This window comes from Denitraticella aggregata (assembly GCF_048158365.1).
Classification (GTDB): Bacteria; Pseudomonadota; Gammaproteobacteria; order Burkholderiales; family Rhodocyclaceae; genus Azoarcus_F.
In genome coordinates, this window is sequence record NZ_JBLLNL010000012.1 from 1 (window position 1) to 57,549 (window position 57,549).

The 57,549-nt window shown below is 66.4% G+C and carries 51 protein-coding genes, 1 pseudogene and 1 riboswitch (1 of these 53 only partly in view); of the genes and pseudogenes, 22 read left to right on the forward strand and 30 right to left on the reverse strand.

Annotation, left to right across the window (positions count from 1 at the left end; all coding sequences use genetic code 11):
- Positions 1-116: 116 nt before the first annotated feature.
- Positions 117-398 carry a tyrosine-type recombinase/integrase gene (locus ACKVEX_RS13740; protein ID WP_473216303.1) on the forward strand — a complete coding sequence of 94 codons (282 nt, stop codon included), beginning with the start codon at positions 117-119 and terminating at the stop codon, positions 396-398.
- A 6-nt stretch (positions 399-404) separates the two neighbouring features.
- Here the strand turns inward: ACKVEX_RS13740 and ACKVEX_RS13745 are convergent, their stop codons facing one another.
- The 5 genes from ACKVEX_RS13745 to ACKVEX_RS13765 all read right to left on the reverse strand — a co-directional run bounded on the left by ACKVEX_RS13745 (position 405) and on the right by ACKVEX_RS13765 (position 6,576).
- Positions 405-704: a PIN domain-containing protein gene (locus ACKVEX_RS13745; RefSeq protein ID WP_473216304.1), complete on the reverse strand. Its 300-nt coding sequence runs from the start codon at positions 702-704 to the stop codon at positions 405-407.
- Between the two features lie 35 nt (positions 705-739).
- On the reverse strand, positions 740-4,492 hold the full coding sequence (gene metH / locus ACKVEX_RS13750; protein WP_473216305.1) for a methionine synthase: 3,753 nt from the start codon (positions 4,490-4,492) through the stop codon (positions 740-742).
- 70 nt (positions 4,493-4,562) lie between these two features.
- Positions 4,563-4,635: riboswitch (S-adenosyl-L-homocysteine riboswitch) on the reverse strand.
- 103 nt (positions 4,636-4,738) lie between these two features.
- On the reverse strand, positions 4,739-5,254 hold the full coding sequence (locus tag ACKVEX_RS13755) for a hypothetical protein (protein ID WP_473216306.1): 516 nt from the start codon (positions 5,252-5,254) through the stop codon (positions 4,739-4,741).
- A gap of 163 nt (positions 5,255-5,417) precedes the next feature.
- The gene (pdxH, locus tag ACKVEX_RS13760; protein WP_473216307.1) at positions 5,418-6,062 is read right to left on the reverse strand and encodes a pyridoxamine 5'-phosphate oxidase; all 645 of its coding nucleotides are present in this window, start codon (positions 6,060-6,062) and stop codon (positions 5,418-5,420) included.
- A 25-nt stretch (positions 6,063-6,087) separates the two neighbouring features.
- On the reverse strand, positions 6,088-6,576 hold the full coding sequence (locus ACKVEX_RS13765; protein WP_473216308.1) for a hypothetical protein: 489 nt from the start codon (positions 6,574-6,576) through the stop codon (positions 6,088-6,090).
- Positions 6,577-6,724: 148 nt separating this feature from the next.
- On the opposite strand from ACKVEX_RS13765, the gene ACKVEX_RS13770 reads away from it, so the two are divergent.
- The 3 genes from ACKVEX_RS13770 (at position 6,725) to ACKVEX_RS13780 (ending at position 8,743) form a co-directional block, all read left to right on the forward strand.
- Complete coding sequence (locus ACKVEX_RS13770; protein WP_473216309.1) at positions 6,725-7,516, forward strand: ABC transporter ATP-binding protein; 792 nt, start codon at positions 6,725-6,727, stop codon at positions 7,514-7,516.
- Positions 7,509-8,243, forward strand: coding sequence for an ABC transporter ATP-binding protein (locus tag ACKVEX_RS13775; protein WP_473216310.1), 735 nt, complete (start codon positions 7,509-7,511; stop codon positions 8,241-8,243). Before ACKVEX_RS13770 ends, ACKVEX_RS13775 begins: the two co-directional genes overlap by 8 nt.
- Positions 8,244-8,350: 107 nt before the next feature.
- The gene (locus tag ACKVEX_RS13780) at positions 8,351-8,743 is read left to right on the forward strand and encodes a rhodanese-like domain-containing protein (RefSeq protein WP_473216311.1); all 393 of its coding nucleotides are present in this window, start codon (positions 8,351-8,353) and stop codon (positions 8,741-8,743) included.
- 84 nt (positions 8,744-8,827) lie between these two features.
- On the opposite strand, the gene ACKVEX_RS13785 is transcribed toward ACKVEX_RS13780, so the two are convergent.
- On the reverse strand, positions 8,828-10,330 hold the full coding sequence (locus ACKVEX_RS13785) for a YifB family Mg chelatase-like AAA ATPase (protein WP_473216312.1): 1,503 nt from the start codon (positions 10,328-10,330) through the stop codon (positions 8,828-8,830).
- Between the two features lie 88 nt (positions 10,331-10,418).
- Positions 10,419-10,682, reverse strand: a complete 264-nt coding sequence (locus ACKVEX_RS13790; protein WP_473216313.1) for an accessory factor UbiK family protein — start codon at positions 10,680-10,682, stop codon at positions 10,419-10,421.
- A 306-nt stretch (positions 10,683-10,988) separates the two neighbouring features.
- Between ACKVEX_RS13790 and glnK the strand changes: the two genes are divergently transcribed.
- The 4 genes and pseudogenes from glnK to ACKVEX_RS13810 form a co-directional block, all read left to right on the forward strand.
- Positions 10,989-11,327, forward strand: a complete 339-nt coding sequence (gene glnK, locus ACKVEX_RS13795) for a P-II family nitrogen regulator (protein ID WP_473216314.1) — start codon at positions 10,989-10,991, stop codon at positions 11,325-11,327.
- 12 nt (positions 11,328-11,339) lie between these two features.
- Entirely contained in the window at positions 11,340-12,743 is a 1,404-nt protein-coding gene (locus ACKVEX_RS13800; protein WP_473216315.1) for an ammonium transporter, read from the forward strand.
- A gap of 28 nt (positions 12,744-12,771) precedes the next feature.
- Entirely contained in the window at positions 12,772-13,002 is a 231-nt protein-coding gene (locus ACKVEX_RS13805) for a TorF family putative porin (RefSeq protein WP_473216316.1), read from the forward strand.
- A gap of 12 nt (positions 13,003-13,014) precedes the next feature.
- Positions 13,015-13,173 (forward strand): annotated as a pseudogene (locus ACKVEX_RS13810) (TorF family putative porin); the annotation flags it as partial.
- A 130-nt stretch (positions 13,174-13,303) separates the two neighbouring features.
- Here the strand turns inward: ACKVEX_RS13810 and purU are convergent.
- From purU to ACKVEX_RS13830, 4 genes are all read right to left on the reverse strand, one after another.
- A complete protein-coding gene (gene purU / locus ACKVEX_RS13815) occupies positions 13,304-14,179 on the reverse strand; it encodes a formyltetrahydrofolate deformylase (RefSeq protein ID WP_473216317.1) in 876 nt (291 codons plus the stop codon).
- A gap of 95 nt (positions 14,180-14,274) precedes the next feature.
- On the reverse strand, positions 14,275-14,895 hold the full coding sequence (gene thrH / locus ACKVEX_RS13820; protein WP_473216318.1) for a bifunctional phosphoserine phosphatase/homoserine phosphotransferase ThrH: 621 nt from the start codon (positions 14,893-14,895) through the stop codon (positions 14,275-14,277).
- Positions 14,896-14,998: 103 nt separating this feature from the next.
- Positions 14,999-16,270 (reverse strand): threonine ammonia-lyase, encoded by a 1,272-nt coding sequence (gene ilvA / locus ACKVEX_RS13825; protein ID WP_473216319.1) that lies wholly within the window; start codon positions 16,268-16,270, stop codon positions 14,999-15,001.
- A gap of 142 nt (positions 16,271-16,412) precedes the next feature.
- On the reverse strand, positions 16,413-18,347 hold the full coding sequence (locus ACKVEX_RS13830; RefSeq protein ID WP_473216320.1) for an ATP-binding cassette domain-containing protein: 1,935 nt from the start codon (positions 18,345-18,347) through the stop codon (positions 16,413-16,415).
- A gap of 47 nt (positions 18,348-18,394) precedes the next feature.
- Here ACKVEX_RS13830 and ACKVEX_RS13835 point away from each other — a divergent pair, with 47 nt between their 5' ends.
- Positions 18,395-19,048 carry a hypothetical protein gene (locus ACKVEX_RS13835; RefSeq protein ID WP_473216321.1) on the forward strand — a complete coding sequence of 218 codons (654 nt, stop codon included), beginning with the start codon at positions 18,395-18,397 and terminating at the stop codon, positions 19,046-19,048.
- Positions 19,049-19,078: 30 nt separating this feature from the next.
- Here the strand turns inward: ACKVEX_RS13835 and ACKVEX_RS13840 are convergent, their stop codons facing one another.
- The 8 genes from ACKVEX_RS13840 to ACKVEX_RS13875 all read right to left on the reverse strand — a co-directional run bounded on the left by ACKVEX_RS13840 (position 19,079) and on the right by ACKVEX_RS13875 (position 27,260).
- Positions 19,079-19,981 carry a DMT family transporter gene (locus ACKVEX_RS13840; protein ID WP_473216377.1) on the reverse strand — a complete coding sequence of 301 codons (903 nt, stop codon included), beginning with the start codon at positions 19,979-19,981 and terminating at the stop codon, positions 19,079-19,081.
- Positions 19,981-20,880 carry a class I SAM-dependent methyltransferase gene (locus tag ACKVEX_RS13845; RefSeq protein ID WP_473216322.1) on the reverse strand — a complete coding sequence of 300 codons (900 nt, stop codon included), beginning with the start codon at positions 20,878-20,880 and terminating at the stop codon, positions 19,981-19,983. Before ACKVEX_RS13845 ends, ACKVEX_RS13840 begins: the two co-directional genes overlap by 1 nt.
- Before the next feature lie 69 nt (positions 20,881-20,949).
- Complete coding sequence (locus tag ACKVEX_RS13850) at positions 20,950-22,005, reverse strand: FAD:protein FMN transferase (RefSeq protein WP_473216323.1); 1,056 nt, start codon at positions 22,003-22,005, stop codon at positions 20,950-20,952.
- Positions 22,002-22,955 carry a glutathione synthase gene (gene gshB, locus ACKVEX_RS13855; protein WP_473216378.1) on the reverse strand — a complete coding sequence of 318 codons (954 nt, stop codon included), beginning with the start codon at positions 22,953-22,955 and terminating at the stop codon, positions 22,002-22,004. Before gshB ends, ACKVEX_RS13850 begins: the two co-directional genes overlap by 4 nt.
- A gap of 2 nt (positions 22,956-22,957) precedes the next feature.
- Positions 22,958-24,256 carry an Eco57I restriction-modification methylase domain-containing protein gene (locus ACKVEX_RS13860; RefSeq protein WP_473216379.1) on the reverse strand — a complete coding sequence of 433 codons (1,299 nt, stop codon included), beginning with the start codon at positions 24,254-24,256 and terminating at the stop codon, positions 22,958-22,960.
- A 167-nt stretch (positions 24,257-24,423) separates the two neighbouring features.
- Complete coding sequence (locus ACKVEX_RS13865) at positions 24,424-25,647, reverse strand: CaiB/BaiF CoA transferase family protein (protein ID WP_473216324.1); 1,224 nt, start codon at positions 25,645-25,647, stop codon at positions 24,424-24,426.
- A 34-nt stretch (positions 25,648-25,681) separates the two neighbouring features.
- On the reverse strand, positions 25,682-26,401 hold the full coding sequence (locus ACKVEX_RS13870) for an OmpA/MotB family protein (RefSeq protein WP_473216325.1): 720 nt from the start codon (positions 26,399-26,401) through the stop codon (positions 25,682-25,684).
- Between the two features lie 19 nt (positions 26,402-26,420).
- Positions 26,421-27,260, reverse strand: coding sequence for a motility protein A (locus ACKVEX_RS13875; protein WP_473216326.1), 840 nt, complete (start codon positions 27,258-27,260; stop codon positions 26,421-26,423).
- Positions 27,261-27,341: 81 nt separating this feature from the next.
- Between ACKVEX_RS13875 and egtB the strand changes: the two genes are divergently transcribed.
- Both egtB and egtD read left to right on the forward strand, forming a co-directional pair.
- A complete protein-coding gene (gene egtB, locus ACKVEX_RS13880; protein WP_473216327.1) occupies positions 27,342-28,703 on the forward strand; it encodes an ergothioneine biosynthesis protein EgtB in 1,362 nt (453 codons plus the stop codon).
- Positions 28,700-29,743 carry an L-histidine N(alpha)-methyltransferase gene (gene egtD / locus ACKVEX_RS13885; protein ID WP_473216328.1) on the forward strand — a complete coding sequence of 348 codons (1,044 nt, stop codon included), beginning with the start codon at positions 28,700-28,702 and terminating at the stop codon, positions 29,741-29,743. The genes egtB and egtD overlap by 4 nt, the downstream gene beginning before the upstream one ends.
- On the opposite strand, the gene ACKVEX_RS13890 is transcribed toward egtD, so the two are convergent.
- Positions 29,649-31,238, reverse strand: coding sequence for a bifunctional aminoglycoside phosphotransferase/ATP-binding protein (locus tag ACKVEX_RS13890; protein WP_473216329.1), 1,590 nt, complete (start codon positions 31,236-31,238; stop codon positions 29,649-29,651). The genes egtD and ACKVEX_RS13890 overlap by 95 nt on opposite strands.
- Positions 31,239-31,404: 166 nt before the next feature.
- Here ACKVEX_RS13890 and ACKVEX_RS13895 point away from each other — a divergent pair, with 166 nt between their 5' ends.
- On the forward strand, positions 31,405-31,923 hold the full coding sequence (locus ACKVEX_RS13895; RefSeq protein WP_473216330.1) for a FixH family protein: 519 nt from the start codon (positions 31,405-31,407) through the stop codon (positions 31,921-31,923).
- 79 nt (positions 31,924-32,002) lie between these two features.
- Here the strand turns inward: ACKVEX_RS13895 and ACKVEX_RS13900 are convergent, their stop codons facing one another.
- The gene (locus ACKVEX_RS13900; protein WP_473216331.1) at positions 32,003-32,332 is read right to left on the reverse strand and encodes a hypothetical protein; all 330 of its coding nucleotides are present in this window, start codon (positions 32,330-32,332) and stop codon (positions 32,003-32,005) included.
- Positions 32,333-32,717: 385 nt separating this feature from the next.
- On the opposite strand from ACKVEX_RS13900, the gene ACKVEX_RS13905 reads away from it, so the two are divergent.
- The 3 genes from ACKVEX_RS13905 to ahpF all read left to right on the forward strand — a co-directional run bounded on the left by ACKVEX_RS13905 (position 32,718) and on the right by ahpF (position 36,068).
- Positions 32,718-33,515, forward strand: coding sequence for a DUF3750 domain-containing protein (locus tag ACKVEX_RS13905; RefSeq protein ID WP_473216332.1), 798 nt, complete (start codon positions 32,718-32,720; stop codon positions 33,513-33,515).
- Between the two features lie 202 nt (positions 33,516-33,717).
- Entirely contained in the window at positions 33,718-34,284 is a 567-nt protein-coding gene (gene ahpC / locus ACKVEX_RS13910) for an alkyl hydroperoxide reductase subunit C (protein WP_473216333.1), read from the forward strand.
- A gap of 188 nt (positions 34,285-34,472) precedes the next feature.
- Positions 34,473-36,068, forward strand: a complete 1,596-nt coding sequence (gene ahpF / locus ACKVEX_RS13915; RefSeq protein ID WP_473216334.1) for an alkyl hydroperoxide reductase subunit F — start codon at positions 34,473-34,475, stop codon at positions 36,066-36,068.
- 88 nt (positions 36,069-36,156) lie between these two features.
- Here ahpF and ACKVEX_RS13920 read toward each other — a convergent pair whose 3' ends face one another.
- Entirely contained in the window at positions 36,157-36,432 is a 276-nt protein-coding gene (locus ACKVEX_RS13920) for a hypothetical protein (protein WP_473216335.1), read from the reverse strand.
- Positions 36,433-36,546: 114 nt separating this feature from the next.
- On the opposite strand from ACKVEX_RS13920, the gene ACKVEX_RS13925 reads away from it, so the two are divergent.
- From ACKVEX_RS13925 to ACKVEX_RS13940, 4 genes are all read left to right on the forward strand, one after another.
- Positions 36,547-37,551: a helix-turn-helix transcriptional regulator gene (locus ACKVEX_RS13925; RefSeq protein WP_473216336.1), complete on the forward strand. Its 1,005-nt coding sequence runs from the start codon at positions 36,547-36,549 to the stop codon at positions 37,549-37,551.
- A gap of 212 nt (positions 37,552-37,763) precedes the next feature.
- A complete protein-coding gene (locus ACKVEX_RS13930) occupies positions 37,764-39,134 on the forward strand; it encodes a TrpB-like pyridoxal phosphate-dependent enzyme (protein WP_473216337.1) in 1,371 nt (456 codons plus the stop codon).
- A gap of 18 nt (positions 39,135-39,152) precedes the next feature.
- Positions 39,153-40,235 carry an MBL fold metallo-hydrolase gene (locus ACKVEX_RS13935; RefSeq protein WP_473216338.1) on the forward strand — a complete coding sequence of 361 codons (1,083 nt, stop codon included), beginning with the start codon at positions 39,153-39,155 and terminating at the stop codon, positions 40,233-40,235.
- Between the two features lie 210 nt (positions 40,236-40,445).
- On the forward strand, positions 40,446-42,491 hold the full coding sequence (locus ACKVEX_RS13940; RefSeq protein WP_473216339.1) for a thioredoxin domain-containing protein: 2,046 nt from the start codon (positions 40,446-40,448) through the stop codon (positions 42,489-42,491).
- A gap of 29 nt (positions 42,492-42,520) precedes the next feature.
- Here ACKVEX_RS13940 and ACKVEX_RS13945 read toward each other — a convergent pair whose 3' ends face one another.
- A complete protein-coding gene (locus ACKVEX_RS13945) occupies positions 42,521-43,183 on the reverse strand; it encodes an SDR family oxidoreductase (RefSeq protein ID WP_473216340.1) in 663 nt (220 codons plus the stop codon).
- A 227-nt stretch (positions 43,184-43,410) separates the two neighbouring features.
- On the opposite strand from ACKVEX_RS13945, the gene ACKVEX_RS13950 reads away from it, so the two are divergent.
- Both ACKVEX_RS13950 and ACKVEX_RS13955 read left to right on the forward strand, forming a co-directional pair.
- Entirely contained in the window at positions 43,411-44,118 is a 708-nt protein-coding gene (locus ACKVEX_RS13950; RefSeq protein WP_473216341.1) for an alpha/beta hydrolase, read from the forward strand.
- Between the two features lie 95 nt (positions 44,119-44,213).
- Positions 44,214-44,843: a pentapeptide repeat-containing protein gene (locus ACKVEX_RS13955; RefSeq protein ID WP_473216342.1), complete on the forward strand. Its 630-nt coding sequence runs from the start codon at positions 44,214-44,216 to the stop codon at positions 44,841-44,843.
- Between the two features lie 24 nt (positions 44,844-44,867).
- Here the strand turns inward: ACKVEX_RS13955 and ACKVEX_RS13960 are convergent, their stop codons facing one another.
- Positions 44,868-48,293, reverse strand: a complete 3,426-nt coding sequence (locus ACKVEX_RS13960) for a UvrD-helicase domain-containing protein (protein WP_473216343.1) — start codon at positions 48,291-48,293, stop codon at positions 44,868-44,870.
- Positions 48,290-51,109, reverse strand: coding sequence for a PD-(D/E)XK nuclease family protein (locus ACKVEX_RS13965; protein WP_473216344.1), 2,820 nt, complete (start codon positions 51,107-51,109; stop codon positions 48,290-48,292). The genes ACKVEX_RS13960 and ACKVEX_RS13965 overlap by 4 nt, the downstream gene beginning before the upstream one ends.
- A gap of 171 nt (positions 51,110-51,280) precedes the next feature.
- On the opposite strand from ACKVEX_RS13965, the gene ACKVEX_RS13970 reads away from it, so the two are divergent.
- Positions 51,281-51,871, forward strand: a complete 591-nt coding sequence (locus tag ACKVEX_RS13970) for a DUF2946 family protein (RefSeq protein ID WP_473216345.1) — start codon at positions 51,281-51,283, stop codon at positions 51,869-51,871.
- Positions 51,872-51,927: 56 nt separating this feature from the next.
- Here ACKVEX_RS13970 and ACKVEX_RS13975 read toward each other — a convergent pair whose 3' ends face one another.
- The 5 genes from ACKVEX_RS13975 to ACKVEX_RS13995 all read right to left on the reverse strand — a co-directional run.
- Positions 51,928-52,950, reverse strand: coding sequence for a U32 family peptidase (locus tag ACKVEX_RS13975; protein ID WP_473216346.1), 1,023 nt, complete (start codon positions 52,948-52,950; stop codon positions 51,928-51,930).
- Positions 52,947-53,816, reverse strand: a complete 870-nt coding sequence (locus ACKVEX_RS13980; protein ID WP_473216347.1) for a hypothetical protein — start codon at positions 53,814-53,816, stop codon at positions 52,947-52,949. Before ACKVEX_RS13980 ends, ACKVEX_RS13975 begins: the two co-directional genes overlap by 4 nt.
- A gap of 84 nt (positions 53,817-53,900) precedes the next feature.
- The gene (locus tag ACKVEX_RS13985) at positions 53,901-55,319 is read right to left on the reverse strand and encodes an aldehyde dehydrogenase family protein (protein WP_473216348.1); all 1,419 of its coding nucleotides are present in this window, start codon (positions 55,317-55,319) and stop codon (positions 53,901-53,903) included.
- 114 nt (positions 55,320-55,433) lie between these two features.
- Positions 55,434-56,792, reverse strand: a complete 1,359-nt coding sequence (locus ACKVEX_RS13990) for an alginate export family protein (protein WP_473216349.1) — start codon at positions 56,790-56,792, stop codon at positions 55,434-55,436.
- Between the two features lie 196 nt (positions 56,793-56,988).
- A protein-coding gene (locus tag ACKVEX_RS13995) for an AAA family ATPase (RefSeq protein WP_473216350.1) crosses the window boundary here: on the reverse strand, positions 56,989-57,549 show its final stretch. The gene runs 5,811 nt beyond the window's last position; the window shows 561 of its 6,372 coding nt (coding positions 5,812-6,372); its start codon lies beyond the right edge, outside the window — the gene reads right to left on this strand; its stop codon occupies positions 56,989-56,991.

Sequence of the window (57,549 nt, forward strand, 5' to 3'; positions counted from 1 at the left end):
ACACCGTCGACACACAATCAGGCCTTTTCGGCGCTTTTTGTTCCTGTATCGGGAGGTGCTCGACATCGATTTGCCGTGGATGAACGAGATCGGGCCACCCGAAGAAACGCGAGCGTGTGCCGGTCGTGCTGTCGCGCACGGAAGTGTCGCGCCTGCTCGGCATGATCGACGGGATCGAGGGTAAGCTTGCACGCCTGCTCTACGGCACCGGCATGCGCCTGATGAAAGGCCTGCGATTGCGCGTCAAGGATCTTGACTTCGACCGCAATGAGATCGTCGTGCGCGAGGGCAAGGGCGGCAAGGACCGCCGTGTGATGCTACCTGGCTCGCTTGTGCCGGCTTTGCGCCGTCCCCTGGACGCGGGACGTCTGTTGTGGGAGCGGGACCGGGAAATGTGATCCGGCTCAGAGTCGGTAGGGTACGTGCGCGTCGCAATGGTGCTCTGGAAAATCCTTGGTATTTCGCGTGACAAGGACTGCGCCCTCGGACTTTGCGCTCGCCCAGATGATCGCATCGGGCAGTCGTAGGCGCTTTTCGCGCCGACGCTCGACAGCCAGCTCGGCAATACGTGGGGTGATGGTAACTTGGGTGAACCCGGCGAGAAAGGCTCTCACGGCCGCCTCGCTCTGTGCGTCGGCGCCCACCATGACATCCATCCAGGTGATAGAGCTGATAAGCCTCAGGGCAGCGTTTTGAAAAGCCACCCGTCAAGCCTCGTCATACACCTCAAACGCCTTTGCTAGAGCAAGGGCGCCAGCCACCGCCGCGCCGCATCCACGCTCATGCCGGCGCGCTGCGCCCAGTCCTTCAACTGATCCTCACCGATCTTGCTGATCGCGAAGTAGTGGCTTTGTGGATGGGCGAAATAGAAGCCGGCCACACTCGCGGCGGGGGTCATGGCCATGGACTCGGTGAGGCCCATGCCGGCGTTGGTGGGCACGTCGAGCAACTGGAACAGCGCGGCCTTGACGGTGTGGTCCGGGCAGGACGGGTAGCCGGGGGCGGGGCGAATGCCCTTGTACTGCTCCTTGATCAGCGCGGCGTTGTCGAGGTCCTCGTCCGCGGCGTAGCCCCAATACTCCTTGCGCACGCGTTCGTGCAGCCACTCCGCGGTCGCCTCGGCGAGGCGGTCGGCGAGGCTCTTCAGCATGATCGCGTGGTAGTCGTCGTGCCCGGCCTCGAACTCGGCGAGCTTCAACTCGATGCCGATACCGGCAGTCACCGCGAACGCGCCGCACCAGTCGCGTACGCCACTGGCCTTGGGCGCGATGAAATCGGCCAGGCACCAGTGCGGCTTGCCGGCCGGACGCTGGTGCTGCTGGCGCAGGCCGTGCCAGACCATCATCGGCGGGTCGCGCTGCTCGTTTTCGTAGAGTTCGATGTCGTCGCCGACGCTATTGGCCGGAAACAGGCCGAACACCGCCCTGGCCTGCAGCCATTCCTGCGCGATCAGGTCCTCGAGCATGTTGCGCGCATCGTTGTAGACGCTGCGCGCGGTCTCTCCGACGATCGGGTCGTCGAGGATGTCGGGGAAACGCCCCGCGAGGTCCCAGGTCTGAAAGAACGGCGCCCAGTCGATGTAGTCGCGCAGATCGGCCAGATCCACGTCCATCGACATCACGCCGAGCGCATTGGGCTCGGTCGGCACATAGGGCAGATCGGGGACAGATCCCGATTGACCTTCGCCAGATTCAGGGGCCCCGATCTGTGCGAGCGGGTCGAACGCGTTGGCACGCGCAGCCTCCAGGCTCACGAGCGGCACGCCCTTCTTGTTCGCATGCTGGGTGCGGATCTTGTCGTAGTCGGCGGCGAGCTGCAGCTTGAAGTCCTCGGCGCCGCCCTCGGACAGCAGCGCGGTGACCACGCCGACCGCGCGCGATGCATCCGGCACATAGACCACCGGCTGGTCGTAATGCGGCGCGATCTTGATCGCGGTGTGCGCGCGACTGGTGGTCGCCCCGCCGATCAGCAGCGGCAGCTCAAAGCCCTGGCGCTTCATCTCCGCCGCAACATGGCTCATCTCTTCCAGCGACGGCGTGATCAGGCCGGACAGGCCGATCGCCTGGGCGCCGTGCTCGCGCGCGGCGTTGAGAATTTTCTCGCACGGCACCATCACGCCCAGATCGATGATCTCGTAGCCGTTGCAGCCGAGCACCACGCCGACGATATTCTTGCCGATGTCGTGCACGTCGCCCTTGACCGTCGCGATGACGATGCGCCCCTTGCTGGTCGAGCCGGTGCGCAGCTTCTCGGCCTCGATGTACGGAATCAGGTGGGCGACCGCCTGCTTCATCACGCGTGCGGATTTCACCACCTGCGGCAGAAACATCTTGCCAGCGCCGAACAGATCCCCGACCACGCTCATGCCGTCCATCAGCGGGCCCTCGATGACCGCCAGCGGCGGCTTGCCGTCGGCCGCGAGCCGGGCCCGGATCTCCTCGGTGTCGCCCACGACGTAATCGGTGATGCCCTTGACCAGCGCATGCGACAGGCGCTTTTCCACCGACCATTCGCGCCAGGCGAGGTCCGGCCCGGTGTCCTTGGTCCGGCCTTTGACCGACGTCGCGATCTCGACCAGCGCATCGCCCGAACCCGGTTTGCGATTGAGCACGACGTCCTCGACCTTGTCGCGCAGATCCGCATCCAGATCGTCATACACACCGAGCTGACCGGCATTGACGATGCCCATGGTCAGGCCGTTCTTCACCGCGTGATACAGGAACACGGTGTGGATCGCCTCGCGCACCGGGTCGTTGCCGCGGAAGCTGAAGCTCACGTTCGACACGCCACCGGAGGTCTTGGCCCAGGGCAGATGCGCCTTGATCCAGCCGACTGCCTGGATGAAATCGACCGCGTAGTTGTCATGCTCCTCGATGCCGGTCGCGATTGCGAAGATGTTCGGGTCGAAGATGATGTCCTCGGGCGGAAAACCCACCCCGCCCTGCTCGGGACTCGCGGTCAGCAGCGTGTAGGCGCGTTCGCAGATCTCGATCTTACGCTGGTAGGTATCGGCCTGCCCCTTCTCGTCGAAGGCCATCACGATCACCGCCGCGCCGTACCGGCGGCACAGGCGCGCCTGGCGCAGGAACTCGGCCTCACCCTCCTTCATCGAGATCGAGTTGACCACGCCCTTGCCCTGGATGCACTTCAGGCCGGCCTCGATGACGTCCCACTTGGAGGAGTCCAGCATGATCGGCACACGCGAGATATCCGGCTCGGACGCGATCAGCTTCAGGAAGCGTTCCATCGCGGCCATGGAGTCGAGCATCGCCTCGTCCATGTTGATGTCGATGATCTGCGCGCCGTTCTCGACCTGCTGGCGCGCAACCGCCAGTGCGTCGTCGAAGCGGCCTTCCAGAATCATCTTCGCAAACGCGCGCGAACCGGTCACGTTGGTGCGCTCGCCGATATTCACGAACAGGCTGTCGGCGCCGACGTTGAAAGGCTCCAGGCCGGACAGCCGCATCTTGTGCTCGAGCACCGGCACCCTGCGCGGGGCCACGCCTTCGACCGCCTGCGCGATGGCCGCGATATGCGCGGGCGTGGTGCCGCAGCAGCCGCCGACGATATTCACCAGCCCGGACCGGGCCCATTCGGCGATGTCGCCGGCGAGCTGCTCGGGCGTCTCGTCGTAGCCGGTGGGCGACAGCGGATTCGGCAGACCCGCGTTCGGGTGGGCCGACACATGCGTGTCGCACAGGTGCGAAAGCTCCTCGACGTACTGGCGCAGTTCCTTCGCGCCGAGCGCGCAGTTCAGGCCGAACGAGATCGGCCGCGCGTGCGCGAGCGAGTTCCAGAAGGCCTCCGCCGTCTGGCCGGAAAGTGTGCGGCCGGACGCGTCGGTGATCGTCCCCGAGATCATCACCGGCAGGCGACGGCCGAGGTCCGAGAACAACTGCTCGATTGCGAACACCGCGACCTTGGCGTTGAGCGTGTCGAACACCGTCTCGATCAGCAGCAGGTCGGCGCCACCCTCGATCAGCCCGCGCGCCGCATCCAGATAGTCGTCGAGCAGGGCCTCGAAGCTGATGTTGCGGTAGCCGGGGTCGTTCACGTCCGGCGAGATCGACAGCGTGCGCGAGGTCGGCCCCAGCACACCGGCGACGAAGCGCGGCTTGTCCGGATTCACCGTCGTGTATTCATCGCACAGCGCGCGCGAGAGGCGGGCGCCGGTCACGTTGATCTCGTAGGCGACCGACTCCAGCCCGTATTCGGCCTGCGACACGCGCGTGCCGTTGAAGGTGTTGGTCTCGATGATGTCGGCGCCGGCGTCGAGGTAGGCGCGATGGATGTCGGAGATCAGTTCGGGCCGGGTCAGCACCAGCAGGTCGTTGTTGCCCTTGAGGTCGCGCGGATGATCCAGGAAGCGCTCGCCGCGGTAATCGCGCTCGGCGAGCTTGTGCTGCTGGATCATCGTGCCCATAGCACCGTCGAGCACGAGGATGCGCTCGGACATCAGGGCATGGAGTTCTTGGGAACGGTCGGCTTGCATGGCATCCATCTCGGCTTGGGTCCGGGATACCAGTGGCGGCGAGGAAAGACACCACAAACCCGGACCTGGGGATTTGTGAGCGCCGTTCTTCGATTGCCGAGCCTGGCCCGTTTGGATTACAGGTCGCAGCGCTCCTCGGCAGAGGCAAGTAGTCTACCGGGACTGGGCGCGGCTTGCAAAGGCACCGTCGGCGCGCAAAGACCGGCTTGCGTCATCGTGACCATAGCGGTCCAGGAGCAGAATCCATTACCAGTAATGAGGCCACCCCGCCCGCGGGTAGGGCCAGCCCCGAAAACCGCCCCAGAAAGAATGCGAACCGTACCCGAGACCCAGACCGATACCCCAGCCGAACATGCCGTCGCGCGGAAAAACAAGGGTCTGGCTGGTCCGCTCGACGACGCCGCCGACGAAATGCACGTTGAACCGGGTCGCGCGCAGGTCGGGCCACTCATTGCGGATGTTCCAGTCGTAGACCTCCTCGCCGGACAGGGAGAAGAACTGTACCGAGCGATGCTGGCCCAGCAGTCGCTGGACCTGCTCGACCGTCATGCCCTTCTGCACCCGCGCCAGATTCTTGCGCGACAGCGCATCGAACTGCTCGACGATGCGCCCGTCCGCGTCGATGGAGTACATCCAGGCATCATCGCCGAAGGGTTGCGTCGCGTACTCGAAGGTGCGCGTGCCGTCGTCGTTGATCCAGATGCGGCTCGGCTGGCCGCGCGCGCCGAGCAGGCTGACCTCGTCCACGAACTCACGCTGCATGCTGAAGCTGGCGCAACCGCTGAGCAGCGCTAACAACGCGACGAACAGCAGGATCCTAAGCCAACTCCCGCCCCGATGCCGGGGCGGAGCGACCCATCGAGACCGGCGCGCGGCCGACGCGTCGCAGTGAATATGCCGATTGACCATCCTTGGCCTCCTGCCGTCAGGGAGACAATCGCTCCCGCACCCAGCTGCCGTCGGGCAGCTCACGATAGGCGATCCGGTCATGCAGGCGCGACGCGCGCCCCTGCCAGAACTCCCAGTAATGCGGCCGCAGGCGATAGCCGCCCCAGTGCGGCGGGCGCGGTGGCTTGAGTCCGAATCTGAGGCCGTACTCGGCTGCGCGCGCGACGATGACACCACGATTCGGGATCACCTCGCTCTGATGGGAGGCCCATGCGCCGATGCGGTGGGCCAGCGGGCGGCTCTCGAAATAGGCGTCCGAATCCTCCGGCGCGACCTTCTCGACGTCGCCCTCGATGCGCACCACGCGCTCCAGTTCGACCCAGTGGAACTGCAGCGCGGCATAGGGGTGGCATGCGAGCTCGCGGCCCTTGCGGCTCGCGTAATTGGTGTACCACACGATGCCGCTTTCGTCGAAATCCTTGATCAGCACCACCCGCGTGGACGGACGGCCGTCCTCCCCGACGGTCGCGACCGTCATCGCATTCGGCTCGGGCACCTTGCGCGCGAGCGCCTCGCTGAACCACTGTCTGAACTGCTGCAGCGGCTCTCCGGACACTTCGTGATCCTCGAGGCTGCCCAGTTCATAGCTCTTGCGCAGGTCCGCCAGACTCTTGTCGCTCATGCATTCGCCCCGTTCCAACCTGAATTCACTGCCGATATTGTACGTTGCGGCTGGTGTGCACGACCTTGCCCGCGGTATCGAAATGCACCGTGAAGAACAGCGGATCGGAGGTGCCCCGATCCGGTTCGACGTTCCAGTTCCACACCCGCTCCTGGCTCAGTGCGAAGAACTGCGTCGATGCGGGTTTGCCGAGCACCCGCCGCACCGCATCTCCGTCCATGCCCGGTTGGATACGTGCGAAGCTGCGTTCGTTCAGTACCTGATCGACCGCACGCACGATACGATCGGACCCGATCGTGATCATGTGGCAGTGGATCCCCTGTGGCTGCCCGGAGTACTCCCAGGTCACCGAACCATCGTCGTTGCGCCACTCCATGCCCGGTTCCCCGAGACGCTCGCGCACCTCGCTCGCGGTAGTGATGCCGGGCTTGATCGTTTCGATCGCGAACGGGTTGCAGCCGCCCAGCCCCAACAGCCCGAGCAGGCCGAACAGATAAGCGAAAATACGTTTCATCCTTGCCGGTTCCTCGTCAGTGCCCACCTCACGCGGATCGCGCGAGAAAGGCGGTTCGTGCGACGGTACAATCCGCTCATTGCATCGCCAGCTTGAAGCGAAGCGACTGCCATGATGCCAGATGAGGTTCCCAACCCATACCGCCCCGATGCAGCTGAATGAAACAGAAACACCCCTTCTGGTCGCAACCCGTCTATCACGCCGCTTCGGCGGCGTGGTCGCCCTCGACGATGTGGACCTGACGATCCGTCGCGGCGAGATCTTTGGACTGATCGGACCCAACGGTGCGGGCAAGACCACGTTCTTCAACGTGCTGACCGGCTTGGAGCGGCCCGACCGGGGCGAGTGCCGGGTCGACGGACGGCGCCTCGCGCCGGGCCGGCCCCATCTGGCGGTTCGACACGGCATCGCACGAACCTTCCAGAACATCCGGCTGTTCGGCGATGCGAGCGCGCTGGAGAACGTGATGACCGGCCTGCATGCAAAGCTGCATGCAGGCCTGGTCGCCAGCCTTCTCGGTCATCGTACGCAACGCGACGAGGAGCGCCGCACGCAGGCGGATGCACTTGGCTGGCTCGCGTATGTCGGCCTCGCGGAGCATGCGGCGACGCGCGCGCGTAATCTTTCCTATGGCGACCAGCGTCGCCTCGAGATCGCGCGCGCGCTCGCGGCGGGCCCGAAGTTGCTCGCGCTGGACGAACCCGCGGCCGGTATGAATGCGACCGAAACCTTGGCCCTGCGAGGACTGGTGGAGCGCATTCGCGACGAGGGCACCACGGTGCTGGTCATCGAGCACGACATGAAACTGGTGATGCAGTTATGCGACCGGATCGCGGTGCTCGACTCCGGACGCAAGATCGCCGAAGGCACGCCGGACGAGATCCGTCGCGACCAGCGCGTCATCGAAGCCTATCTCGGTCGAAGGTACGCCCATGCCTGACCAGCCGGCGCCAGTGCTGGAACTGCGCGATGTCCATGCCCGTTACGACCGGATCCCGGCGGTTTGCGGCATCGACCTGCAGCTCGCACCGGGCACGACCGGCTGCCTGATCGGCGCAAACGGTGCCGGCAAGAGCACCACGCTCGCCGCCATCGCGGGCCTGCAGGCGTTGGCCGCCGGTCGGATCCTGTTTCGCGGACAACGAATCGACACGCAACCGCCGGACCGACGGGTGCGCGCCGGCATTGCGCTGGTCCCGGAAGGCCGGGGCATCTTTGCGCGGCTCACCGTCGCCGAAAACCTGCATCTGGGGACCTATGTCCGCAGCGATCGACAGGCGATCCGCGACGACCTCGAGCGGATCCTGTGTCTGCTGCCGCGATTGCGGGAGCGCCTGACGCAAGTCGCCGGCACGCTGTCCGGCGGAGAGCAGCAGATGCTCGCGATCGGCCGCGCACTGCTGTCGAAACCAAGCTTGCTGCTGCTCGACGAACCGTCGATGGGACTCGCGCCAATCGTGGTCGAGACCATCTACGCACTGATCCGAACGGTGGCCCAGTCCGGGATGACGATTCTGCTGGTCGAACAGAACGCCCAGCTCGCGCTGGACCTGGCCGATCAGGCGTGGGTCATGGAAGCCGGCCGGATCACGTTGTCCGGAACCGCCGCGGCATTGCGCGAGGATACCCGGGTCCGCTCGGCCTATCTGGGCGCCGAGCCGGCGTGAGTCCGCCCATTGGGCCGCTCGGAACGGGCGCCGCACCGGAGCACGCACGCATTCGATCGGCCCAAGCCAATATAATGGATGCAAGCAACGGCCGGAGGCCCGCAGCAGTGAAACATCTCACACCCAAGGAAGCCCATGCCTTCCTGCAGTCGAACCCGGAGGCCTTGCTGATCGACGTCCGGAGCGAGATCGAGTTCCTGTTCGTCGGACACCCGGTTGGCGCGATCCATGTCTCATGGAACGACGGCCCCGACTGGGACGTCAATCCACATTTCGTCGGCGAGGTGCGCAAGATGGCGGGGCATGGCGGCGAACGACCACTGGTGCTGATCTGCCGCAGCGGCAACCGGTCCGAGTCGGCCGGGGAGGCCTTGCTCGACGCAGGGTTCAAGAACGTGTTCAACGTGCTGCACGGCTTCGAAGGCGAACTGGACGACAAGCATCATCGCAACTCGGTCAGCGGCTGGCGCTTCGACGGCCTGCCGTGGGAGCAGTGCTGAGCGTATCAGTCGTGGCCGAAGACGCCTCGTGCACCACATTGGTGCATTGCGCATCGTACCAAGACCATGCCGGCGTCGAACCTCTCAGGCTTTGACGTCGAGGCCGCGACGATACTGTATCGCCTCGGCCAGATGGACCGCGCCGACCTGCTCGACACCCGCCAGGTCAGCGATCGTTCGCGCCACCTTGAGCACCCGATGGTAGGCACGCGCGGACAGCCCCAGCCGCTTGATTGCATGGCCCAGCAGCACGCGGCCCTCCCGGTCGGGTTCGCACAGGCGATCGATCGAACCGGGACCGAGACGGCTGTTCGGCGCCTGCTGGCGTGCCCGCTGCATCGCCCATGCCTGAATGACCCGTGCGCGCACCGTTGCACTCGCCTCGCCACCAGGCAGCGCCTGCATCTCCGCGTGTTCCAGAAGCGGCACCTCGACGACGATGTCCATGCGATCGAGCAGCGGACCGGACAGGCGCCCACGGTAGCGACGAATCTGCTCGGGCGAACAGATGCAGCGACCGGACGGATCGCCGTGATAGCCGCAGGGACAGGGATTCATCGCCGCAACCAGCTGGAAACGTGCCGGGAATTCGGCCCTGCGACGCGCGCGCGAGACCGTGACGGTGCCGGTTTCCAGGGGCTCGCGCAGCGCCTCGAGCACGCGCCGGTCGAACTCCGGCAACTCGTCCAGGAACAGCACGCCATGGTGTGCGAGGCTGATCTCGCCCGGACGTGGCGTCGCCCCACCGCCGACCAGCGCCGGCGCGGACGCCGAATGGTGAGGCGCCCGAAACGGGCGCTGCGCCCATCGGCGCGCATCGAAGCAGCCCTCGATCGACTGCACCGACGCACTCTCGATCGCCTCGCGTTCGTCCATCGGCGGGAGCAGGCCAGGCAGGCGTTGCGCGAGCATGGACTTGCCGGTTCCAGGCGGTCCGAACATCAGCAGTGAATGCGCGCCGGCTGCCGCGACCTCCAGCGCACGCCGTGCGAGCAACTGTCCCTTCACCTCGGTCAGGTCCGGCATATCGTGCTGCGAGCCCTGGTCGGGTGCGCTCACATGCGGCTGTAGCGGCCCCTGACCGGTCAGATGCGCACAGACGCGCAGCAGGCAATCGGCAGCCAGCACGCGCGAGCGCTGCGCCAGTGCCGCCTCGTCGGCATTCTCGGACGGAAGCACCAGATCACGCCCTGCTTGCGCGGCTGCAAGCGCCATCGCGAGGGCGCCGCGCACCCGCCGCAGTGCCCCGTTCAGCGACAGTTCGCCGATAAACTCGCAAGCATCGAGCGCCTTCGCCGGAATCTGTCCGGAAGCGGCGAGAATGCCGAGCGCGATCGGCAGATCGAATCGCCCGCCTTCCTTGGGCAGGTCGGCGGGCGCGAGATTGACGGTGATCCGGCGCTGCGGAAATTCGAACTGCGAGGTCTGGATGGCCGCGCGCACGCGGTCACGCGCCTCGCGCACCTCGGCATCCGGCAGGCCGACCAGATTGAAGGCCGGCAGCCCGTTGGCGAGGTGAACCTCGACGACGACTTCCGGCGCATCGAGGCCGGACAGCGCACGGGTGCGAACCAACGCGAGTGACATGCCTGTCTCCTGGATCAACGGGAGACAAGTTTAACCCCGAGCGATGACGTTGCGCTATTCCATAAGCATCATATCGAACGCCGCGGATTCACTCTGCGTCGTCCTGCGCACGCGCATGGGCGAGTTCGGACTCGAGCTGCGCGACCCTGTCCTCCAGTTCGTGCAGCTTCTGACGCGCATGCGCGAGCACCTCGCGCTGAACGTCGAACTCCTCCCGGGTCACCAGATCGAGCTTGCCGAACGCACTGCCCAGCAATGCCTTGACGTTCTTCTCGATATCCCGAGCCGGACTGCTGGCGGCCAGCTCGGAAAGCTTGTTGCCGAGTTCATCGAAGATACGCGGTGAAGTCATGTCGGGATCCTTGTTCGAGCGTGGGACGGGGTGAGTGATCGAGTTTAGCACGCGACCCCGGAGCGGAATGAGCGTCCCGATGGACTGGCCGCACTAGTTTGGTGCATTGAACGGAGGGCGTCGGTCAAATCAGGGCACCGCGGCGCAGCATTGAATCCAGAAATTCGCTCAAAGTTCTGTTTTATATAAATTTTTCAGACTTGGCATGGATCGTGCTAAACGTGAATCGTCCAATATCGACCGTCTGGAGATTCAGATGCAAACCCGCCCCAGCTTTCCAAGCTCAGCCGATGACAGGAGAAACGCATGAAGCTCGTCACCGCAATCATCAAACCCTTCAAGCTCGACGAAGTGCGTGAAGCACTGTCGGCGATTGGCGTGCAAGGCATCACCGTGACCGAAGTAAAGGGCTTCGGCCGCCAGAAGGGCCATACCGAACTGTACCGCGGCGCCGAGTACGTCGTGGACTTCCTGCCCAAGGTCAAGATCGAGGCGGCGGTGCGTGCCGACATCCTCGATCAGGTCATCGAAACGATCGAGAAGTCCGCCTCAACCGGGAAGATTGGAGACGGAAAGATCTTCGTGTTCGAACTGGAGCAGGTCGTTCGCATCCGCACCGGCGAAACCGGTGTCGATGCACTTTAAGGGAGCCACAACATGAGTAAAACACTGAAAACACTGCTCGCGGCGCTGGCGGTCGGCCTGGCCGCGCCGGTTCTGGCCGACGAGCACACCGCAATGGAAGCGGCCGCCGCGGCCGGCGCCGCGATGGAGCACAGCGCCGCGGTGCTGAGCAACGTGTTCGAACTGCAGTACGCGATGGACACCTTCTACTTCCTGGTGTGTGGCGCACTGGTGATGTGGATGGCCGCCGGCTTCTCGATGCTCGAGGCCGGCCTAGTCCGCTCCAAGAACACGGTCGAGATCCTGACCAAGAACGTCGCGCTGTTCTCGATCTCCTGCATCATGTATCTCATCGTCGGCTACGCGATCATGTATGGTGGCGGCATATTCCTGTCCGGCATCGACGGCGGTGACGACCTGGTCCCAGACGCGCTGACCGCCTTCGGCGAGCGTGAAGACGGCTTCCACGGCGATTCGATCTACTCCGACGCTTCGGACTTCTTCTTCCAGGTGGTGTTCGTCGCGACCGCGATGTCCATCGTCTCGGGTGCGGTCGCCGAGCGGATGAAACTGTGGGCCTTCCTCGCCTTTGCGGTGGTCATGACCGGCTTCATTTACCCGTTGGAAGGTTCCTGGACCTGGGGCGAGGCCGACGTCTTCGGCATGTTCAACCTTGGCGATCTGGGCTTTTCCGACTTCGCCGGTTCCGGCATCGTGCATATGGCTGGTGCGTCCGCGGCGCTGGCCGGCGTGATCCTGCTCGGCGCGCGCAAAGGCAAGTACGGCCCGAACGGCGAACCGCGCGCGATCCCGGGTGCGAACCTGCCGCTGGCCACGCTCGGCACCTTCATCCTGTGGATGGGCTGGTTCGGCTTCAACGGCGGTTCGGTGCTCAAGCTCGGCGACATCGCCAATGCCAACGACGTCGCGATAGTGTTCCTGAACACCAACACCGCCGCTGCGGGTGGTGCGATCGCCGCACTGATCGTGTCCAAACTCATGTTCGGCAAGGGTGACTTGACCATGCTGCTGAACGGCGCGCTGGCGGGCCTGGTGGTGATCACGGCCGAACCCTCCACGCCGACGCCGTTGCTCGCGACCTTGTTCGGCGCGGCCGGCGGTGTGCTGGTGGTGTTCTCGATCACGGTGCTCGATCGCGTGTTCAAGATCGACGATCCGGTCGGCGCGATCTCGGTGCACGGTACCTGCGGTCTGCTCGGCCTGCTGCTGGTGCCGCTGACCAACAGCGACTCCACCTTCTTCGGCCAGATCGTCGGAGCGCTGACGATCTTCGTCTGGGTGTTCGGCGCCAGCCTGATCGTGTGGAGCATCCTGAAGGCGGTCACGGGCATCCGCGTCACGGCGGAAGAAGAGTACGAAGGCGTAGATCTGGCCGAATGCGGTCAGGAAGCCTATCCAGAGTTCGTGACCAAGTAAGGCAATAGATTCAACCGAGGAGAAAACCATGCGCAAGACTCTGATCACCACCGTAGCCGCCCTCGCCACCCTCCCGGTCGGCACATCCACCGTTCTCGCCGAAGATCTGCCGATCTCGGCCAACATCAGCATCGTGACCGACTACGCCTTCCGCGGCTTCAGCCAGACCGACCAGCGCCCGGCTCTGCAGGGTGGCCTGGACTACGAGGTGGGCGCCAACTACGGAATCATGGAAGGGCTCACGCCTGACGCGCACTAAGGCTATTCGAGCGTCCGGGGCCGCGACAACGACAGCTGGGCAGACTGGAAACTGGGCGTGACACAATCCTGGCGCGGCTTCGATTTCGGCCTGCACTACGTCGACACCGACGTCCGCAACGACAGGCTCGCAGACGATCGCTACATCCTGTCCGTCAGCAAGGCGTTCTGATCGACCGTCTCCTCCCCCGCCGCGGTTGACTCTCCTCGCCGCGACGTTCGAAGGGCACCCTCGGGTGCCCTTCTTTTTGTGGGACCGGCGGCGCAGCGATCGGCCGTGAACGCCGCGCCGCCAAGATGCCTCAGCGGAACACGATGGTCTTGTTCCGATGCACCAGCACCCGATCCTCCAGGTGATAGCGCAGCCCGCGCGCGAGTACCGTCTTCTCGACATCCTTGCCGTAGCGGACCATGTCCTCGACCGCGTCCGAATGATCGATGCGGATCACGTCCTGGTCGATGATTGGTCCCTGGTCCAGGTCGGCCGTCACATAGTGGCAGGTCGCACCGATCAGCTTCACACCCTTGGCCCAGGCCTGGTGATACGGTCTGGCACCGACAAAGCTGGGCAGAAAGCTGTGATGAATGTTGATGATGCGGCCCGGATAGGCGGCACACAGCTCCGGCGACAGTATTTGCATGTAACGCGCGAGCACCATCACGTCGCCTCGCACCTCCTCGAACAGGCGTGCCACCTCGGCGTAGGCCGAGGCCTTGCTGTCGGGTGTCACGTGCACATGATGGAACGGTATGCCGTGCCACTCCACGAAGCCGCGGAAGTCATCGTGGTTGGAGATCACGCACGGAATCTCGATGTCGAGCTCCTTGCTCTGCCAGCGTGCGAGCAGGTCGTACAGGCAGTGTCCCTGCCTGGACACCAGGATCACGACACGCTTCCTGACCGCCGAGTCGGTGATCTTCCATTGCATGCCCAGCTCGTCGGCGAGCGGCTCGAAGCGCTGGCGCAGCTCGGCGAGATGAAACGGGATCGAATCGGCGCGGATCTCGATGCGCATGAAATACTGGCCGGTCGCCTCGCCGTCGCCGGGCGGTTCGGCATGCAGCGAGGTTTCGAGAATCCAGCCCTCGTGTTCGGCGAGGAAGCCGGACACCCGGCTGACCAGACCGACCCGGTCGGGGCATGAAGCCGAGAGCGTATAGAAGCGGGTTGAATGCATGGCTGAGTCTTGCAGACCTTCGTTGGAGAGACCGAGCCCCCTCGGGGGAGCGCTGAGCGTGGCGGGCGGGGGTCGTCAGAGCCGCCGAACGGCGTTCACCCGAGCCGGCCGACCCGGGCGAAGGCCTTGTCGATCTCGGCACGCAGCGCGTCGTAGTCGCGCACCACCGGATACTGCGGGAATTCGCGAATCACGTTCTCGGGCGGGTGAAACAGGATGCCGCCATGCGCCTCGGCCAGCATCGCGGTGTCGTTGTATGAATCCCCGGCGGCGACCACCGTGAAGTTGAGTTCCTTGAAGCGCTTGACCGCCTCGCGCTTCTGGTCCGGCATACGCAGATGGTAGTTGACCAGAAAGCCCTTGTCGTCCGCCTCGAGGCTGTGACAGAACAGGGTCGGCCACGCGAGCTGACGCATCAGCGGGTGCGCGAACTCGTAGAAGGTGTCGGACAGGATCACCAGCTGATAGTCGGCGCGCAAATCATCCAGGAACGCGCGCGCACCCTCCATCGGCCCCATGCCGGCAATCACTTCCTGGATCTGCGGCAGCCCCAGTTCGTGTTTGGCGAGGATGTCCAGCCGGTACTGCATCAGCACATCGTAGTCCGGTTCATCACGGGTGGTGCGGCGCAGTTCCGGAATGCCGGTACGTTCGGCGAACTCCACCCAGATTTCAGGAACGAGCACGCCTTCGAGGTCGAGACAGACAATTTGCACGTGGGGCCTTTCGAGTGTCGGATCGGATCGGGAGAGCGGATTTTACACCGTGCGACGCACCGGACTCAGGCGATCGGATGCTTTGACCGCGCGCGAATCATCCTCACGCCCACAGCAGATTCCTGACTGCCAGCCCGCCTCCGGCAAAATGCTCCATCAGCTCGCGCTGGTGTTCGAAGTCGCGGGTTTCCATCTGCAGGATCACCTCGGTCATGCCGACCGGCACATGCAATTCGCCGCGCCTGTGCTCGACATGGCGCACGTTGATGCCGAGGTCGGCGACCGTCTTGAGCAGGCCCAGAAGGTGCCCGGGCGCATCCGGAATCGTCACGCTGACGCTGATCAGGCGCCCGCTGGACGCGAGGCCATAGTCGATGGACCGGCCCACCAGTGTCATGTCGATGTTGCCGCCCGAGATCACGCAGGCCAGGCGGTCCTCGGGCCGCAATGCGATACGCCCCTGCAGCAGTGCCGCCAGGCCGACCACGCCGGCACCTTCGCCGATCGTACGCGTCCGTTCGAGCAGCGTGACGATCGCCTCTGCGATCGCGTTGTCGTCCACCGTCACGATGTCGTCGACATGGCGTGCGATCACTTCACGGGTGAGCACGCCGGGACGCTTGACCTTGATACCGTCGGCGATGGTATGGCTGCCGGCCGGCACGTCGCCGAGCGAGCCGTCGCGCAGGAAATGCCGCCACGGCGCGACCGCATCGCATTGAACGCCGATCACGCGTATCGCCGGATTCTGCAGCTTCAGCGCCAGTGCCACCCCGGAGATCAGCCCTCCGCCGCCCAGTGGCACGACCACGACGCTCAGATCCGGCGCATCCTCGAGCATCTCCAGACCGCAGCTGGCCTGCCCGGCAATGACGTCCCAGTCGTCGTACGGGTGCAGAAACACCAGCTGCTCCTCGGTCGCGACACGCATCGCCTCGTCGGCCGCCTGCTCGAGCGTGGTGCCGACCAGCCGCAGCTCGGCCCCGAGCGCGCGGCAGGATTCGATCTTGGTCAGCGGCGCATTGCCGGGCATCACGACGATGGCCCGCAGCCCGGCCGCTCGCGCGGCCTGCGCGACGCCTTGGGCGTGGTTGCCGGCCGAGGCCGCGATCACGCCGGCCGGGCGGGGTCCCTGTGCGAGCAGGCGGGCGATCCGGTTGGTCGCGCCGCGCAATTTGAACGAACCGGTGCGCTGCAGATTTTCTAGCTTGAGCCAGACCGGCACGCCGACCGCATGCGACAGGTGTTCGCTCGGCACCAGGCTGGTATGCGTCACCGCTGCTTCGATCCGAGCCCTTGCGGCGCGCAGGTCGTCGAGATCGAGCGGAATCGGATGGGCAGCCGACGGCACAGTCGGGAACAGTTCCACGGTCACGACCTCCCTCAAGGTTTCAGGCGGTCAAAGGCAGGGCAGGGCTTCAAGCATACCCGCTCGAAGCGCGGCCGACAGCCTGCGGAAAACCCGGGTCGATCGCCTTCGGCGCTCCTCGCGTGCCTGTTGTGCAAGGACCCGCGCGTCAGTCGGCAGCCAGCGTCTCCAGCGTCTCCTCGATCTCGAGCCAGCGCATCTCGGCCGCTTCGATCGCGGCGGCCAGCTCGGCCTGGCGCTTCAGCATGTCCTGCAGCAGCGCGGCATCGCCGCCGGCATACAGGGCCGGGTCGGCCAGACGCTGATCGAGCTGCGTCTTTTCCTGATGCCAGGTGGCGAGCCTGCGGTCGAGCTGGTCCCGCTCCTTGACCAGCGGCCGGCGACTCGCCAGGCGGGCCTGGCGTTCCGCGGCCGCCTTCTCCCGGTCGGCCTTGCGCGTGGCCTTGTCGGCGGCCTGGTCCGGACATCGGGCTTGCGCGCTGGTCTCGGCCCGGCGGATCGCGAGCCAGTCGCGATAGTCGTCGAGGTCTCCGTCGAAGTGCTGAACCCGGCCCCCGTCGACCAGCACGAAGCGATCGCAGGTCGCGCGCAGCAGCGCACGGTCGTGGGACACCAGCACCATCGCCCCTTCGAAGTCCTGCAAGGCCAGCGTCAGGGCATGGCGCATCTCGAGGTCGAGGTGGTTGGTCGGCTCGTCGAGCAGCAGCAGGTTGGGTTTGCGCCAGATCAGCAGGGCCAGCGCCAGGCGGGACTTCTCGCCACCGGAAAAGCTGCCGCAGGGGGTGTCCGCGCCGGTCACGGCAGCGGCACCGGTCGCATCCCCCCTGAAATCGAATCCGCCCAGGTAATTGCGCAGATCCTGCTCGCGCGCGGCCGGATCGAGGCGCTGCATGTGCTGCAGCGGCGACTCGTCCGGGCGCAGCGTCTCGAGTTGATGCTGCGCGAAGTAACCCCGGGCGAGCCCCTTGCCTTCGCTGCGATCCCCGGCCGACAGCGCGAGTTCGTCGGCGAGTAGCTTGATCAGCGTCGACTTGCCGGCCCCGTTGCGTCCGAGCAGGCCGATCCGCTCGCCGGGCCTCAGGGTCAGGTCCAGACCGGTCAGAATCGGCTGCGCCCCGTAACCCACCTCGCCGTCCTCGATGCGCAGCAATGGATCCGGCGCCGGCGGACTCTCGCGAAACGCGAAGCTGAACGGGGTATCGACATGGGCCGCGGCGATCCGCTCCATGCGCTCCAGCGCCTTGATGCGGCTCTGCGCCTGGCGGGCCTTGGTCGCCTTCGCGCGGAAACGACGAACATAGTCCTCGATATGCGCGATCTCGCGCTGCTGCTTGTCGTACAGGGCCTGCTGCTGCGCGAGCCGCGCCGCACGCTGGCCCTCGAAATCGGAATAGCCACCCGAGTAGAGCGTGAGCTGCTGGCGCTCGACATGCGCGATGCGATCGACGCTGGCATCGAGAAACTCGCGATCATGCGAGATCAGCAGCAGCGTGCCGCGGTAGTCGCGCAACCACTGCTCTAGCCACAGCACCGCATCCAGGTCCAGGTGGTTGGTCGGCTCGTCCAGCAGCAGCAGATCCGAACGGCACATCAGTGCCTGTGCGAGGTTCAGCCGCATCCGCCAGCCGCCCGAGAAATCGGCCACCGGGCGCTCGATGTCGGTGGGCAGGAAGCCCAGGCCATCGAGCAGCGCGGCGGCGCGCGCGCGTGCCGCATAACCGCCGATCTCGCCCAGGCGCGCATGCAACTCGCCTATGCGCGCGCCGTCATGGGCCGCTTCCGCGTCGCACAGCGCGACTTCGATCGCGCGCAATTCCGCGTCGCCATCGAGCACGTACTCGATCGCGGCGGACTGGATGCCCGGGGTTTCCTGCGCGACATGCGCGATCACCCAGCCGGGCGGCATCTCCAGGTCGCCCTGATCCTGGTGCAACTCGTCACGCAACAACGCGAACAGGCTGGACTTGCCGCTGCCGTTCGCGCCGGTCAGGCCGACCTTCCAGCCGGGGTGGATCTGGAGACTGACCGCGTCGATCAGGATCTTGGCGCCACGGGCCAAGCGGAGGTTGCGAAACTGGATCACGTCAGCGTAGCTCGATATAAAAGCGTTATTCTACGCATCGACGACTCATGAAGCAGTCCGACCCTGTCGGACCCACCGGCCCGTCCAAGATGCTGAGACAATTATCGACCCCGCTCTACCCGCTGCTCTTCGCGCTGTTGCTGACGCCTGTCGCGACCGCATCGGCCGACGCCGAAGCGCCACCCGACATCAACCTCGCGCGCGCCGCTGCACTGCATGAGGAAGCGCGCGCGCTGCGCAGTCTTGCCGAATCCGACTTCGCCACGACCGAGCCCGCTTGCTATCAGCGCTTCCTCGTCAATCGCTGCCTGGATCAGGCCCGGCAGCTCAGACTGGAACGGATACGCGAGGCACGCGCGCTCGAGATCGAGGCGCACAAGATCGAGCTGGCCGACAAGCAGCGCCGCGCCGAGCAGGAGGGCCTGACCGAACAGGTGATCGAGCGCGACCGCGAAATCCCCGCCCAGACCGTCATCCCGCCCATGTCGCCGGATGCCCGCGTCGAAGAGATCCGCAGCCGGCGTGACGCCGAAGCCCGCACAGCCGAAGCGCAGGCAGCCGAGGAGCGGGCACGGCGGGACGCAGAGCGCGAGCGCTCCCGGGAGCGCGAAGCAGCGGCCGCGTCAAGACGGGCGGAACAGGCCGCCCGCGACCGCGAACGCTACGACGAGCGCATCCGCAGACGCGAGGATGCGCGCTGAAGGCCTGCCGCCGCCACCCCGTCTGACGGCCTAACCTGCCTTGCCGCGCGGCACGCGGTTCGCGAGCCAGATTCCGGTGCCGACCAGCACCAGCGCGATCACCACCCCCGGGGTCAGTGCCTCGCCCAGGAAGATCACGCCGGCCAGCACACCCATCACCGGCGTCAGGAACGAGAACGACGACAACCGGGTGGCCGGATAATGGCGAACGAGCCAGAACCAGGCCAGATAGCTGCTCGACGCGATCACGACCACCTGAAACGCGAGGCTCGCCCAGACCAGCGGGGTCGCGGCGAACACGCCCGACTCGCCGACCACCATCGCCAACGGCGGCAGCACCAGCGCGGACACGCCGAGCTGATATAGCAGCGTCTTCTCGGGTGCCACCCGCGCCAGCGGCGTCGCCTTGATCGTCAGTGTCGTCGCGGCCCAGAAGATCGCAGCCAGCAGGATCATCAGGTCGCCGATCCACGCCCCCTCGGACGGTCCGAGCAGGTGCTCGCCGAACAGCATCAGCACGCCGGCAAAAGCCATTGCCATGCCGCCCCATTGCGCACGACGCATGCGTTCCTGCGGCAGCAGCCAGATCGCGCCGAGCGCGACGAAGAACGGCGCGGTGTAAAGAAAGATCACGCCGCGCGACGCATTCGTGTATTCCAGCGCCCGGAAGATCAGCGCGAACTCGGTCGCGAACAGCAGGCCGGCGAGCAGACCCGGCCACAGCGTGGCATCACGCTCCCACAGCCTGACGCCACGCGCATGCGCCCAGACCAGCACCAGCACCGTCGCACCGATCGAGCGCAGGCCTGACTGGAATATCGGTGAGATTCCGAGGTTGGCGACCTTGATCACGACCTGCTGCATGCCCCAGATCGTGCACAGCAGGATCATGGTCAGCACCGCAGTCCGATCGAGTTCGTCGCGCGCGGGCATCATGTCGAGGCGGCGGCCGAGACCGGTTGCTGCGAGGCGGTGTCGGCCGGCTCGAAGGCCAGCAGACGATAGGACTTGTAGCGCTCGAACACCGCCTGCGTGCGATGCTGCTCGAGGTATTTGTAGCGCAGCCTGGCGAGCCTCCTGCGCATCAGCCATCCGACCAGACGCCGGATCATCGGCACGCGTTCGCTGAGGTAGCGGTCGATCGTCGCGCAGGCCGGCGCGATCCGGTTGCGCAGCAACTCGTCCAGCAGCGCGATCGACGGACTCGTGAATCGGGTGATGTCGTCGTCTCGCAGCAGGTGAAAGCCGTAGCGTTCGAGCGACGCATAAAATCGGTCCAGCCTGTGTCCGCCGCCGAAACTCCTGTCGCCCAGCCCTCCATCGCCATGATGCTCGGTCTTGAAGAAATCGCACACCACGACCTTGCCACCCGGCGCCAGCAGCGAAAGAGTCATCGGCAGGCTGTCGTCGAGCGGCACATACTGAAAACTCTCCGAGAACAGGACCAGATCGTAAGGCCTGTCCCGGGCCGATTCGGGCATGTGCTCGAACTCGCACGCAAAGACCACTGACTCGTAGTCCGGGCCGAGACGCGTCAGACGCTGTCGGACCTGCTGCTCGAGCCACGGCGCGGGGATCACGACATCGACATGGAAACCGCGCTGGAGCATCTTTTCCATCAGATGCCCGGTGCCGCAGCCGACATCCAGGATCCGCCCGCCATGCGGGCAGTACTCCTCCACCACCTCGATCAGGCGGGTCGAATAGCGTTCCTGCGCCTCCCTGAGTCGTGCCAGCGTGGGCTGCTCGCCTTCCTCCCACCACCCGTAGTGGAGGTCGGCGATGCCCAGCAACTGCTGGGCGAGAACGAGTCCGAGTTCCCGAGTATGCATGCGTGCTTCAACCTAGGTTCGAGTCACCCGTCCATGAACGGGCCCGGCGTATGTCGCGCTCATCAGGCGTCAATCGATCACGGTCACCGGCCGGATATCGGACGGGATCTGCAGACGCGCGCGCAGCGCGCGCGTGACCTCGATCCGCCCGTCGTCGGCGACCCGCAGCGCGTGGTCGATATCGTAGCGCCGGGTGTATGCGCGCCAATCGTCGCCTGCGATGAAAGGGGACTTGCTGGTCGCGTCCGACCAGGTCCCGGCCTTGTCGCGCGGCGTGATCAGCACCGTCAGCGACTGCGTGCCGGTCGCCGGCTGTCCGGTGCGCGGATCGAGCAGATGGGCGTAGCGCTTGCCGTCCAGTTCGAAGTAGCGCTGATAATCCCCCGATGTGCCGATCGCCTCGCCATCGTACAACGGCAGCGTCGCCAGCGGACGCGGCTCGCGCGGATGCTGGATGCCCAGGCGCCATGGCGTGCCGCCCTTGCTACCGAGCGCCATCACGTTGCCGCCGATGTTCACCAGCGCATTCTCCATGCCCTGCGCGCGCAGGATCGCAACCGCGCGGTCCAGCGCGTAGCCCTTCGCATAGCCACCGAGGTCGATCTGCACCGCCGGATTGCGACTGCTGACCCGATTGCCGTCGATGACCAGATCGTCCATGCGCGGATTCGCGTCGAGCAGTGCGCGCACCGCGTCCGGATCCGGGCGGACCGGCTCGAACTCCTCGGCGTGAAATCCCCACAACGCGATCAGCCCGCCCAGCGCCGGGTCGAACAGATGGTCGCCATCCATCGCGATCCGACGCGCATCGTCGAGCAGCGCCGCCAGTTCGTCCGACACGTCGGCCGGGTCGCCGCGTGCGAGCGCATCGTTCAGCGCGGTCAGTTCCGAGGGCTGCCAGGCATGAAAGGCATGATGCAGGCGGTCGAACTCGTGGAGCACCGCCGCCATCGCGGCGCTGGCCTGCTCATGTGACGTGCCGTAGATGGTGAGATCCACGCGGGTGCCGAAGACATAGGCCTCCTGATGGAACAGCTGCGGCCGCGAGCAGGCGGCGACCGAAACCAGCAGGGCCAGCAACAGCAACGCGCGGAGCGCGCCGCCGAACACCGCGGCACCGGTCATGCGCAGCTCTGCTCGATCTTGTCGATGAACAGCGCAGCCACCGAGAAGCCGGTCTGCGCGCCGATCTCGACGAAGCAGGTCGGGCTGGTGACGTTGATTTCGGTCAGATGTCCGCCGATCACGTCGAGTCCCACCACCATCAGGCCGCGCGCCCACAGCGTCGGTGCGACATGCGCGGCGATCTCGCGTTCGCGCCCGGTCAGCAGCATCGCGACGCCGCGTCCGCCCGCGGCGAGGTTGCCGCGCGTCTCGCCGGCCTTGGGGATGCGCGCGAGCGAATAGGGCACGACTTCACCGCCGATGATCAGCACCCGCTTGTCGCCCTCGGCGATGTCGGCGAGATAGCGCTGCGCCATGATCGTGCGCGCGCCCTCGTGCGTCAGGGTTTCGAGGATCACGTTGCGGTTCGGATCGTCTGCACGGACGCGGAAGATCTGGCTGCCGCCCATGCCGTCCAGCGGTTTCAGCACCACATCGCCGAGCGCGTCGATGAAGCGCTGGACCTCCGCCGGGTCGCGCGCGACAAGCGTGGTCGGCATGAACTGCGGAAACTCGGTGATCGCGAGCTTTTCGGAATGGTCACGGATCGCGCGCGGATCGTTGAACACGCGCGCGCCATCCGCAGCGGCCCGCTCGAGCAGCCAGGTGGCCGTGATGTACTCAAAATCGAAGGGCGGATCCTGGCGCATGATCACGGCGTCGAACGCGGTCAGAGGCTGGTATGCCGGCGTGCCCGGCTCTGACCACGCCGCGTCGTCCGCACCGATGCGCAGCGGCACGGCCCGGGCGCCGACCACGCCGTCGTTCCAGGACAGGGTTTCGCGCTGGATCGCATGGACGAGATGACCGCGTCGCGCCGCCTCGCGCATCATCGCGATGCTGGAGTCCTTGTAGGCCTTGAGGCCGGCGAGCGGGTCGAGAATGAACGCGAGCTCGAGTCGTGTGGTCATCGTCATGCCCCTGTCTTCGTTGAGTACTGCACCACCGGATCTGCCGCGCCGGAGACGGGCGGAAGGAATGCCCGGAACGCCACGGGCAGCGGCGAGTTCTCCAGGCTGCGCTGCGTGAACAGGTGGCGGCCGTCGCACACGAAGCCCAGGTCGGCCCAGTCCACGGCGTTCAGCGCATCGCGCAGTCGCGTCGGATCGACCGCCGGATCATGCGGAAACACGGCCAGCACCGCACCATCGTAATGCGTGCAGGGGTGTACGAAGAACGGTTCGGTCGCCCGGGTCTTGCCATTCACATAGACCCGCGGCCTGTCCGACTGGTAGTAACCCCGGCCCCACTGCCACCAGTTGCTGTCGTCGAAGCGACGGATGCGTCGCGCGATCAGGCGCGCCCGATAAGCGATCAGCGCTTGCGGCGGCGCCTCGCCGGGTTCGCACCAGATCATGCGCCGTGTCCGGCCGGTCTTCACCGTCGACGAGCAGACGAAATCACGATTGCCCTGCACATCGTCCGCATAGATCTCGTCGGCCCCCGATACCGCGCCGACCTTGACGAAGGCGATGTCGGACAGGCGCAGCGGGTAATCCCCGCGCGCGAACATCAGATGTCCGGCGAACTCGACCAGATACCGCGTCTCCCATTGCGGGTCGGCCAGGGATTCGCGCAGATTGCGCGACACCCCGACCTCGGCGTGGCGGACGCTGCGATCCCGGCAGTCCTTCTCGAAGCGCCAGATCAGGCAGTTCGGAACCGCGTCGTCGAACACCCGGGCGTCGCCGAGTTCGATCGCGTCGGTGATCGAACCCTGTTCGTACAGCAGCCGATTGAGCCTGACCGCCGACGTCGCCTTCATGAAGTCACGCGGCGTGATGAAGATCAGTTCGCCCCCTGGGGCGAGGTGGCGCAGACACTTCTCGATGAAGAACAGATACAGATTGGAGCGACCGTCGAACAGGTTTGAACGCAGCCGCTTGCGCGTGTCCGCCGGAATATCCTGAAAGCGCACATAGGGCGGATTGCCGATGATGGTGTCGAAGCGCTCGCGCTCCGGATAGGCGAAGAAATCGATGTTGCGCGCGCCGGGAGGACAGTGGGTCGGATCGATCTCGACGCCGACTGCACCGGGCAGCGCGCGCAGGAATGCCCCGTCGCCACAGGCAGGTTCGAGCACGCGGCCGCCATTGCGCCGGAGTGCCAGCATCGCCTGCACGACCGGCTCCGGCGTGAAGATCTGCCCGAAAGCCGCGACGTCGAACAGCCGAAAGGGAATCTGCGCAGGGTTATGGGTCACCAGATCCATGGCGTTGAGCAAGCGGAGGAAAGCCGGCATTCTAGCGCGTGCCGTCGGACGGCGGATGAAACTGCGCGCTGGCGATGCGCCGGCGTCCGCCCGGGCCGGAAGGAATTGGTGATGACGGACCGGAGTGCGTCATGCAGCCCGGCTCCGGCTGCACCGTCTCAAACCCTTCACGGGTCGATCGATGGATCATTGGCCGCAACCTGGATGATACCGCCCTGCGCCAGGGCATCGATCTCGTCGTCCGCGTATCCGCTTTCATGCAGCACGTTGCGGGTATCCGCGCCGATCGCCGGACCGAGCGACACGACCCCGCCCGGGGTCGCCGACAGCTTGGGCACGATACCCGGCATCTTGAGTTCGGCGCCATCGGCGAGTCGTGCCGACAGGATCATGTCGCGCGCACGATACTGCGCGTCCTCGGCGATGTCCGCGATACTGTAGATCTTGCCGTGCGGCACATCCGCGGCCCGGAGCACCGACATCACGTCGGTCGCGTCGCGCGCGGCGCACCATTCGCCGATCACACCGTCGATCACATCGGCCGCAGGCGCACGCCCGGCGTTGGTCGCGTAGCGTGGATCCTCGCCCACGTCGCGCCGCCCGATCGCGTCCATCAGACGCCTGAAGATGCCGTCGCCGTTGGCCGCGATGATCATGTTCACGCCGTCGCGCGACACATAGGTGTTGGACGGAACGATGCCAGTCAGGTTGCTGCCGGTGCGTTCGCGCACCTCGCCGAACATCGCGTATTCGGGCAATGCACATTCCATCATGTTGAACACCGATTCGTACAGCGCGACATCGACCACCTGCCCCTTGCCGCCGTTCGCCTCGCGGTGACGCAAGGCCATCATCGCACCGATCACCGCATGCAGGCCGGCGACCGAGTCGCCTATCGACAGGTTGAGCCGTACCGGCGGCCGGTCCGGATACCCGGTCACATAGCGCAGCCCGCCCATGGACTCGCCGATCGCGCCGAACCCCGGCTGGTCACGCATCGGTCCGGTCTGCCCGAAACCGGACACGCGCACCATGATCAGGCCGGGGTTGTGTTCGGACAGAGCCTCGTAACCCAGGCCCCACTTCTCCATCGTGCCGGGCCTGAAGTTCTCGACCACGATATCGGCCTCGTCCGCGAGACGACGCACGATCTGCTGCCCTTCGGGCTGCCGCAGGTCGATCGCGACCGAACGCTTGTTGCGCGCCTGCACATACCACCACAGCGACGTGCCGTGATGCAGCTTGCGCCAGGCGCGCAGCGGATCGCCACTGCCCGGTGGCTCGATCTTGATGACTTCGGCACCAAACTCGCCCAACAGCCGCGCGGCAAAGGGCCCCGCGATCAGTTGACCGAGTTCGAGCACCCGGATCCCGTGCAGAGGCGGCTTCATCTGGTGTCTCCTTGAATTGAATCGGCTCGGACGCTCAATTCGCGGCGCCGGTCTCCATGATCAGTTCGACCCGCCGGTTGGTCGCACGGCCTTCGGCGCTGTCGTTCGGCGATAGCGGCCGGGTGTCGGCATAGCCGGTCGCGCGCAGGCGATACGAGGCCACACCATTGCCCTCCAGGTAGCGGACCACGCTGGTCGCGCGCCCGGTGGACAACTCCCAGTTGGACGGGAAGCGCTCGGTCTGGATCGGCACGTCGTCGGTATGGCCCTCGACCGCAATCCGGTGGTCGGTCGCGTTCAACACCCCGCTCAGGCGGTCCAGCACGGCGAGGCCCTGCGGGCTCAGTTGCGCCTGGCCGGACGGAAACAGGATTTCGTTGCTGATGCGGAAGCTGATCGTGCCTTCGGTGACCAGCACTTCGATGTCGTCGCCGAGCATGTCCAGAGGCAGACCCGCGAGCGGATCTTCCTTGACGACGCGCTCCGCGACCACTTCCTCGGGCTCGGGCGCAGGCGCCGGCAATGCGTCCAGGATGCCGGGCATGCCCTGCAACACGCTGTGGGTCGCCGGATGCGGCTCGGGCAGCGGGTCGGGCAGCCACACGCCGATGTCCCGGTCGGAAAACGCGAGCAACACGATCAACATGACCAGCAGCAGCGTCATCACGTCCAGATAGACCAGCAGCCAGCTTTCCTGCTCCTGATCGGCGGGCGGCTCGACATGCCAGGTAGCGTAGCGCCCGACGCGGCTCACGCGCGCCCTCTCCAGGGGCTCAGCCACGGCGCCCCGCTGCACCCGGCGCCGCAGCGGCACGTCCACCCGGCTTCTTCCGGGCCTTGCCGGCGTCGTCGATCTCGTCTTCGTAATGCGCCATGAAGGACTTGAGCGTCTCGCGCATCAGCGCCGGACTCTGTTTCTGGCACATCATCGAGATTCCCTGCAGCACCATGTTCATCAGCACCACACGCTGCTCGGTGCGTCGTTCGAGCTTGACCGCGACCGGCTTGAGCAGCAGATTCGCGAGCAGGATGCCGTAGAAGGTCGTCATCAGAGCGACCGCCATGTGGCGACCGATGACCTCGAGGTCGCCTCCCTCCAGGATGTACATCAGGTTGATCAGCCCGACCAGTGTGCCGATCATGCCGAACGCCGGTGCGAAGCTCGCCATCACGCGAAACAGCTGCGCCTCCGCATGTTCGCGCGCGCGCAGCCTCGAGATGCGCCACTGCAGCAGGTCGAGGATGTCTTCCTCGGGGGTCAGATCGATGACCAGTTGCACACCGGTACGCAGGAAAGGATTGGTCACCCGTTTCAGCGCCTGCTCGACCGCGCGCACGTCGCCCTGCATCCACAGACGGGAGATCTGAATCAGCTCTTCCATGTCGCGCTGGGTATACAGGCGCTCGTTGCGCAACACCGTCTTGATCAGCCCGAAGATCCGCAGGACCTCGCTCAGCGGATAGCTGATGAAGGTCGCCGCGAGGGTGCCACCGACCACGATCGCAAGGCCGGGCAGATTGACGAAGGCCGACGGCTCCTCGGCGGCGAACACGAGCACGATCGCCAGCATGGCGATGCCGGCGGCCATGCCGATCAGGGTGGAGGGATTCATCTCACGGGATCCGCAAAAATTTGAATCTGTGCTGCTTTGCCAACACAATGGTAACCCAGCACAACCCCCATGCACCGAGCCATGAAGCGATTTCAAGCGCAGCAGCATTCTCCGGCGAGCGATCCCGAACTGGCACTGCCGGCCTGGGCGGACCGGTATCGCAGGATTCGCACCGACTCCGAGAATCTGTGCGTGCCGCTGTGCGTGGAAGACTACGTGATCCAGACGGCCGAAGAGGCCAGCCCGGCGAAGTGGCATCTCGCCCATGTCAGCTGGTTCTTCGAAACCTTCATCCTGAGCGAGTATCTGCCCGGCTACGCGCCCTACGACAAGCGCTTCCGGGCGCTGTTCAATTCCTACTATGAACAGGTCGGCGAGTTCCACCCGCGGCAGGCACGCGGCTTCCTGTCGCGCCCGACCGTGCAGGAAGTCTACCGATACCGCGCACATGTGGACGAACACATGCTCGCGCTTCTGTCAGACCGGCGCGATCGACCCTGGCACGAGATCGTCGAACGGCTCGAAATCGGTATGAATCACGAACAGCAGCACCAGGAACTGCTGCTGACCGACATCAAGCGCAATTTCAGCGTCAACCCGCTGCGGCCGACCTATCGGGTGGATCTGCCCGTCCCGCCCGCCGGCGCCCGCCCGACGCTCGAATGGCTGGATTGTCCGGGCGGGTTGATCGACAGCGGCCACGACGGATCGGGCTTCTCCTTCGACAACGAGCGGCCGGCGCACAAGATTTTCCAGCAGCCGTATCGATTCGCGTCGCGCCTGGTCACCAATGGCGAGTACCTGGCTTTCATCGAGGCGGGGGGCTACCGCAATCCGGCCTTGTGGCTGTCCGACGGCTGGGCGATGGTCAAGCGGGCCGGATGGCGCAGTCCGCTTTACTGGGAGCGCATCGGCGGCGAATGGTGGCAGTTCACGCTGGCCGGCCTGCGCCGGCTCAACCCGGACGAACCGGTGTGCCATGTCAGCCATTTCGAAGCGGACGCCTATGCGACCTGGGCCGGTCGGAGGCTGCCAACCGAGGCCGAGTGGGAAGCGGTCGCACGCGGAGTGGTCTATGGAGCGAGCGACGAGGACATCCCGGAAGGCGGCACAGAGCAAGTGAAGCGCACCGCACCGCCGGGCAATCTGCGCGACGCCGGCTATCTGCAGCCGGTGGTCGCCCAGCCGGGCGCCGGCCCCCTGCAACTCTTCGGCGACGTGTGGGAGCACACCGCGTCCGCCTATTTGCCCTACCCAGGATTTCGCCGGGCGGAGGGCGCGATCGGCGAGTACAATGGCAAGTTCATGTCGGGCCAGATGGTGCTGCGCGGCGGTTCCTGCGTGACGCCTGCCGATCACATACGGGCGACCTACCGGAACTTCTTTTATCCGCACGAGCGCTGGCAGTTCCAGGGCATCCGCCTGGCCGAGGACACGGAATGAACGCACACACCGATACCCGTCCGCCCAATTGTCAGCTCCACGACCTGAGCCCATCGGTCGAGGATTTCAGGACCGCAGTGGTCGCCGGACTGAGCCGCCGGCCGCGCAGCCTGTCGCCGAAGTTCTTCTATGACGAACAGGGATCGACACTGTTCGACGCGATCACCCGGCTGCCCGAGTACTATCCGACCCGAACCGAGATCGGCCTGCTGCGCCAGCACGGCGGCGAGATCGCGGCGTGGCTGGGCCATGGCACGCTGCTGATCGAGTTCGGCAGCGGCAGCGAGGTGAAGATCTCGACCCTGCTGGACGCGCTCCGTCCGGCCGTGTATATGCCGATCGACATCTCGCGCGAACACCTGTGGCATTCCGCCGTGTCGATTGCGCGCGGCCACCCTGCGCTGGAGGTCCATGCGCTGTGCGCCGACTACACCCGACCGTTCAGCCTGCCGGAGCGCCTGCCCGGCCTGCCGCGCGCCGGTTTCTACCCGGGTTCGAGCATCGGCAACTTCGACCCCGGAAGCGCGGTGCAACTACTGGGCGGCATCGCGGAGTTGCTGGGGCCCGGAGGCCGAATGCTGGTCGGCGTCGACCTGAAGAAGGATGCGGCCCGCCTCCACGCCGCGTACAACGATGCGCAGGGCGTCACCGCGCGCTTCAACCTGAACCTGCTGCGACGCATGCGTGACGAGCTCGGCGCGCAGCTCGAACCCGACGGCTTCAGTCATCATGCGTTCTACAATGCAGCGCAGGGACGCATCGAGATGCATCTGGTCGCGACCCGAAGCCAGACCATCGTGATCGGAGACCATCGCTTCGCCTTCGAAGCCGATGAGGGTATCCACACCGAGAACTCTTACAAATACTCGATCGCCGAGTTCCAGGCACTCGCGGCCGAGGCCGGTTTCGAAAGCGTCCGGACATGGCAGGACGAGCAGGCCTTGTTCAGCCTCCACGGACTGGAGGTGGCCGGGCCATCCGCCGGTCGAGCTCCGGGAGGCAGTCCTCCCAGCGCACCGGCGCCCCGCTCGCGAGCCTGAGTACGATAGACGCCTCGTCGTCGGTCGGAGGCTCCAATTGCGCACGCTGCACCTCGAGCACGTCCGGGCCGGCCTCGGACACATCCGTGCCCGACTGCGCCCGCGCCGTCACCCGCTCGCGCAGCAAGCCGATCGGCGCATCGAAGGACAGGATCACGAACGGCACCCCCCGCTCGGCCGCCAGCTTGCGGAACGGCGCCCGACGACGCGCCGCGAGAAACGTCGCATCCACCAGCGCCGAACGCTGCGCCCCGATCACGATGCCGGCCAGTTCGGCCAGGCGCGCATAGGTCGCGTCCCCCGCCGAAGCGGTGTAGATCCCACCGTCCGGCGGGGACGACGACCGCGCGTCGGCGGTCAGTCCGAACAGGCGTTTGCGCTCGACATCCGAGCGCAAACGAATCAGGCCGCGCGCCTCGATCAGTCCGAGCGACTGGCTGCTCTTTCCCGACCCGGACAGACCGCAGGCGATGAACAGCGCGGTCGGCTCGCGACGGCTGCAGGACTCCGCCAGATGCAGGTAGCGGGCGATCTCGGCGTGACAGGCCGTCCGCGCATCGCGGTCGAGTTGCCCGAGGCGGATCGCGGCGACCTTGGCGCGCACCATCGCGCGGTAGGCGACGTAGAAGGACAGCACCTGGAGACCGGCGTAGTCGCCGGTGTGCTCAAGATACGCGTTCAGAAAGCGATTCGCCAGACCGTTCTCGCCGCGCGCCTGCAGATCCATGACCAGAAAGCCGGCATCCGCGATCACGTCGATCCAGCGCAGCTGCGGGTTGAACTCGATGCCATCGAACAGGCACGGCCCGGACTCGAGCATCACGATGTTGCCCAGATGCAGGTCGCCATGACATTCGCGCACGCGACCGTCCGCCAGACGTCGCTCGAACACGTCCGCGAGGCGGACGAACTCGGCCTCGCTCCATGCCTCGATGCGCGACAGCCGCTCGAGCAGGTCGGGTTCGTCGATCCGCTCGCGAAGCTGCTCGAAGTTCTGCCGCACCGGGAACCGTACGGCCCCGGCATCACCGAAACCTGCGCCCGGGCGCGCCACTGCGGCCGATGCATGGAATGCGGCAACATGCGAGGCGATGCCATCGACGTCCTCGGCCGTCAAAAGACCGTGCTCGAGCCGACTGCTCAGCAGGGCGGTCTGATCGAAGCGCCGCATCCTGACCGCATACTCGAGCACCGGTCCGGCTCCGCCGACGCGAGGCGTCACACCTGGCGCCGCGATCGGCACGACGTCGACATACACATCCGGCGCGGTGCGGCGATTCAGGCGCACCTCGTCCTCGCAGGCGACACGCCGGCGCTCGAGCGTGCTGTAGTCGAGGAAACCGAGGTCGAGCGGTTTCTTCAGCTTGTACGCAAAATCGCCGGCCAGCAGGATCCACGACACGTGGGTCTCGATGCACTCGATCGACTCCACGCGGTGCGGATAAGTGACCGGGTCGAGCAGATCCCGGATCAGCGCATTCTCTGTGTGATTCAAGTTCGGGCCCCGTTTTCGCTCGGGCACGGCCGAAGCAGCCATCCCGCAGCGATCGATCGAAGGTCGGCCAGGCAGGTTCCGCCTTTTGCGACGACTCGCAACAGATGGTAGTTTAGCGCCGACGGCATGACCCGCACGCATCGAACACCCTTTTCCGGAGCCCCGCATGAACACACCCCGCAGCGACACGCCCGATCGAAATGCCGCGCCCCGGCGAGAACCGGCCGCCACCCAGGCGCGCGTGATCGCCGCCGTGGTCGGGAGCCTGTTCCTGGTGCTCATTCTCGGTTTCGTCGCGATGGTCTTCTTCGTGCAGGACGAGGTACGCCTGAATCCGGTCGGGCCGATCGCGCCGGCACCGGGCGCCGAGCGCGGCGGGCTGGTATTTCGCGGAACCGCTAACATCTGGGATGTACGCGGCCGCATGACAGTGGACGCGCAACGCAACGTCCGATTCGATTTCGACCTGGTAGGCCCGACCGGCCAGCCAGCGCCGGCGTCGCTGGAACTGAGGCTCAGCCTGGACATGCCCGAACATGACATGGCCGCACGCGCACTTGCGCTGACCCGCACCGGAGTCGGCAGCTATGTCGCGACCGCCAGTGCGCTGCAACCGGGCCGCTGGCGCCTCAGGATGGACTTTCCCGAGATAGACGGCGTCTTCCTGTTCGACATCGACGACTGACCGCTTCGGCCGCACCGCGCCGGAAGGGACGGCTCACGAAGCGGCAGGAACAGGCGCCGATTTGGACGACGAGGGCGTTTCAGTTCCGGCCGATCGCGCGACGCAGCAGCAGCGCGACTTCCGGCACCCGTGCCCGCTCATCGAGCACGACGCCGACCGCGCCCCCATCGTGCGGCATGCACAGCACGGTCAGCGTCTTTCCCTGCACGTTGGCCTGATGGAAATCGCCACCGTCGCGCGCGCCGGGCAGCAGCTTGGCCACCCGCATGAAGGTGCCGAGCACGGTCGTCAGGGATTCGACCTCACGGCCCTCCCAAAGGACGATCTCGCCGGTTGCGGAGCAGCGCGCCAGACCAAGCACGCTGGGGGCCTGCAGGATTTGCTTGAAGTCGATACTGGGATCCTTCACGGTCGTCTCCGTCTATGTTTGCTGTGCTCGAGCTAGGCACTATGCGTGCCAGTTTTGTCGCGCGCGGCCGAATCGACTGCGTGGGGGGCACCCGAGGGGGCATCAGTCGGCATCCATGCGCTGTCTGGGACCGGACAGGCGTCGTGTCGACCGCTCGAGCCGTCGCGCTGGCGCGCTGCGCACGGTCGATGCGCGCACGACACGCACTGCGACGGTGCGCGACACTCGGCCACATCCCGATCAGGTGCAAGGGCTGAACCGAATGGTTCCGCAATGGACAAACGAATGACTGCAATGGGGGCGGAAGCGACACTCGCCCGCCGGCCCGATCGGGGTGGCGCCCCCACACGCCCGGCAGACCCGACTTCACGCAACCGGATTCGACATGAAATGGTTCCTGCGCGGCCTGATCGCCGTCCTGGTCATCTTCTTTCTCCCGCTGGGCTATGCGGTTACCGCGCATTACGCCGAGGGCGAACGCGCGTCCGACTGGCGCACCGCGCGGCGCGACAGCGCCGGCATCGCACCGGATCCGGCCGTGACCCGGGAGGCGGTGATCCAGGTCTATGCGGCCCGGGCGTTCCGCTGGCGGGGGGCCTTCGGCGTGCATACCTGGATCGCGGTCAAGCCGCAGGACGCGGACGGGTTCGTCCGTATGGAGGTGGTCGGTTTCGGCGTCGCACGGGGCGGACGCGCGGTCCGCGTGCAGGCGGGCGTACCGGACGGTTACTGGTACGGTGCGCCCCCGATGCTGCTACGGGAGCTTCGCGGCGGCGACGACGTCGATGCCCTGATCGAACGCCTGTTCGCGGCCGCGGCCGACTACCCGTACGACGATCGGTATCGGGTCTGGCCCGGCCCGAACAGCAACACCTTCGTCGCGCACCTCGGCCGCGCGGCGCCGGAACTCAGCCTGGACCTGCCGTCGACCGCGATCGGCAAGGACTACCTGCCCGGTGGCGCGATGCTGGCACGCGCACCGAGCGGCGGTGGCATACAGGTCTCGCTCAATGGCCTGTTCGGTGTCACGGTCGCGCCCGAGGAGGGGCTCGAGTTCAATCTGCTCGGCCTGAGTGCCGGCCTCGACCTGAACCCGCCGGCGATCAAGCTGCCCGGTATCGGGCGCCTCGGCTGGCCGGAGGAACCCGGGATGCCCCGCGCGACCGTCGCGGCCCACGACTGATCGTGCGCCGGCCAACGGAAGGCGGTGCCGCAGCCTAGGAGGCTGTAACAGCCTCCCAACCCCGACCGCGGTTACGATTACATTAAGTTATCACCTCCATCCTTTAAATTCATTTCTTTAATTGTGCGGCGCACCGTAACATGGTTCCTGTCTGAACGACACGTTCAACACCTTTCCCAACTCAAGCACAGGAAAAACAGCCATGAGCACAATCATCAACACCGAAGTCAAGCCCTTCAGCGCCACCGCCTTCTACGATGGCAAGTTCATTCCGGTGACCGAGGAGAACCTCAAGGGTGCCTGGTCGGTGGTGTTCTTCTACCCGGCCGACTTCACCTTCGTCTGCCCCACCGAGCTGGGTGACCTGGCCGACAACTACGCCGAGTTCCACAAGCTGGGTGTCGAGATCTACGCGGTGTCCACCGACACACATTTCACGCACAAGGCCTGGCACGACAGTTCCGAGACCATCGGCAAGATCCAGTACCCGATGATCGGCGACCCGACCGGCACAATCACCCGCAACTTCGGCGTGATGATCGAGGAAGCAGGGCTGGCCGAGCGCGGCACCTTCGTGATCGATCCGGACGGCAAGATCCAGATCGTCGAGATCAACGCCGGCGGCATCGGCCGCGACGCGTCCGAGCTGCTGCGCAAGGTCAAGGCGGCCCAGTACGTCGCGTCCCACCCGGGCGAAGTCTGCCCGGCCAAGTGGCAGGAAGGCGACGCCACGCTGGCGCCGTCCCTCGACCTCGTCGGCAAGATCTGATCGAGCCCGCGTGACCGCCCGGCACACCACGTGCCGGGCCTGTCGAGCAGAGCGCGCGAACCGCCCCAGGCGGTTCATCCAGGAGCGTCGCCCGGGCCATAGGCTCGACCGGCGCTGCTGAATGAATCGATGACCGTATCGATCCACACGAACCCTGCCGAATATCCGATCGCTCAAAGGAGTCAGCCATGCTTGACGCAAACATGAAGTCACAACTCAAGAGTCTGCTCGAAAGAATCAATCAACCGGTCGAACTGGTCGCCTTCATCGACGACCAGCAAAAGTCGGCCGAGATGCTCGTGCTGCTGAAGGACATCGACGGCCTTTCCGACAAGGTCAGCCTGATCGAAGGCCGCAGCACCGCAGGCGAACGCGTGCCGTCGTTCTCGGTCAGCCGGGTCGGCACCGACATGGGCATCCGCTTCGCCGGCCTGCCGATGGGCCACGAGTTCACGTCGCTGGTACTCGCGCTGCTGCAGGCCGGCGGCTATCCGCCCAAGGTAAGCGCGGCCGACATCGAAGCGATCGAGGCACTCGATGCGGATCTGGCGTTCGAGACCTACATCTCGCTGTCGTGCCACAACTGCCCGGACGTGGTGCAGGCACTGAACCTGATGTCGGTGCTGAACCCGCGCATCCGCCATACGATGATCGACGGCGCACTGTTCCAGGCGGAAGTGTCCGGGAAGAACATCATGGCGGTGCCCACCGTGTTGCTCAATGGCGAAGCCTTCGGCCAGGGGCGCATGACGCTCGAGGAAATCCTGGCCAAGGTCGATACCGGTGCGGCCGCGCGCGACGCGGACAGGCTCGCGGACAAGGACCCGTTCGACGTGCTGATCGTCGGCGGCGGCCCGGCCGGCGCAGCCGCCGCGATCTACGCGGCGCGCAAGGGCATCGCCACCGGCATCGTCGCCGAGCGCTTCGGCGGTCAGGTCATGGACACGATGGCGATCGAGAACTTTATCTCGGTGAAGGAGACCGAGGGGCCGAAGCTGGTCGCCGCGCTCGAGGAGCATGTCAGGTCCTACGAGGTCGACGTCATGAACCTGCAGCGTGCCGAGGCGGTGAAACCGGCCGTCAGGCCCGGCGGATACGCGGAAGTCACGCTTGCGAATGGCGCAGTGCTGAAGAGCCGCACCGTGATCCTCGCCACCGGCGCACGCTGGCGCGAACTGAAGGTGCCGGGTGAGCTGGAATACCGGGGCCGCGGCGTGGCCTACTGCCCGCATTGCGACGGCCCACTGTTCAAGGGCAAGCATGTCGCCGTGGTCGGCGGTGGGAACTCCGGCGTCGAGGCGGCGATCGATCTGGCCGGCATCGTCGGCAAGGTCACGCTGCTCGAATTCGACGCCAAGCTTCGCGCCGATGCGGTGCTGCAGGCCAGACTGCGCAGCCTGCCGAACGTGACCATCGTCACGCAGGCCCAGACCACCGAAGTGACCGGCGACGGGCAGCGTGTGAACGGCCTGCGCTACACCGACCGCGCCACCGGCGCCACACGCGAAATAGCGCTCGAAGGGGTGTTCGTGCAAATCGGCCTGCTGCCCAACACCGACTTTCTGCAGGGCACGCTCGAACTGTCCCGCTTCGGCGAAGTCGTCGTCGATGCCCGGGGCCAGACCTCGGCGCCGGGCATCTTCGCCGCCGGTGACTGCACCACCGTGCCTTACAAGCAGATCATCATCGCGATGGGGGAAGGCAGCAAGGCCGCACTGTCGGCCTTCGACCACCTGATCCGCAGCGCACCGGAAACCGCGGCCAGCGAAGCGGTAGCGGCCTGAGCGCAGCAGTGCGCGGGGGCCGATCCGGGATCGGCCGGCGTCGATATGCCCCGCATCCGGCTGGTCCGGGTGCGGGGCACGCGCGTGATCACGACGGATGACCGCGCCAGTGGCCGTGCCGGCGCGACGCCAGCACGCCGGACAACAGTCGCAACAGCGCGGCGATCAGCAGCAGTCCGGTCGCGAGGCTCGCCCAGATGCTCAGCACCAGCAGCAACCACATGCCTTCCGGCACGCTGGCTGGCATGCTCGCCGCCAGCTGGAAGGCGAGCGGCAGGCAGATCAGCGAAAGGCTATATACGATTGCGGAGAAGGCCGGAACCGGCGAGGCGGCGGACCGCGCAACGGCGTGAAGTCGGGTCATGATGTGTGCGCTCCTGTCGGGTATCGAGGGTCGCAGTGTGCAGCCCCCTGTGGCTCACCGGATGAGCCCGGGTTTGCGTAAAATCGATCGCGACACCCGCAGCGGACTTCCGACATGAGCCAGACCGAACGCCTGTATCGCATCGTGCGCGTGCTGGAGGACGCCCACCATCCGGTTCCGCTCGATCATTTTCTGAGCACGCTGGAGATCTCGCGCGCCACCTTCAAACGCGATCTCGACTATCTGCGCGACCGGCTCGGTGCACCGATCGCGTGGCGGCGCGGCGATGGCGACGAACCGGCGGGCTACGTGCTGGAGGGGTGCGCGGGCCCGGATGCGGGCACCCGATACGGCATCCGCGGCATGTGGTTCAACCCGTCCGAGATCCACGCACTGCTGATGATGCAGCGACTGGCGGCCGGCATGGAGCCGGGTCTGGTGTCCGGCCGGATCGATGGGCTGATGACCCGGATCTCGCTGATGCTCGGCTCGGCCGCAGACGATCCGCGCGACGTCGCCAGGCGTTTTCGAATCCTGCATTCGGCCAGCCGCCGCAGCGCGCCTGCGCATTTCGACACCATCGCGCAGGCCACGATGAAGCGTCGGCGGCTCGACCTGCAATACTTCACCCGCGGCCGCAACGACACCTCGCAACGTGCCGTATCGCCGCAGCAACTGCTGCACTACCGTGAGAACTGGTACCTCCTGGGCTGGTGCCACAGGGCTGGCGGATTGCGCACCTTTGCGCTGGATGCGGTGCTGGAGGCGACGGCAACGAACAGACCGGCTCGCGACATCGACGACGATGTGCTGCAGGAGGCGGTCGGCCCGGTGTTCGGCATCTTCACCGGCGAGGTCACCGCGCACGCCGAACTGCACTTTTCAGCCAGCGTCGCCGCCTGGGTCGGCAAGGAGGTCTGGCACCCGGATCAGCGACTGAGGCTGGAGGACGATGGCACGATCAGGCTGTTCGTCCCGTACGCCGATCCGCGTGAACTGCTGATGGAGATTCTGCGCTACGGACCGGACGTCGAGGTCATCGCGCCGATCGAACTGCGCGAACAGCTCGCAGCGCGGCTGCGTGCCGCGATCTCACACTACGATGTGCCGACCGGATGAACCGCATCGCATTGCATGTTCCATACCGGCCCGTACTGGGGCATGATCTAGCCCTTGCATCGCACCGACCACCGTCGCCAACGCACACCGGCTTGCGATCGGCCCGTCCGCTCAGGTCACGCGCCGAGTCGTCACCGAGCAATGCATGAGTGACACCCGGGCCATTCGCGACGCGCGCAGCCAACGTACGAAATCAAGGGGAGTATCACAGCATGACCGAGCAGACCAAATACCTGTTGCCCGAGAACCGCATTCCGAAAGTCTGGTACAACATTCAGGCAGACCTGCCCAAGCCGCTGCCGCCGGTCCTGCATCCGGGCACGCTGAAACCGATCGGCCCGGACGACCTGGCACCGCTGTTCCCGATGGAGCTGATCCTGCAGGAGGTCACCACCGAGCGCGAGGTCGACATCCCCGAACCGGTGCGCGACATCTACAAGCTGTGGCGCCCAGCGCCGCTGTTCCGCGCTCATCGCCTCGAGAAGGTGCTCGGCACGCCGGCCAAGATCTTCTACAAGTACGAAGGCGTGAGCCCTGCCGGCAGCCACAAGCCCAACACCGCGATCCCGCAGGCCTTCTACAACCAGCAGGTCGGCGTGAAGCGGCTGACCACCGAAACCGGCGCCGGCCAGTGGGGCACCTCGCTGTCCTTCGCCGGCAGTGTGTTCGGGCTGGACGTCACGGTGTTCCAGGTGCGCGTGTCCTATGACCAGAAGCCCTATCGCCGTGCAGTCATGGAAACCTATGGCGCACGCTGCGTCGCGTCGCCGTCGAACGAGACCGAGTACGGCCGTTCGGTGCTCGCGCAACGCCCGGATCACCCCGGCAGCCTGGGCATCGCGATCTCCGAGGCGGTCGAGATCGCGGCGCAGAACGAGGACACCAAGTACGCGCTGGGCTCGGTGCTGAACCATGTGCTGCTGCATCAGACCATCATCGGCATCGAATCGATGGAGCAGCTCGAGATGGCCGATGTCTATCCTGACGTCGTGGTCGGCTGCACCGGTGGCGGTTCCAACTTTGCCGGCATCGCGTTCCCGTTCATCGGCGCCGGCCTGCGCGGCGGGGCCAAACCGCGCATCGTCGCGGTCGAGCCATCGGCCTGCCCGTCGCTGACCCGCGGCAAGTACGCCTACGATTTTGGCGACACTGCCCACATGACGCCGCTGACCAAGATGCACACGCTGGGCTCGACCTTCACGCCGCCCGGATTTCACGCCGGCGGCCTGCGCTACCACGGCATGGCGCCGCTGGTGTCGCATCTGAAGGAACTCGGCCTGATGGAGGCGGTGGCCTACAATCAGACCGAATGCTTCGCGGCCGGCGTATTGTTCGCGCGCCACGAAGGCATCGTGCCCGCGCCCGAGGCCAACCATGCGGTCAAGGGCGCGATCGAGGAAGCGCTGCGCTGCAAGCGCGAGGGCAAGGCCGAGGTGATCCTGTTCAATCTGTGCGGCCACGGTCACTTCGACATGGCGGCCTACACGAACTACTTCTCCGGCAACCTCAGGGACGAGCAGTACGACGAGGCCGAACTCGCGATGGCGCTGTCGGGCCTGCCGGGCGTGTCCGAACCGGCCTGAAGCGACCCGGAGAACATCATGACCGATGCCGTGGACCTGTCCCGCCCTGCCGACAAGGCGGGGCTGATCTACCCCTTCGACTCGCCGCCCGCGGCCGGCCAGCTTCAGACGGTCGCGCCCGGCGTGCTGTGGATGCGCATGCCGCTGCCGTTCGCGCTCGACCATATCAACCTGTGGGCGATCGAGGACGGCGAAGGCTGGGCGGTCGTCGATACCGGCATCCGCAACGAGACCACGACCGCTCACTGGCGCGAACTTTTCGCCAACGCACCGGATCAGCGCTCGATCAGCCGCGTGTTCGTAACCCACATGCATCCCGACCACATCGGCATGGCCGGCTGGCTGACCCGCAAGTTCGACTGCCGCCTGTGGATGACGCGCCTCGAATACCTGAGCTGCCGGGTGCTGACGTCGGACACCGGCCGCGAGGCACCGGACGACGCGGTCGCATTCTTTCGCCGCGCCGGATGGGGCGATGCGGCGATCGAGACCTACCGCGCCCGCTTCGGCAACTTCGGCAAACACATCTACTGCCTCCCCGACAGCTATCGCCGTCTGCGCGACGGCGAGGAGATCGTGATCGGCACGCATGTGTGGCGCATCATCGTCGGCCATGGACATTCTCCGGAACACGCCTGCCTGTACTGTGCGGACCTGAAGGTGCTGATCTCGGGCGACCAGGTCCTGCCCCGGATCTCGTCCAACGTGTCGGTCTATCCGACCGAGCCGGACGCGAATCCGATGGCCGACTGGTTCGAGTCGCTCGCCAAGATCGAGCGCGAGGTACCGGACGACGTGCTGGTACTGCCGTCGCACAACGAATGCTTTCGCGGCCTGCATGCCCGGCTGCGCATGCTGCGCGCGAGCCAGGAACGCACTTTCGAGCGGCTGCGCGCCAGGCTGGACCAGCCGCGACGCGCGGTCGACGTGTTCGACGCGCTGTTCACGCGCAAGATCACCGAGGCCGGCGATCACATGCTGCTCGGTATGGCCACCGGTGAAAGCCTGGCCTGCCTGAACTACCTTATCGAAGCCGGTGAAGTCGGCGTCGAGACGGATGCCGACGGCGTCAACTGGTATCACCTGCGGCAAGACGGGTAATGCACACCGGCGTCCCGCCCTGCGCGTGATCCGCGCTGCGAGCTGCACGCGCGTTCCATTCGTGCGCCCGCGCACCGCCCCGTATCGACTGACGGACGAATGACCCGACGCGTGGCCGGGTTTATATCCGATCAATTTAGTCGACTATTGACCGCGGCTTCGGCTAGAGTTCACCCATGCCCTTCCCGTGCGTTCGATCAGGAGACACCCATGCCGAACCGCCTGGCCGCCGAGACCTCGCCCTATCTGCTTCAGCATGCCGACAACCCGGTCGAATGGTGGCCGTGGTGCGAGGACGCGCTGTCGCTCGCGCGGCAGCTCGATAAGCCCATCCTGCTGTCGATCGGCTATTCCGCCTGCCACTGGTGCCATGTGATGGCGCATGAATCCTTCGAGGATCCGGACGTGGCGGCGTTGATGAATCGACTCTTCGTCAATATCAAGGTCGATCGCGAGGAGCGCCCGGATCTGGACCAGATCTACCAGACGGCGCACCAGATGCTCGCGCAGCGCAGCGGCGGCTGGCCGCTGACGATGTTCCTGACCCCTGACGGCACGCCGTTCTTCGGCGGCACCTATTTCCCGAAACAGGCGCGCTACGGCCTGCCTGGTTTTGCCAGCCTGCTCGAGCAGATCGCCGCCGCCTACGCGGGCAAACGCCGCGAGATCGAGGAGCACAACGCCGCCGTGCGGGCCGCACTGGCGCGCGCCGCCAGTATTGGCGGGGGCACGCACCATTCGGACTTCGGTCCCCAGCCGATCGCCAAGCTGCGCGACCTGCTGTCGGCGAACTTCGACGTCCGCTTCGGCGGTTTCGGCGGCGCGCCTAAGTTTCCGCACCCGACCGATCTGGAATTCCTGCTGCACCGCCATCGCAGCACAGGTGACGGCCACGCCCGCGACATGGCGCTCGACACGCTGACCCGCATGGCCGAGGGCGGGCTGTTCGACCAGCTCGGCGGCGGATTCTGCCGCTACAGCACCGACGACCGCTGGCAGATCCCGCACTTCGAGAAGATGCTTTACGACAACGGGCCGCTGCTCGCGCTGTACGCGGACGCATGGCAGATCAGTGGGGATCCGCTGTTCCGGAGGGTGGTCGAGGACACCGCCGCATGGGTGATGCGCGAGATGCAGTCCGCCGAGGGCGGTTACGTTGCAGCGCTGGACGCCGACTCGGAAGGCGAGGAGGGTCGCTTCTATGCGTGGGATCGCGACGAGATCCGCGCGCTGCTGACCCCGGACGCATTCGCGGTGGCGGAACGCCATTACGGCCTGGATGCGCCGCCGAATTTCGAGCACCGGCACTGGCATCTGGTCGTGTCCCGCCCCCTCGACCAGGTCGCGAACGAACTGGGCATTCGGCCCGACGACGCGGCCAGGCTGCTCGCCGACGCGCGAGCGCTGCTATTCGAGGAACGGGCGGCACGGATCCGTCCCGGCCGGGACGACAAGATCCTGACCAGCTGGAACGGCCTGATGATCGCCGGCATGATGCATGCGGCACGCGTCTTCCGCCGTGCAGACTGGGCGGAATCGGCACGGCGCGCGATCGACTTCATCCGGGATCGCCACTGGCGCGACGGGCGGCTGTACGCAACCAGCACCGGCGGCGATGGTCGTCTCAACGCCTATCTGGACGATCACGCGTTCATGATCGGCGGCCTGATCGAAGCGCTGCAGACCCGGTTCACGCCCGGGGACCTTGCGTTCGCCGAGGACCTGGCCGATGAACTGCTCGAACAGTTCGAGGACCGTGCTGCGGGCGGCTTCTTCTTCACCCGGCACGACCACGAGGCATTGATCCAGCGTCCCAAGCCGCTGCACGACAACGCCACCGCATCCGGCAATGGCGTCGCGATCCGGACGCTCGCACGGCTCGGCCATGTGACCGGGGAACTACGCTACCACGATGCCGCCGAGCGCGGCCTGCAGGCCTTCTATGGCGCGCTCGCCGGAAACCCGGGCGGATGCGCTGGCCTTGCGCTCGCGCTGGCAGAACACCTCGTCCCACCGGCGCTGGTGATCGTGCGCGGCAAGGCCGACGATCTGATCGCATGGCAGCAGGAACTGGCCGGCATGCATCTGCCGGATACACTGTCGTTCGCCCTGCCGCCCGGCATCGCCCACCTGCCGCCGGTGCTGGACAAGCCGGTCGACGCGGACGTCACCGCCTGGGTATGCCGCGGCACCCAGTGCCTGGCACCGGTCCACTCGCTGCATGCGCTGACCGGGCTGCTCGCAACCCCGGCCTGATCGCAGGTACGGGACCGGGCAGGTGCCACTCACCAGGGCAGTGGCTCGCCGTTCGAGTGCCAGAAGCTGCCGCTGTGCTGCAGGCTCAGCGCGTCGATACGGGCGACGAGACGCTCGGCCGACTGATGCGCGGTGATGTCGCCGGCGAAACCGACCATGCGCGTCTGCACGAAACCCGGATGCAGCAGCGCCACCGCCACGCCGCGTGGCGCGAGATCGCGCGCCAGACTCACGCCGGCAGCATTCAGCGCTGCCTTGCTCATCCGGTAGCCGTAATAGGCGCCGGACCCGTTGTCGCTCATCGACCCCATGCGGCTGGTGATCATCGCGACCTTCGCACCCTGGCCCAGATTCGGCAGCAAGGCCTGCGTCACGCGCAACGGACCGAGCGCATTCACCTGGAACTGACGCAGGACGGCATCGAAATCGATGTCGCCGAGCGCGTCGGCGCTCAACACGCCGGCATTGTTGATCAGCACGTCGATCGTGCGGCCCTGCAGTGCCGTGGCCAGACGCTGACCCGCATCGGCCTGCGACACATCCACACCGTCGATGACTTCGACACCGAGCGCCGCCAGAGCGTCTGACGGCTCGCGACAGACCGCGATCACGGCGTCGCCGCGTTCGCGATAGATCTTGCACAATTCCAGCCCGATGCCACGACTGGCGCCGGTCACGAGTACGCTTGCCATGTGGTCCCGCCCTCCATGATTTGAAATGATCCGGTCGACGTCGGGCAGCACGGCTGCGGGCTCGCCCAAACGACGGCAACGAAGAATGCATGCTTATGATCGTCGATGTAAGACTACCATGTAGCCCACCGCGTGGCGGCGACCCCCGTCGCCGGCGCCGAGCCACCGGTTCGGCACGGTCACGTCGCGAACGATACAATCACCTCAGTCGCCCTCAGGATGAACGCATGAACAACGAAACCGGCACACCCGAACCACCCGTCCTGCCGGCGGTCGAGATCGAGACCCGCCCGAATCCGACCCATGCAGTGATCTGGCTGCATGGCCTCGGTGCCGACGGGCACGACTTCGAACCGGTGGTGGACGCATTCGACATCCAACGCCTGCCGGCGACGCGTTTCGTGTTTCCGCACGCACCGGTGCGACCGGTCACGATCAACGGCGGTTATCGCATGCGTGCCTGGTATGACCTGGTCACCACCGATTTCTCACAGCGGCGCGAGGATCCGGACGGCGTGCGCGAATCGGCCGGACTGGCCCGCGCGCTGATAGCGCGCGAGAACACACGCGGTATCCCCGATGCGCACATCGTGCTCGCCGGGTTCTCCCAGGGCGGCGCGATCGCACTGCACGCCGGCTTGCGCCACCCACGCCGGCTCGCCGGCATTCTCGCGCTATCGACCTATCTGCCGCTGGCCGACACGCTCGCCGACGAGGCCGCCGCAGCCAACCATGACACGCCTATCTTCATGGCGCATGGCGAAGGCGACACCGTGATCCCGTTCGGATTCGCCGAGAAATCCTTTCGCCGTCTGCGCGATCACGGTCTCGCGATCGAATGGCATCCCTACTTCGCCGAACACACGCTGGTGCTCGAGGAGGTGCGCGACATCGAGTCGTGGCTCGCGCGCGTGCTGCGCGACATCACGCCTTGAAGCCAAATACCTGCAATGCTGCGCACGAATCACGCGCAGTCCTGTCGAACCGACGCCACCGAAAAGAACCCATACGAACCCGGACCGACAAACACATGCCGAGTAAACTGCTGATTGGCCTCACCCTTGTATTGGTATCCACCGCCTCGATCGCGCAGGGCATGAGATCCATAGACGGATGCAACATCCGGCGCGGCGCCTTCTGCGTCAACATGAATCTGCATGGCGCAGACCTGAGCGGCGAGAATCTCGCCAACTCCCAGTTCACGCGCAGCGTGCTGACCAGCACGAATCTGGTCGAAACGAATCTGACCGAAGCGAACCTGAGTCGGGCCAATCTCAATCAGTCCGATCTGAGCCGGGCCGTGCTGAACCGGACCAACTTCGCCGGCGCCACGCTGGTCGAGGCCACGCTGATCGGTGCGACCGCGAACGGCGCGCTGTTTCGCAATTCCAACCTCAGCTCGGCCGACCTCAGCGACGCGGCGCTGACCAACGCCGACATGAACAACGCGCGGCTCGGCGGTGCGACGCTCGACGGGGCCGACCTGCAGCGGGTGAACTTCCGCGCGGCCGACCTGCGCGGCGCGTCGCTGAAAGGCGCAAACCTGCAGGGTGCGATCCTGAGCGGTGCGAACCTGGTGGATGCCGACCTGAGCGGCGCGAACATCGATCAGGCGGTGTTCGACCGCGCGCAGACCACGCGCTGCATCGGCTGCCCCTGACCCACCGGGCAGCGATACACAGGCTCACACCGCTACGTCGACCAGGCGGTCGTGGGCGGTGTAGTAGATCGCACAACGCAGCGGTCTTCCGTCGCCGCGAAACAGCTTCGCATAACGGGCGAGTTGGTCCCGATACTGCGCGGCATGCGCGGCCACCGCGGCATCGTCGAGCGGCTGCGGCAACTCGGCCGACTTGAAGTCGATGATCCAGCGCGTTCCGTCCTCGACGAAGGTCCGATCCACGACATGAATCCGGATCGTGGCATCCGACGCGGTCGCAAGGGCCAGCTCGGAGGCCGCGTCAGCGCGTTGCGCGAGCACCCAGCGGCCGGTCTCGCTCGCTACGGTCCGGCTCAGCATCGCAACGATTCCGACGGACGCGGATTCGGCGGCGGCCGGCGCGTGGCCCTGCAGACTCAGCCAGCGCGCCATCGCGGGTCGCAGCCGCTCGATCCGATCAACCGGCCAGGCCTCGACGCCGCTGCGTGCGATCAGTTCGAGATAGCGGTGCACGAGCGTGCCGAAATCAGCCTCGAGCGCATGGCGACCGGCCGGCGACGCATCCTCGCCCTGCACCGCGGATGTCTCGTCGCCACACGGAGGTTCCACGCGCAGCGCGGCCGGCTGCCCGATCGCACGCAGCCGCAGCAGCGGTGGCACGAAATCCTCGTAGGCCGGTAAGAATCCGTGCGGATCGGCTGGATCCGGTGTCAGCGGCGGCGATGATTCGAACTGCGGCGCGAGCACCGGCCACATCGTGCGCAACGGTGTACCGCCCGGCGCCACCGGTTGTCCCGAATCCGCCGTCAATCGACTGAGCCCGACCAGATGCAGGGCCCGGATCGCGCGGGTCGAAGCGACATAGAGCACGCGCAGGTCCTCGTTGTTGCCGCGCTCCGCCTCCAGGGTCTGCAGATAGTGGTAGGTCGCCGGCGCGCCGCCCTTGCCGCCGCGGGCAGTCAGCGGCGCGACCACGAGACCCGTCCCGCCATCGCTCAGCGCCACCTCCTCCCAGCGCAGCAGCGGTGTGTCGTTCTGTCCGACGCTGCGCTGCAGTCCGGGCAGGATCACGGTGTCGAACTCCAGCCCCTTGGACTTGTGGATGGTCATGAACCGCAGCCGCCCATCGGCCCCCGGGTCGGGCGCCGCATACAGCTTGTCGACCTCGGCCTGGAGCCGCTCCAGATCGAGTCCGCCGCCGGCCTCGAGCCGCTCGACCAGATCGAACCAGGCTTCCACGTCCTGGGCCGCGCCGGCGTCGGGTAGCAGCGCCGGCCCGTCGAGCTGCAACCACACGCCCTCGATCCAGCGCGCCATGCCCTGCCTGCCCTGATGCGCCAACGCGTCGTCGATGACCGCACGCAGATGCGCGAGGCGTGCCTGCCCGTCCTCGCTGAGGCCGGCCACCCGCGCCTCGTCGTCGAGCAGCGCGGGCAGCGTCGCGTACCGGTCGTCGGCCGCGAGCCGGTGCAGGTCGGCCAGGCACAGCCCGCACCATGGTGCGCGCAGCAGGGCGAGCCATGCGATCCGGTCGGCGCGATGGCACAAGGCCCGGGTCAGCGTGATCAGATCGGCGATCCACTGCCGTCCCCCCAGCGCTTCGATCTCGACCGCCTGGTAACGCAGATCCGGCCGGCTGGCGCGGATCTCGGCCACCAGTGGGGCCAGATGGGTGCGCGCGCGCACCAGCACCGCGATGTTCCGGGCCGGATCCTCGGCCCAGGTCCGGTCGATGATGGCCATGATGCGCTCGGCCTCGAGCCGGTCGGCCTCGGTGGCGGCGAGTTCCGGCGACACGCACAGCGGATGGACCTCGACCCCCGCACCCGGCAGCGAGGCCCGGGTCGCGACGAAGGGTCGGTAGCGGATCGCGCCCCGCGCGACGTTGTCCTGTGACGGGAACAGGCCGGCAAAGGCACCGTTCACCCAGTCGACGACCTCCGGACAGGAGCGATTGTTGCGTGTCAGTTGCAGGCGCTCGAGCGGGATTCCACCGATTCCGCCATGAGCCGCCTGCAGGAACAGGCCCACATCGGCCTTGCGGAATCGATAGATCGACTGCATCGGGTCGCCGACGCAGAACAATGTGCGACCGTCGTCCGGCATCCAGCCCGCGGTAAGCCGCTCGAGCAGGCGAACCTGGACCGGACTGGTGTCCTGGAACTCGTCGACCAGCAGGTGACGCAGCCGGTAGTCGAGCCGCAGCGCGAGCTCGGTCGGCCCGGCGTCGTCGCCGAGCGCCTGCAGGGCACGCTGTGCGATCTCGATGAAATCGGTCTGGCCCCGGGCCTGGAAGACCTGCCACAGCGTCGCGCTCGCAAGGCGCAGCAGCGCGGCCAGATTGCGCACGATCGCGCCTTCGTCTTCGCAGGCGTCGGCCAGCGGCAGGCGCCGCAGCCGGGCGAGGACCCCATCCAGGCCAACCCGTTCGCGCAACCCGGCAACCTGCGCCAGCATCGCCTCCTTGTGCGCCTGGCCCGCTGGACCAGGCGGAAAGCCTTGGTTGCGGTTGAGCGCCTTGCGCCATTCGCCCTTCGAGGTCAGCAACAGATCGCACAGCGCAAGCCACCGTGGCAGCGCACCGTGGTCGGGTGCGAGCGGCTCGCACCAGCTGCGCAACAGCGTGAGCGGAGCATCGTCCTCGACGTTGTCCGCGGCGAAACGCACCAGCGGCATCAGCTCGCGCTGCAGGTCCGCGTCGAACAGGCGCGCGACATCGGCGATCTCGTCGTCCACCAGTTGTCGCAGCACGTCGGTGGAATCCAGCCCGGCATGGGCGTTGTGCAGCCATTGATCGCGGGTGGCCAGCATCTTCCCGAGCAGCCGGCACAGGCGCACGCTGTCGTTGTCCAGGTAGGCGAGCACCGCGGCAACGACGTCGGACACGCCTGGCAGGCCGGATTCGAGCAGGGCCAGTGTCTGCTCGGCCGCCTCCAGATAAAGCGGCTCGGCGTCGTCGGTGACCTCGGGCTGGCTGCCGAAGCGGCTCAGCAGCGGCATCTGGCGCGCGAGCGCGCCGCAAAGCGCGTCGATGGTCAGGATGCGCAGGCGCTCCGGCTGGTCCAGCAGCTGCCAGCCGAGTTCGTTCGAGCGCGCCAGCACCGCGGTCGCGAGTTCGAAAGTGGTCTGCCGATGCGCTTCGGCCGGACGCTGACCGACCGAAGCGCCCTGCAGGTTGCCGAGAATGCGGTTGCGCATCTCGGTGGCGGCCTTGTTGGTGAAGGTGATCGCGACGATCTCCTCCGGATGCGCGACCGTCGCCAGCAGCATCAGGTAACGCTGGCTCAGCAGTTCGGTCTTGCCCGCGCCGGCCGGCGCCTCGACGATGAAGGAGCGCGGCTCCAGCGCGCGCACGCGCGCCGCTTCATCCTCGCGCAGCCGGGCCGCTGGCGCGTCGCCCGCGGCCATGGCCGGAGCGGCGTCCGGATCGCGCCTGGAAAGGTGGTTCATGCCGCGCCTCCGGCCGGGTCGCCGGCGGCGGTTCCGCACACGGCCCGGCCGCCGCGCACCGCTCTGTCACGACCGCTCGCCGCACGCGCATCGGCCTCAAGTTGTGCGTACAGCGCGCGACGCTCGGACAGGCGCAGAATCGGGCGAAGCTCGCAATACTCGAGATCGCGCTCGCGCGTGAAACGCACCGCCGCCTCGCCGCGGCGAATCTCGGCGGCGATGTTGCCGAGCGCGCTCCGCCAGTGCGCGAGCACCGCCTCCCAGTCGGGGAAACGCGACGCATCGAACAGCTTGCGCGCGTCGTTAAGGCCGGCCACACCCGGCAGCAGACCCGAGTCGGCGGCGATACCGGCGAACTTCTGCGCCGACAGCCGGACCTGCGCGAACGCGATGCCGGCCAGCGGATGCTCGCTCGCGACCCGGGTCGCGTAGATCGGCAGTTGCGGCTCGGTGATCCGGTCGGCAGCCCAGCTGGATGCATCGATGGTCGCGCCGGTCTTGTAATCAAGAATCAGGCGCCGACCGTTGTCGAGCAGATCGATCCGGTCCGCGATCAGTCGCAGCGCAATGCCATCGATCTCGACCTCGACCTTCTGCTCGCAGGCCATCACCGAAAACGCGGCTTCGCGCTTGTGCTCGAGCGCCAGCCACAGCTCGAGCAACGCGATCAAGCGGGTGCGCTCCAGCGCGAGAAAACGCGGCGGAAGGGGGGTTTCCCGTTGCGCGCAGAACAGCGCGATGCCGGCATCAACCGCCTCGGTGATCGCGCTACCCAGGCCCGCCTCGCCCAGGCTCGCGAGCGCGCGCGACGAACGACCGCTCCAGAAACGTTCGAGCACCGCATGGACCAGCGAGCCACGCTCGCGCGCATCCAGTCCTTCGACCGGCGTCTCCAGCGGCTCGGCCCCCAGCCGATGCCGATAATAGGCCCAGGCCGGGCAGATCGCCTGCGTGCGGAACAGGCCGGTGCCGCCGCGCACCGCATCGCCGTCGGCCAGGGCCGGCGCGACATGGTCTTCGATTCGCTCGAGCGGATCGACCCCCGCCGCCAGGCGTGCCGCACAGCGCCGTTCCCCCAAAGTGGACGCCAGTGGCGGCATCCGGCCCGCGCTCGGCAGGCCACCCAGAAGCGGGCTCACCCGCAGTTCCGACTCGCCATCACGCGCGGCCGATGAGAACACGAGCTGCGCGCCGGCATGGAGCAGACGCCGATGGATCCCCCCGGCGAACGCAAGCTGGACCTCGGGCGATGTGTTCGGGCAACCCGCGTCGCGCTGCAGCTCGGCCGGCAGCAAAGGCGACGGGCGGACCGGCGGCGGCCACAGATGGTCGTTCATCCCCATGACCCAGACCGCATCGAAACGCTCGCTCGCGGCCTCCAGCATGCCCAGCACCTGTATCCGCGGCACGCCTTCGGTCTCGGGCTGGAACACGCGCTCCCGGCACGCATCGGCCAGGTGGGCGACCGCCGAGCCCAGCGACACCGCCCCGACGAGTTCGTCCAGCATCGCCAACGCGTCCAGCGCGTCGCGAAACGCACTGCAGGCCTGAAAATCGTGGCTGGACAGGCTGCGCTCGCCCGGCCAGCCCAGCGCAGCCAGCAGCCTGTCGAGCGAGCCACGCCAGGCCGACGGAAGCTGGCGTGCCGGCATTCTGTCGAGCAGATGACCCATATGTTCGAATGCGTCGGTGGTCCGCTTCAGCGGCAGCCCCTCGACGATGTTCCTGCGCGCGAAGCGGATCACGCCGACCAGCGACGTGCGCAGCGGCAACCGCGCACGCAGCTTCAGATCGAAGCGCGCGCGGGCATCCGCTTCGGCGACGTCGGCGCCCCAGTAGGGCCGGTTCAGCACGGCGCCCAGCTCGGTCTGCGCAAAGCCGTGCGCCGACACGGCCAGTCGCAGCAGCGACAACGCGACCGATATCGGCGCGAGTTCCGCCAGGCGTACGCCGAGCGACAGGTTGTAGGGTCGCTGGCGCTGTGCGTGCCGCGCGCTCACCGCGTACGGGGCGAAGACATGGTCGAGGCGCCGCGTGAGCCGGGCGCGGCGTGCGGACAGGTCCGGCACGACGATGCCGATCGTCGCGCCGGGCCTTGCGGCGAGGACATCCGCCGCCCACTGAACCGCCGCCCGACACTCGGCGTCGGCATCATCCAGCACGACCTGCTCGACCGCCGCGGCAGGGGCCTCGTCCGGCCGCAGATGTTCGACCCGGGTGCCCCGTGCGAGGAATGCGTCGCAAAGTCGCCTCTCGAGTGGATCGAGGCGATCGAAACCGGCGAGCACGACGCGCGCCGGCAAGCATCCAAGCCCCCGCTCGACCAGTCCGACCTGCCACACGCGGTGCGCTGCGGCAGCGACCCAGTTCCGTTGCCGGCAGCGCGCCAGAAACGCGCCGCGCCACGTGATCATGCGGCGCGCCTCCTCGCCGGCGCGCGCCGGATCGATGTGGAGCGACCAGGTCTCGATCAGTTCGTTGGCGACGCTCGCCTCGGCGGCGAGTCCGGACACGTCGAACAGCTCGGCGGTTTCATCCTCGCCGAGCGCCTCGCGGATCACGGCCGCCCACAACAGTCGTTCGGCCTGGGGGCCAAGCACCCGGTACGGCACCTCGGACGCGTCGATGTCGCCACTGAGCAGGGTCTCTTCGGCGAATTCGTCGAGCCACTGCACGATGGTCGCGGTCGTCGGGATACGGACTGCGCCGCCCGCCGCGACCGACACCGCATCGGCCGTGACCGCGGCGACGCGCAGCGTGCGCGCCTGCCGGTGCGTCGCACACAACACCAGTTCGTCGGGCTTGAGGTCTGTCATCGGTCGCATCCACGGGGATTGGCATGATTATGCCTGCCGGGGTGGCTCATTGGGCGAGCCTGGCGACGCTTGCGCACACAACGGCCCGGGCGCGCTATGCTGGTGCGACGAGGAGGGGCTGATGTCACGCCCGCTGCGCGCACTTCGAACCGAATGACAAGGAACTCACCAATGTCCGCAGACACCCCTTACGACCCCGTGGCCGCGATCGCGAAATGGCCGAACGTGCCCGCCTGCTATGGCTGGCTGTCCCTGGACCGTCGAGGCGCCTGGCGCTTCCAGGGCGAAACGGTCACCCATGCCGGCCTGAATGCGTTCCTGAACAGGTTCTACACGCACGATGGTGACGGCAACTGGATCGTGCAGAATGGCCCGCAGAAGGTCTTCGTCGCGCTGGACTACATGCCGCTGGTGTTGCGCTTCGACGGCGAGGGTCGCCTGCGGACCCACACCGGTACGCCGGCCGGCTCGATCCGGGCGGTCTATCTGGACGAGGACGGCAGCGTGCTGATGCGCACCGACGCCGGCCCCGGTCTGCTCGACGATCGCGACCTGGCGGGCTTTCTGGACGCCTGTCGCGCGGCGGACGGCACACCGGCCAGCGAGGCAGACCTGCTGGCCACGCTCGCCGGCCGGCGTCAGGGCCGCGGCGTGACCTGGAACGGTCTGCCGGTCGGAAGCGTGCGCCGCGCCGACGCACCCGCCGTGTTCGGTTTCAACCCCGCCCCCGCACCGCCCGACCCGGCGGCCACATCGCCCTGAGTACTGACTACAACCGGGGTTCGATCGGGCCCGCGGCAGCGATGCCGCGCCCCCTTCTACTCGACCTGCGCGCAGTCCGCAACCTCCGGGTAGTAGCACATGAAGCCGGTTGCGCAATGGTCTTGATCGGTCGCGGGACGCAACTTCCTCGCCCGCGCCCTCACGACATCCGGCGGATGGCCGGCGTCGACCGCATCGACGATCTGGCGAACCATGCGAACGCTCGCAAGTTTTCGCGCGGTCGGCCCCTCGCGTCCGGCGATCTTGACCGCCCGGACACCGCCGGCCTGCATGGCCGGAATCGCACACAGGCCACAGGGTCCATAGGGCATGCCGTCCGGCGTGGTGGTGAAGCCGCAGGAAAAGCGATACCACAGCCACGTGCGGTAGGCCGCGTCGTTCGCGTCGATGCGCGCCTGCATGGGCGCGTCGACATCGCCGCCCCTGCGCTGGCGGTACCGATACACGTAGCTGTCCAGGCAGATCGGCCCACCGAGCCGGTTGGGCAGGTGAAGGGTATGGCACGCGCCTTCCTCGAACACGCAGCCGTCGTTCAGCACGAAGGCCTCGACTTCGATATCGGGTACCTCGGTCGCGATCTCGCAGGCTTCCGCGATCGTGACGTCCCGCGGCAGGATGAGTCGACGCGCACCGAGATCACGACACAGCCGGGCCGCGCTGCTGTTGCGGCAGGTCGCGACCGAACTCACGTGAATGCGTGCGGCCGGCAGCGCCGCCGACAGCACCGGGATCAGACCAAGGTCGCTCATGATCAGAGCATCCCCGCCCATACCGATGAAACGCTCGGCCAGCTCGATTGCGGCGTCGAGCTGACTGCCCGCGTATTGCTGCGCGTTCATCACGAGGGACAGGGTTGCGCCATTGCGGTGGGCCGCCTCGACCGCGGTTTCGAGCACGTCATAGCCGGCGAGGTTTCCCGAGGGACGGCGGTTCGCGTTGGCGACGCCGAAGCGGTCGATCCATTCGCGCGGCAGTACGCCGCAGTACAGTTCGTCGGCCCCTGCGGCGGCGAGCGCCTCGACCTCCTCCAGGCGGCTGACGGGCGCGACGATGTTCAAAGCCGCTCTCCCGGCACGATCACGCGCTCGATCGCACCTTGGTCGGCGGCACTCATCAGCACGCGTAGCATGCCGTCGGTGTGACGACTGAATACGGTGTTTCCAAGCTGCACGGTCGCGTGCGGGTCGTCAGCCCCCGGGCGTTCGACCACTGCGCTCAGGCTCAGGCATTCCTTGCGGCACTTGCGGCCGACCGCAAAGCGCTCGCTTCCGCTCAGCGACATGGAGCCCGGTCTGCACATGCGACCCTTGGCCACGTACGCGTAGGGCAGGTGCACCCCCTTCGCGCAGGGCAGGTCCGAGAAGGTATGGAGGTCGGCGAACATCGGCATGTCGAGTTCGATACGGGTGAGGCCCAGTCGTTGCAGTAGCGCATGTCGAGGACCCGAGTCCACGGCCGGGGCGCACTGGGGCGCCCATTTTTCACCGGACAGGCGCGGGTCCTTGATCATGCGGCACAGAATGCGGCCGGCGATGGGCCGCAACCCGGTGTGCGACTCTGCCAGCAACGCGGCAACCCCCCAGTCATTGACGACGACCTCCGCGTGCTCTGGCAGCATCGGCAGCAGTTCGGCGAGTTGGCGCACCACCTGTGGAGAGGCGACCGGCGTCAGCAACGCCAGTTGCAGACCCGCCTCGGCCGCACGGGCCAGCCCTCGGCGCAGCGTGTGCGCCGAGGGTAACAGGTGCTCGCAGAACTCGCTTCCCAAATATAGATGAGTGAGTTCGAAGCGTGCCAGCCAATGCGCGAGCGGCGCGTCCTCGACGATGTCGAACCAATGGCGCATGCGGGTGGACGCGTCCGCATGCGCCCAACCCAGCGTCGGCGGCGTGACCGCACTGATCGCAAGCTCCGTGATCGTCATCGCGCCGGTCGCGCAGTCATGCTGCACCCCCGCTGGCGCCGCTCGGCAGCGAGCGGACCAGGAGACGCCGGGACAGATCGGTGATCACTGCGGCAGATTGATGTTCAGCAACTGCGGGGCGGTGTACTCGAGCAGCCCTTCGAGTCCGAACTCGACCCCGAAGCCCGACATCTTGCACCCGCCGAACGGGCAATGGGGCAGCACCTCCGCATGCCCATTGATCCAGACGGTCCCGCACTCCAACCGCGAGCCGACCTTGCGCGCCGCGTCGATGTCGGCAGACCAGACCGAACCCCCCAACCCGTTCTCGCTGGCGTTGGCGCGCGCGATCGCATCCTCGACGTCGGTATAACGTATGACCGGCAGCACCGGACCGAACTGCTCTTCGTCGACCAGCCGGATTCCGTCGGTCACGCCGCTCACGATGGTCGGCGGATAGAAATAGCCCCGGCCGGGAAGCGGCTCGCCGCCGCAAAGGATCTGCCCGCCGTTGGCCCTCGCATCCTCGACCAGTTCGCACACGAGCTGATACTGGTCACGATTTTGCACCGGACCAAAGGTCACGCCCGGCTGCAGGCCGTCGCCCAGCTTCTGCACGGCGGCGATTCTCGCCAGACGCTCGCACAGCGCGTCATGGACGGAATCATGAACGTAGAGGCGCTTCAGCGCGGCGCAGGTCTGACCCATGTTCAGGAATGCGGTCTGGAAGATCCCTTCGGCCACCCCGTCCACATCGGCGTCCGGCAGCACGATGCCGGCGTCGTTGCCGCCCAGTTCGAGTGTGAGCCGCTTCAGATTCCCGGCGGCATTGCGCATGATGTCCTGCCCGGTCGGCGTCGAACCAGTGAATACGATCTTGCGGATGCCGGGATGGCGCGACATCTCGCGCCCCAGACCGCCACCGCCAGTCACGACGCTGACGACGCCAGGGGGCACGACCTCGTTGATGAGCTCGACCAGGCGGATCGTGTTGAAGGGTGTGAACGAGGACGGTTTGACCACCACGGTGTTGCCGGCCCGCAGCGCCGGCATGATGTGCCACACGGCAATCATCAGCGGCCAGTTCCATGGCGTGATGGACCCGACCACACCGAGCGGCTTGCGATGGAGTTCGATGCGTTTCGTAGCCGAATCCTCGATGACTTCGACCGGAAGCTCGAGCGCCGCCGCGGCCCGCGTCCAGACCACCGCGCCGCTGACCTCCATCTGTGCGAGTGCGAGAGGCTTGCCCTGTTCCTTGACCACGAGCTCGGCCAGTTCCGGCGCGTTCTGCTCGATCCGGTCCGCAATCGCGGTCAACATGGCACGGCGCTCTTCGGCGGACGTGAACTGCCAGGCCTCGAACGCGCGCTGAGCCGCCCGCACGGCCGAATCGAGCTGTTCGATCGACGCGGTCGGGCATTCCGCGAAGACTTCCTCGGTCGCCGGATTGATCACCGGAAAAGCGCCACGATCACCGGCCACAGCCTGGCCGTCAATGATCAGGGAGAATTGTCTGTTCATTTATGTTTTTCCTCCGATTGGGAAGCACGAGGCATGGGCGCGACTGACGGCTGCGATCGTCGGCAACCGGCCACTCCCCGCCGGATCAGGCGACGTACGCAAAGCGCTGACGGTTCAGAACGGCACGATGAAGAGCACCTGCGCGTAGGTGCTGGTGCCACTGCTGCCAATCTGCGTGCCCCCTTGGGCCTCGCTCTTCTTCGGATTGTAGAAACCGATCAGCGGGCTGATGATCAGATTGTCATGAACGGTCCACATCGCGTAGATGTCCAGCTCTCGTCCGCTCACGTCGGGCCCGCCGAACACCGTCGCATCCTTGAAATCGAAGTAATTGAGACCGATCTGCAGGTTTTCGCGCGGGCTCACGCCTAGGCGGACATGATGAATCTTGGCGTCCCGACCGAAGGGACCCGCGTAGTTACCTGCGACCTCACCCTGAAACCAGGTGCCATAACCTCTGCTGAAACCGAAGAACAGCGGGTCGAAATCGGAACTGTAGTCGGTGTAGCGGTACGCGACTTCGGGGGTCCAACCGACGTCGGCGAACGTCCACCCGGCCTCGAGATACCAGGCCGTGCCATCCCGCCGGGTCGAGTCGCCCTGATCCTGATCGACGTATTCCCCGGACAGAAACAGGTTCTCGACGCCTGCGTTGCCCTGGTAGCGAAGACTCCAGGTCTTCTGACCGTCGCGATGCGTGTTGCCGCTGTCGGTCGCGTGTCTCTTGCTGACGCCGAGCCCCTCGATGTACGTCACCCCGAAGGTCCCGATCTCGGACACATACTCCACATTCACGCCGGCGAGTTCCATCCGCGCCTGGATGTTGTTGTCCGACTCCAACCAGAAGATGTCCGAACGCAAGCCCTCGCCGCCTCCGAGCCGCAGCACTGCGGTCTTGTCGAAGGCCTTGCGCGCCGCCAACCAGTAGGCGCCTCCTCGATCGAAGTTCGTGCCGAACTCCCGGTCCAGCCCGTCACCCAGATTCAGTGCATCGCCGTTGATCAAAAAACCGTCACCGATGATCAGCTGCTGACGGCCGAACGAGATGTCGATGCCATCCTGACCGAGCGCCGGCACCAAGGCCCCCGAGCGCCAGCCCAGATAGGCATCCTCCACTGCCGTCCGGCGCTCGTTCCCGGACGTGACACCACCCGCATCTCCATCACCCCATGTGCCGGAACTCAGCAGGCTGATCCTGCCGTAAAGGGACGAAGCGTCACCGGTCATCTTGGTTCCGGTGAATCCGTAGTCTACAAACCCCTCGCGCCACGACCGACTGCCCTCCGATCGGGTGCCGAAGGTCCCGTAACTCTTTTCGCTGTAGAACAGGCCGAACATCGCGATGCCGTCGAAGTGCAGCTCGTCCCCATCCTTGTTGTAGAGTTCGAATGCACTGGCCGGCATCGCGAAGGCAACCGCGGCAGCTGCGGCCAGGGTGAAACCGGGTTTGCGTCCCAGGGCGGTGAGTGTCATCGGCGTGATTCCTTTGAGCGGACCGACCCTTGGTCGGGGCAGTCTCGTGGTTTGGATCCGGTAGTGGGTCCGAATGTAGAGGGCGCTTGTAAACCAGCTTTGCGCCGGATGTGCCGAATTGTGCGGAGTTGTAATGGTCGCACTACAGATCTGCGACCAGCCGCCGGGAAACGGCCAGCGGCAGCCCTGCCGGCTCTCAGCGCGGCGGCGAGGGGGCCCGTTCGCCTTGCGCATCCGCCGGAATCTGGGTGGGTCCGTCCGGATAGCTTGCGGCCAGCGCGTCCAGACTCTCTGCGATGCAAGCGAGCAGGTCGGTCGGCTCGCACGCATCAACCCCTTCGCGCGATAACTGGTCCTCGAGGCTGCGGCATGCGTCTGCGGCCGTGGCGAGACCGAAATTGGCGCAGGCACCGGCGAGCTTGTGCACGATCGTGCGTTGCTCGACGCGCTCCTCGCATGCGCGAAGCTGCGCGTGTAACGCCGCACATTGCTGCCTGAACGTCCGGATCAAGTCGACGAAGCGCGCCTCTCCCAACATCTGTCGGTGCTGCTCGAGCAGGGCGGTGTCGAGCAGGCGCGTCGCCGGCTCGGTCGCACACGAGCAGGCACGCGCGTCGCTCGCGTACAACATCGTGCGCAGCTCGTCGAAGTCTATCGGTTTGCCTGCGACCGCATCCATTCCGGCGGCGAGATAGGTTTCGACTTCACGGCCCGTGATCGACGCGGTCAGCGCCACGATACGAACGCGCGACTTGCT

Coding starts and splice junctions, on each gene's coding strand:
- metH (WP_473216305.1), bottom strand. CDS start 4,492: ATGCAAGCCGACCGTTCCCAAGAACTCCATGCCCTGATGTCCGAGCGC.
- ACKVEX_RS13755 (WP_473216306.1), bottom strand. CDS start 5,254: ATGCAGCGTGAGTTCGTGGACGAGGTCAGCCTGCTCGGCGCGCGCGGC.
- pdxH (WP_473216307.1), bottom strand. CDS start 6,062: ATGAGCGACAAGAGTCTGGCGGACCTGCGCAAGAGCTATGAACTGGGC.
- ACKVEX_RS13765 (WP_473216308.1), bottom strand. CDS start 6,576: ATGAAACGTATTTTCGCTTATCTGTTCGGCCTGCTCGGGCTGTTGGGG.
- ACKVEX_RS13770 (WP_473216309.1), top strand. CDS start 6,725: ATGCAGCTGAATGAAACAGAAACACCCCTTCTGGTCGCAACCCGTCTA.
- ACKVEX_RS13775 (WP_473216310.1), top strand. CDS start 7,509: ATGCCTGACCAGCCGGCGCCAGTGCTGGAACTGCGCGATGTCCATGCC.
- ACKVEX_RS13785 (WP_473216312.1), bottom strand. CDS start 10,330: ATGTCACTCGCGTTGGTTCGCACCCGTGCGCTGTCCGGCCTCGATGCG.
- ACKVEX_RS13790 (WP_473216313.1), bottom strand. CDS start 10,682: ATGACTTCACCGCGTATCTTCGATGAACTCGGCAACAAGCTTTCCGAG.
- glnK (WP_473216314.1), top strand. CDS start 10,989: ATGAAGCTCGTCACCGCAATCATCAAACCCTTCAAGCTCGACGAAGTG.
- ACKVEX_RS13800 (WP_473216315.1), top strand. CDS start 11,340: ATGAGTAAAACACTGAAAACACTGCTCGCGGCGCTGGCGGTCGGCCTG.
- ACKVEX_RS13805 (WP_473216316.1), top strand. CDS start 12,772: ATGCGCAAGACTCTGATCACCACCGTAGCCGCCCTCGCCACCCTCCCG.
- purU (WP_473216317.1), bottom strand. CDS start 14,179: ATGCATTCAACCCGCTTCTATACGCTCTCGGCTTCATGCCCCGACCGG.
- ACKVEX_RS13835 (WP_473216321.1), top strand. CDS start 18,395: ATGAAGCAGTCCGACCCTGTCGGACCCACCGGCCCGTCCAAGATGCTG.
- ACKVEX_RS13840 (WP_473216377.1), bottom strand. CDS start 19,981: ATGCCCGCGCGCGACGAACTCGATCGGACTGCGGTGCTGACCATGATC.
- ACKVEX_RS13845 (WP_473216322.1), bottom strand. CDS start 20,880: ATGCATACTCGGGAACTCGGACTCGTTCTCGCCCAGCAGTTGCTGGGC.
- ACKVEX_RS13850 (WP_473216323.1), bottom strand. CDS start 22,005: ATGACCGGTGCCGCGGTGTTCGGCGGCGCGCTCCGCGCGTTGCTGTTG.
- gshB (WP_473216378.1), bottom strand. CDS start 22,955: ATGACCACACGACTCGAGCTCGCGTTCATTCTCGACCCGCTCGCCGGC.
- ACKVEX_RS13860 (WP_473216379.1), bottom strand. CDS start 24,256: ATGGATCTGGTGACCCATAACCCTGCGCAGATTCCCTTTCGGCTGTTC.
- ACKVEX_RS13865 (WP_473216324.1), bottom strand. CDS start 25,647: ATGAAGCCGCCTCTGCACGGGATCCGGGTGCTCGAACTCGGTCAACTG.
- ACKVEX_RS13875 (WP_473216326.1), bottom strand. CDS start 27,260: ATGAATCCCTCCACCCTGATCGGCATGGCCGCCGGCATCGCCATGCTG.
- egtB (WP_473216327.1), top strand. CDS start 27,342: ATGAAGCGATTTCAAGCGCAGCAGCATTCTCCGGCGAGCGATCCCGAA.
- egtD (WP_473216328.1), top strand. CDS start 28,700: ATGAACGCACACACCGATACCCGTCCGCCCAATTGTCAGCTCCACGAC.
- ACKVEX_RS13895 (WP_473216330.1), top strand. CDS start 31,405: ATGAACACACCCCGCAGCGACACGCCCGATCGAAATGCCGCGCCCCGG.
- ACKVEX_RS13905 (WP_473216332.1), top strand. CDS start 32,718: ATGAAATGGTTCCTGCGCGGCCTGATCGCCGTCCTGGTCATCTTCTTT.
- ahpC (WP_473216333.1), top strand. CDS start 33,718: ATGAGCACAATCATCAACACCGAAGTCAAGCCCTTCAGCGCCACCGCC.
- ahpF (WP_473216334.1), top strand. CDS start 34,473: ATGCTTGACGCAAACATGAAGTCACAACTCAAGAGTCTGCTCGAAAGA.
- ACKVEX_RS13920 (WP_473216335.1), bottom strand. CDS start 36,432: ATGACCCGACTTCACGCCGTTGCGCGGTCCGCCGCCTCGCCGGTTCCG.
- ACKVEX_RS13925 (WP_473216336.1), top strand. CDS start 36,547: ATGAGCCAGACCGAACGCCTGTATCGCATCGTGCGCGTGCTGGAGGAC.
- ACKVEX_RS13930 (WP_473216337.1), top strand. CDS start 37,764: ATGACCGAGCAGACCAAATACCTGTTGCCCGAGAACCGCATTCCGAAA.
- ACKVEX_RS13935 (WP_473216338.1), top strand. CDS start 39,153: ATGACCGATGCCGTGGACCTGTCCCGCCCTGCCGACAAGGCGGGGCTG.
- ACKVEX_RS13940 (WP_473216339.1), top strand. CDS start 40,446: ATGCCGAACCGCCTGGCCGCCGAGACCTCGCCCTATCTGCTTCAGCAT.
- ACKVEX_RS13945 (WP_473216340.1), bottom strand. CDS start 43,183: ATGGCAAGCGTACTCGTGACCGGCGCCAGTCGTGGCATCGGGCTGGAA.
- ACKVEX_RS13950 (WP_473216341.1), top strand. CDS start 43,411: ATGAACAACGAAACCGGCACACCCGAACCACCCGTCCTGCCGGCGGTC.
- ACKVEX_RS13955 (WP_473216342.1), top strand. CDS start 44,214: ATGCCGAGTAAACTGCTGATTGGCCTCACCCTTGTATTGGTATCCACC.
- ACKVEX_RS13960 (WP_473216343.1), bottom strand. CDS start 48,293: ATGAACCACCTTTCCAGGCGCGATCCGGACGCCGCTCCGGCCATGGCC.
- ACKVEX_RS13965 (WP_473216344.1), bottom strand. CDS start 51,109: ATGACAGACCTCAAGCCCGACGAACTGGTGTTGTGTGCGACGCACCGG.
- ACKVEX_RS13970 (WP_473216345.1), top strand. CDS start 51,281: ATGTCCGCAGACACCCCTTACGACCCCGTGGCCGCGATCGCGAAATGG.
- ACKVEX_RS13980 (WP_473216347.1), bottom strand. CDS start 53,816: ATGACGATCACGGAGCTTGCGATCAGTGCGGTCACGCCGCCGACGCTG.
- ACKVEX_RS13985 (WP_473216348.1), bottom strand. CDS start 55,319: ATGAACAGACAATTCTCCCTGATCATTGACGGCCAGGCTGTGGCCGGT.
- ACKVEX_RS13990 (WP_473216349.1), bottom strand. CDS start 56,792: ATGACACTCACCGCCCTGGGACGCAAACCCGGTTTCACCCTGGCCGCA.